Below are 57671 nucleotides of genomic sequence, written 5' to 3' on the forward strand. Positions count from 1 at the left end.
CGGGTTAGTTCGTTTAACCGCGTGGGCATCGCCCCGCGCGTTTCGCCCCGCATGGACGCGCGGGGCGATGCCCACGCGGTTAAACGGTTTAGAAACCCTTCACGGCGTTGGCTTCCGTCCCGCCGAGACTGCTCACCAACGTTCCGATCGTGGAGCGATCAACGAATCCTTGCACTCATCTGTTCGACGTCACTCGGCAAGATTCAAGTCACCAAGCTTACGCTACTTCGGCCAACCTTTTTCTAGGACTTGCTTCATCGCAGCGAGGGTTTCTTTGCTGACGTGATGCTCGATGCCCTCGCTGTCGATCGCGGCAGCACGGTCGCTGACGCCCAGTTTTTTCAGAAACGCCTCGACGACTTCGTGTCGTTGACGAGCCTTGGTTGCCAGACGACGCCCGGCGGGTGTCAATTCAATCGGTTGATACGGTTCGGTGTTGACGAACCCGTCACGCTGCAACCGCGACACCGTATTGCTGACCGTTGCGTGGGTCACACCAAATAGTGAGACCAAATCCGCCGCACGACAGGAACCACTGCGCTCAATCGCGTCCGCGATCGCCTCAACATAGTCCTCCGCCACCTCGCTAGCGTGATCGTGACGGATTCGACGGTGGCGAGTTGTCTTCATGGGGTCAATTGCCAGCCGAAAAAGGGAATAAGGGGCACGAGAAAGCTGCAGATCGATCTTTAAAATAACAACCTGACGTGCCGGTGGAATCCCCTTGACGGCGATCCCTGAATCGAGCATAATTTCGATTGTTAGCTGAGGCTAAGTTTTGAGCCTCAGTTTTGCTGCGACCAAACAGTTAGCCGAGACTAACTTCAGGGCATTTCCTTCCAAAGGTTTAACCTAGTGATTTTGCGAAAACGTTTCCGTTCTAAACGAGCTTTCACCTTAGTGGAATTGTTGGTGGTGATTGCGATCATCGGTGTTTTGGTGGGGCTTTTGCTGCCCGCGGTCCAGGCAGCTCGCGAAGCCGCCCGGCGAATGTCGTGCAGTAACAATTTGCGCCAAGTCGGTTTGGCGGCACAAAACTATCATTCTGCATTCAAGCAATTTCCGGCTGGCTACCAGTCGTTTGCGACTCGCGATGGTTCGGCACCGCCAACGGTTCGCATGGACCCAATCACCTGGGACGCCGGACCGGGTTGGGGTTGGGCGGCAGGGTTGTTGCCATTTGCCGAAGCGACGTCGGTCACCGATGCGATCCGATTCGACCGGCCAATTTGGGATCCCATCAATCAAGCAGCGATCGAGTCGGCGGTGCCGATGTTTCTGTGCCCCAGCACGACCGGCGGCGACGACGCGTTCACTGTCCAAGACGCGGCGGGACAGCCGCTGGTGATTGACGGCCAAACGATCAGGCTCGGACGCACCCACTACGTTGCCAGCCACGGCCAGGAAAGTTGTTGGGGTGAATGTGGAGCGGCAGCCACCGGAGAAGTCTTCACCAACATTTACACTTCGGCAACACAAATCATCCCTATTAATGGTGATGCGGGACAGGTTGCCGATGGACCGTTTTTTCGCAATTCACGAACTCGAATGCGAGACATTCTTGACGGCACAACAAATACGATTTTCTTTGGCGAACACAGCTCGGCGCTAAGCGACAAGACTTGGGTCGGCGTCGTTCCCAGCGCTTCGACTCATCCTCGATTCGAGTCTCCCGAAAATGGATCGGACGCCGCGGCAACGCTGACGTTGGTTCATGCTGGACCATCGGGCGGTGAACTCGATATCACAGGCAACCCAATCATTCACCCGATCAACTTTCCGACCTATCACGTTGGTCAAATGTTTTCGGAGCACCCAGGTGGTGGCATGGTCGCGATGGGCGATGGATCAGTTCGCTTTGTCACCAACTTTGTTGACCTGATATTGTGGGCCGAAATGTCCAGCATGAATGAGGGCGAAGTGATTGATTGGGAGCGTCTGTGATGAAGCCACTGATCGGAATCGGCGTCGTCTTGGGATTGATTTTGCTTTGGTGGTTTTGGCCTCAGAAAGACAAGATCAGTGACTCTGAGTACGAGGTCGCGATCGCGCTTTACCGCGTTTGCAATCAGGCCAACGACGAGGGACTCGCACGCATCGAGACGTTGATCGCCGATGCTGAGGGAGCTGAACCCGACAAAGAAGTTTCGCCGCTACGGTCGATTGTTGAAATGGCAAAACTGGGGCAGTGGAAAGACGCGGCAAGAGCTTGCCGAGAAATAATGGACAACCAAGTATCGATGCTGATAACGCCAATGACGTAGGGGTAGGCCGCAACGCCGTGAAGGGTTTCTGAACTGTTTAACCGCGTGGGCATCGCCCCGCGCGTAGTGCTGGCCCGAACGCGCGGGGCGATGCCCACGCGGCTAAACGAACTAACACGTTTTTTCCGGGACCAAATCTCTTCACGGCGTTGGGCAAAGCCCGCGCCGTTTAGGAACTGTCACGAAACAATTTTCGTATTTGGCGAAATCTTTCGTAGCTGATCCCGCCAGGGTTCAGTCGAATGGCGTCGACGCAAGCAAAATTGAGTGAGTTTCACAGAGCCTGCATTCCTGCTTCCGTCCCGGCTTGTCCGGGCGGGGCGTGCAAGTGGCAGCTACCTCTCGCGACCACGCGCTCGTTCACCCCACTCCCACGAATCGCCAGAGGCGATTCGTGGGAGTGGGGTGAAATTTGTTTTGGAATTCCGTTGTAGCTTCCAATTGTTATCCCCGCCGAGACAAGCTCGACGGAAGAAGGTTTCACGAATTGAATTCCTTAAGTCCACGCCATTCAGGGTTCAGTCGGGTGCAGCGAATGATGGACGGAACCCTGGCGGGTCCAGCCATGGGAAAACGGGGGACTTATCTCCGGACAGTTTGTTAACTGCGCCGGTGGGGTAAAACGGCCGACATTGGCTCGCACAAAATTCATCGGGCGACGACTCGCGGGGATCTCGGTAGACTAATCGCAAACGAAGCGGTAATGGTTCGCTTCGGATCAGTCACAAACTCTCCACGAACGAATCTTGTCACCGATGACACGACTTCTTGATTCCCGAATCGTTCCGATACTCTTGCCTGCGTTCATCGCTATCGGGTTTTCGCTGCTCGCTTTCACCGCGGCGGCTCAACAGTTGACGTTGACTCCGCCGCTTAGCGATTTGGGCGACGTGACCTTGGAAGACGTCGAAGCACAGCTCGCTGCGGTCGATGGTAATTCTGAGTTGGACGAGACTCAGAAAGCGTCTGCGAAGGAAATTTTGCTGAAGGCAAAAAAATCTTTGGAGGGCGCGAAGGCTGAAAGTGAAAAAGCAAAGCAATACAAATCTGACATCGCGTCGGTTCCTGAACAAACCAAACAGATTAACAACAAGATCGAAACGCTCGATCAGGTCGAAGTCCAAATTGACGAATCCGCATCCACTGATGCTTTGTCGCAACGCTTAACATCGGTGAAGGCGGAGCTACAGGATGCAACGGAGTATGCGGCGAAACTGGCAGGTGAGCCAACGTCGCGGCGGCCCCGGTTGGCCGAAATCCCTGGTTTGATCGCAGAGGTAAATCGAAATATCTCGAATGTCCAAGAGCAATTAAGTCAGCCGCCGCCCGCGAACGAATCGCCCGTCGAATCGACCACACGTAAGTTGTATTTGCAGGCACAAGCAAAAGAGCTCCGAGCGGCCGCAAATCGACTCGTTCAGGAACAGGCGTTCTATGTTGCCACGACTGAACTCGTTCCGTTGGAGCAAAAGCTGACCGAGGCAAAGGTTCAACGACTAAACCAAGAACTCAAACTGCTGCAGGAAGCGATCGTCGAGCGACAATCAAAGGAGGCTCGAGAAACGACAGAAGCACTCAAGAAGACGACCAGCGATGTTCCCGAGTCTTTGCGGGGACTCGCGAAAAGCAATCTTGAACTTGCTCAAAAACAAGCCGAGTTGATTTCGCAATCGACCCAGTCCAAGCAGTCGCTGGCCAACGTTCAAGCAGCGGTCGCCGAAGTGACAACGGAGCTGAAAACATCAAAAGCAAGAATGGATGCCGTCGGACTGACCGATGCTCTGGGGTTAATGTTTCGCAAGCGACGTCAAGACTTTGAAGAGCTTCGGTTTGAATTTCGGCCCAGCGATAGCCTCAAACAACAAATTCAAAAGTATCAAATCGACACGTTTCGGCTGGAAGACGAACTCAACACCATCAAACGAAACCTCGCCGATTCTCAATCTCCTTCGATTGACTGGGAATCGACCGAGATTCAATGGGACAAGTTGCCGGAAGCCGATGCGGAGTGGGTGCTTTTGAAGAAACGTCAAAAGCTGATCGAGGATACGACAAAGAAGCAAAACGAAGAACTGCAAACGTTGTTGAATAAAGAGGTTCAGCAATCCGAGTTGATGCGAGAAATTGATCAATACGATAACTTCGTTGACCGGCACCTGTTTTGGACGCGAAATGCTCCGGCGATTTCGTTTTCTGAGCTAAAAGTTGCCCCGCAAACGCTGGGATGGATCACCAATCCAGAAAACTGGCAAGCGGTTGGTCAGCAACTGCAACGAACCGCGATGCGAGGTCCGTTGGGCTGCCTGGCACTTGCGGTGGTATTGCTTGGGATCTGGTATGCACGTCCAAGTTTCCGGCGGACGATCATCAGCGAGGGCAAAGAGGCAAATCGATTTAGCGCTACTTTTGTTTCAACGATTCAAACACTTTCGGCATCCGTGGGCGCGTCGGCTGCTTGGCCGGCAACGTTTGGTTTCGTTGCCTTTCTTTGTCTTGCCAGTTCGTCCGGCAATCCATTCGTCAAAGGCATTGGACAAGGTCTGGCTGTCACCGCATTGTTTGTTGCGTCACGCACTTTCCTGAAAGAGATTTGCAGAGCCGATGGTTTGGCGGACGCACACTTTGGATGGAGCGAGCAGATCCGCGTACATCTTCGGCGTCACCTGCGTTGGTACACACTTTTGGGTGGCATCTCGCTGTTCTTTTTGGTGCTTTACAATCAACATCCTGACACGTTGATCCGTACCTTCACGACTCGCATCAGTTCCACGGCATTGTTCGTGATCACCGCAACGTTTCATCATTGCATTTTGGGGAACCGTAGTCCGCTGTTTCCAGAGGTCGTTAGAGTCAATCCCGATTCGTTCATCTATCGTTGGCGAAAACTGATTTGGGTCATCGCTGTCGGTGCGCCGTTGCTGTTCGGCTTGATGTCGCTTGCGGGTTACCTGGAAACGACCGTTCGCTTGGGACGCTCGCTGCAATCTAGCTTCTTTCTGCTCGTGTTCGTGGTCGTCGTGCTTGGGTTGCTTTCGCGTTGGCTAACACTTCACCGCCGTAACGTCGCACGTCAAAACGCAGCGGAACTTCGACAGCGTCGTTTGGCTTCTGTCACGGATTCGGACAACACCAGCGTTGCCAACGAGGCTGGCATTGTGTTGGAAGATGAAACGCAGATGGATTTGCCGACGCTTGACCATCAAACTCGACTAACCGCATTTGCGCTGGCGGCGATTATCGGTTTCTTTGGATTGGCTTTTATCTGGAGCGACCTGGTACCTGCGCTGGATTACTTAGATGAAATCACGGTGAAGACGATAGGGACCGGTGAGGATGTGGAGATCATCACGTTGAAAGACTTGGTCTATGTTTTCCTAACCGTGGCAGCCGTCTTTTTTGCCGTTCGCAATCTGCCCAGCATGTTGGAACTGCTCGTGCTAAGCCGCACCAAGATTGACGGCGGTGCTCGCTACGCGATTTCAACGTTGTTGCGATACGTTCTGATCATCGTCGGTGCGTTGGTGGTCTTGGACTTGCTGAGCCTTCCCTATAATCAACTCGGCTGGTTGGTCGCAGCGGCATCGGTGGGCCTGGGTTTCGGGCTGCAAGAAATCGTCGCCAACTTTGTTTCAGGAATCATTTTATTGCTGGAACGTCCGGTCCGCGTCGGTGATGTTGTCACGATCGATGGAACTACGGGGATCGTTTCGCGGATTCAGATGCGAGCGACAACGGTAACGAATTGGGATCGCAAGGAATTGGTAATTCCCAACAAAGATCTGATCACTCAAAAGCTGCTCAACTGGTCGCTATCCAACGTGGTCAATCGATTGACCATTGAAGTCGGCGTCGCCTACGGCACCGACCCAAATCAAGTGCGGCAGATACTCAGCGACGTCGTGACGAGTCATCCGGATGTCTTACAGGACCCACCGCCGCTGATCAATTTCGAGACTTTCGGCGATAGCTCATTAAACTTTGTCGTTCGATTCTTTTTGCCAAAATTGGATAACCGAATCGAGGTGACGCATCAGGTGAATACCGCGATCGCAGAGGCGTTTGCCAAGGCAGATATCTCGATCCCATTCCCGCAGCGCGACGTTCATTTCGTCAAGCCACCGGCCTGATCTCGGCCTGTCAATTGAATCGAAATCTCAGCGGTAATGGTGAGCCGCTGGCCGTAAGGCACTCTTTGAGTTCACTCTTTTTTTGAGCTCCCCCTTTTTGAGTTCCCCCTTTTTGAGTTCCCCCTTTTGAGTTCCCCCTCTTTGAGTTCACAGCGCAGTGCGGTAAGCCCGGCCGCTCACGAGAACGTCCAGCTTAGAACCTTAGCACGCCGACCGGGCCAGGCTCATCCAGTCCCGGAGAGGCTGTGATTTTTTGTAAACGACGGAAAACATGGTGTCTGAGATTTCTGTTTTGTTGCCAAAGATCACGATCGAAAGCAATCTCAAGAGCGAGAGCCGTAGTTTTGAATCGAATATTTTTCGTTCGCTTGCACATCATTTTAAAAAATCACATCCTCGGAGGGACGAAAGCTCGGTGCCGGGTGCGAAGCACCCGGAAACAATGCAACAAACAACCCTCTGAGCCTCGATCGATCGGCGGCAAAGCCGCCGATCGATCGAGGCTCAGACAAACATGGGGCGGCATGATCCGGGTGCTACGCACCCGGCAAAGGGCTGTCACCGCTCCGCGGCTAAGTTGGCTGGTTTTGCGAAGCATTCATGGGCCCAGCTACGAGAGAGCTTGCCAAATTCGGAACTTGATTCAGGACAGTTCCTAAGCGGAATCACGCGTTTGAGAGTTTGGTTTTCCGTCTTATCAGCAGTGGAGTTAGCTCATTTGCTGAGTATTCTAGAGGCTTCGATCGCCAATCCCATTCGGACTTAGTTGAATGTTGTTACGAAGCTTTCTAGCCCTGTTTATTTTCTGCCTCTGCGTTGATCTAGGTTCCTGTCCTGCACAAGAACGGATCGTGGGTGACGTTCCATTACCAGAGAACTTGGCACCCGAGACTTCGGTCGAAAAAAGGCAGGTCACGACGGCCGATTTTTCGCGTGTTCAACAACAAGTCAATCGGTTTGTGAAGAAGCACGGAGCTGAAAAAGTCCTGCTGGTGGTCGACATCGATAACACTTTGTTGGCGATGAACCAGGACCTGGGAAGTGATCAATGGTTTAGCTGGCAAGAGAGTTTGCTGGAAAACGATCCGGCAAACAAAGACCTCGTTGCCGACACGTTCGAGGAACTATTGCGTGCCCAGGGAATGCTTTTTGCGCTCAGCGAGATGCACCCGCCCGAGCCCGATCTTCCCGCAATGCTAAAGCAGATCCAGGCGTCCGACGTCACCACCATTGTCTTAACGTCGCGCGGACCTGAGTTTCGCGATGCTGCCCAGCGAGAACTAGGCCGAAACGGTTACGACTTTTCACTGAACAATTTGTCGATTCGCGAACAACGCGGCAACTTCAAACCTTACGACTTTCAGCGACCTGACAAACATGGTCTGTCGATCGAAATCATCGCGGCGCTTGGAATCAAACCTCGCGATGTCACCTATGCCAACGGTATCTACATGACGTCCGGGCAACACAAAGGTTACATGCTGAAGACGCTGCTAGCGCGGACGACCAACAAAGTAGATACCGATGATTTCAAGGCGATCGTGTTTGCCGACGATCACCCCAAGCATGTTGTCGGCATGCAAGAGGCGTTTGAGGACGATGAAATCGACGTCGCAACGTTTCGATATTCGCGAGAAGATGGAAACGTTGCGAATTTCAATCAGTCGTCAAAGCAGCACGCCGCCTACGACTGGAAACGCCTGCACGAATTCATCGGACGCGTCCTGGTCCGATAAAAGAATTGAGCCAACTCGCCGCTGGCTCGCTGGTTCTGAAAACCGGTTCTAAAAACCCTTGTACGGGTGCGCCGCGGAGTCTTTCTTCTCCAGCATTTCATCGACGGTCGGGCTATTGCCAACCGCTGACTTCAAGGCTTCCAAGGTGGCTTCGTAGTTGTATTTGTAGATCTTTTCATCGTCTTCGGCTTCGGGGTGAATGAAGACGCCACAAACGCAAACCAGTTCTTCGCACTGATCTTTTGGAATGATCCCGGTGCTGACCGCGTCGGCAACCGCTTTGGCAACGGCGGCTTGGGCGGGCCCAAACATCTGGACGGCTTGCCGCATTCCCTTAATCGTGACCTTGGTGATCATCACCGTCGATGGTTTCACGGCCAAGTTGGGCTCAAGGACCGCCAGCAAATTGGTGTGTCCTTCGCTTTGATTTGCCAAAGCGTTGGCGAATGCGGTTCCAACGGGACCGTTCTTGCTGCCCAACATCAAATCGATGTGAGCGATTTCGTTTCCGTCGCCAACCAGTGCTTCGCCGATATGGAAGTGCATTTGTGATTCCTCGTTAATTTCAAAAATCAGTTGTTTGCGAAAATCAGATAGAGTTTTGGGGTGTCTGCGAGAAAGTGAACCTAACAAACGCACCACCCGACACAAGCACCCAAATCCATCGCCGCCCAGTCCAAAATCCCAAAACTGAAACCGTGAATCGATCTCTTCCCGTTGTCGTGGTCGGCGTCTCAGCACGTTCAGCCGCCCAATCGCTTGCTCGCAGTCAAATTCGCTGCGTTACGATCGATCAGTTTGGTGACCAAGACACATTGCGATCCGCACAAATCAGCCACGTGGTGCAAGCCGATCAGCAATTGGCCGAGACACTAAAACAGTATCCAACCCACCCTGTCGTGTGCGTTGGCCAATGGCCAGGAATGATCGAAACAATTCAGCAAAGCGATACCCAACCGCTGATCGATGCAAAAACTTGGCGGACGGCCAGCAGTTTTAACCACTTGGAAATCGCGGCGATGAAAGCTGGATTAGCCGTTCCGTTCACCAGTACGACACGACCCAGTGGAAAAACCTCATCCACGATTCTTCAAAAGCAAACCATTCATTCGGGCGGACTGGGCATCCGCTGGAATCGTCTAGCGAGTCTCAGCGCAACCGACAATGTCGTCTACCAACAATGGATTCCCGGAAGATCCTACGGCGCAACTTTTCTGGGCAGTGATCGCGGCGTGCAATTGCTGGGAATTTGCCGAAATTTGTTTCGACGGATTGCCGACTTTCCGTTTGTTTACAAAGGCTCTGTTGGCCCGACCGACAACATTGAACTAAAATCCCAGGCAAAGCTCTTGGTTGCAGCGGAGACGATCGTGCTGGAATCAGGGCTGCGTGGCGTCTTCAGTCTAGACTTCATTCAATCGGCCGGCGGCAAAATTTCATTGCTAGAAATCAATCCGCGATGGAGTGCATCGTCGGAGATCATCGAACGCTCGCTGACGCAGACCGGTGCAATCCATTCGTCACAAAGCCTGATGCAAATTTCGATCGATGCCATGCAGGGCAAGCGTGTGGCAACGCTGAAGCAAAAATCCGTAATCTCCAGCCCGTGGATCAAACGAATCATCTACGCGAAGCACCCGATGTATTTCAACGACAAGAAAGCAATCGATGTCGCGAAAGAAGTCGGATCGCTTCACGACATTCCAGCCGATGATTGCCTGACGGATTCACAGCACCCAGTTTGCACATTGATCGCCAAGACGGATCCAGCGAAGACAAGCTGGTGGTCGATCTACCGCAACGCTATCCACGATTTGCGAACCCAGCCGTGAAAGCACGTCGAACGCTGGACCGTTAAGCTCCGGCGACTTCGGCTGCTTTGTAAACCACGCTTGCTCGTCGGAATCCGATTCGTTCGTAAAACCGTATCGCGGCGGTGTTGTCCGTCGTGACTTCCAGGTGCATGCCCTTCAAGCCGGCTTCGTAGAACCCTTTCGCTGCGCGCGTGAGCAACAAAGCACCTAGGCCTCGGTTTCGGTGGTTAGGATCGATGCCGATATTTTGGATCGCTCCCCAACCTTCGCATTCAATTCCTTGAATGGTTCCCACCGGCGTGACCGTTCCCGCTTCCAAATCTTTGAAACGGCACAACCATGTTGCTTCCGGTACAAAAGAATGTCGCCCGGCGATCTCTTTCATCAATCGCAAACAACCATCGCGATCTCCCAAGCACGGGAAAACGTTGGAGTCCAATTCGTAGCGAAAACTCTGGTACTTCGCAGCCGCGTGTTCGCGTATCAGGCCTTCGTGGAATGGGACAAATTCGTACCCCAAAGGCACCGTCTTGGCAATCGATTCGATCCTGCTAACCGCTGAATCAACGTCCGCGGCACCGTGATCGTCCCCATCAGAATCCGACCATTCGTCCAGTCGGTATTCCATGCGAAATCGTTTGAAGTAGGTCATTCCCATGACTCAATAATAACACACGAATCGCAGGAAAGTCGTATTGCGGCAGTAAAACAGGGTGATGGTGATGCCGATCAATGCGGTTTAACCTGGGGAGGTAACCCATGACGCCCAACACAACCACAAATTTGACGATGTCCGCGCACCACCGAGTATCGCTAGCGACCGGCAAGCTGGACCAGGATCTCGCGGGCCCAACGGCAGACGTCTCCGATGGTGTTTTTCCGCCAATTTGTGTCAGCGCGTACGTATTGACCGGTCCCACTGCTTCTGGGAAGAGCCGCCTCGCGATCGACTGGGCACGTCAGATCGGTGGCGAAATTTTGTCGCTCGATTCGATCGCGGTTTACCGGCACATGGACATCGGGTCGGCAAAGCCAAGCTCGGATGAACAGGCGTCGGTGCCACACCACCTAATCGATCTGGTCAATCCCAACGAAGAATTCAGTGTGGCCTGCTACTTGCAAGCAGCACATCGATTGGTCGCGGAGATCCGAGGCCGTGGAAAAACGCCGATCTTTGTCGGCGGAACGCCCATGTACTTGAAGGCGATCCTGCGAGGTTTTGACCCTGGCCCGCCTGCCGATCCGGTTTTCCGAAACGCGGCCGAGGAAGACTTGGATCGCTACGGCATCGAAGCGTTGTACGCACGTCTTCAGCAAGTCGATCCACTGGCTGCTCATCGAATTCAGCCCACCGATTCCCGGCGGATGATTCGCGCGTTGGAAGTCGCTCACTTGACCGGTATTCCGATCAGTCATCGCCAAGTGCAGTTCGAGAAAGCGGCAACCACCGATCATCGCAACGTCTTTGCGTTGGCTTGGGAACGAAGCGAGTTGCACCAAAGAATAGAAACTCGCGTGAATCAGATGTTCGAATCAGGCTTGGTCGATGAAGTGCAATCGATCCTCGACCAATTCGGTTCAATCTCCAAAACCGCGGCCCAGGGCGTTGGGTACCGAGAAGTCCTGGAACACCTCGACGGAAAATGGACGCTCGACCAATGCATCGAACAGGTCGTCTTCCACACGCGCCGACTAGCCCGTCGCCAAGAAACCTGGTTCCGTTCGCTCGACGAAATCAAACGAATCGAAATGAATCAGACAGTGTCTGCCCAAGCCGCACTCAGCCAGATGGAGCACTGATGTAGGCCGGAACAAACGCAGTGCAGTTCCGGCAGTTCAACATCAATGCAACTGCCGGAACTGCACTGCGATTGTTCCGGCCTACTTTTTACGTCACCAAGCCCTTTGTCACCGTCATAAAGACGTCTTCAAGCGTGGGGTCGCGATCGTTGAACGACTTCATGCGCACACCCGCCTTGATCATTTCTTCCATCAATTCGGCCAGCCCTTCGTCATCGGTTTCCAATTCAGCGACGACAGCGGTTGGCGTATTTTCGACGCTTCGCAAATGTGGGCTGCTTCTCAAAATTGACATGCCGGCTTCTTCGCCAGAGAAAAACTGAATCTCAACGATGCGATTTTGACGGATCTGGTTGTAGACGCTCTCGATCGGACCGTGCATCAACAATTGGCCTCGTTCAATGATGCCGATCGAAGTGCAGCAATCGGCAAGCTCAGTCAAAATGTGGCTACTGATCAAAATGGTCTTTCCCATTTTGCGAAGCTCTTTCAGCAACGCCTTCACCTCGACCCGAGCCCGCGGATCCAGACCGCTGGCGGGTTCATCCAGGATCAGTACCGGCGGATCGTGAACCAGCGTTTTGGCCAAGCACAATCGTTGTTTCATGCCGCGCGACAGACCGTTGACGAAGTCGTTGCGTTTGTGAGTGAGGTCAAGCAACTCCAGCACGTTGTCGATAATCTGCTTTCGCTGAGTCCGACCGATTCGGTAGGCCACCGCAAAGAAATCCAGAAATTCCCAGACCCGCATTCCGTCATACACGCCGAAGTTGTCCGGCATATAACCGATCGCTTGGCGTACTCCGACCGGGTCACCCATCACATCACAATTTGCCACCACGCCGCTGCCACGCGACGCCCGCAACAAAGTCGCCAGGAACCGAATCGTTGTGCTTTTACCGGCTCCGTTGGGTCCGATAAAGCCAAACGTTTCGCCCGCATCGATCTGCAAATCGATGCTATCGACTGCGGTAAAATCGCCGTAGTCTTTTCCGAATCCAGTCAGCGTGATCATGGGCTTTCATCTTTCAGCGTGGTGACTTTTCGGAATTCAGACAACAGATTCTCATCGACTTCACTTTTCGGTAACGTCGCATGCTTTAAGTTTACCAAGACGATCGTCTGAGCAAGCTGCTGGTTCGTCGTCGGCTCAATGCTGAAGCCGCCGATCGGACCATCGACTCGCCCCACCAAACGAGTCGTCCCGTTGGCGATGATTCCAGGCGAAGCAAGCTGCTGAATCAGCGACGCGGTTTGCATCGGCAAATCAGACGAGACCGACACCGAATCGGCCGGTCGAAATCGCGGCTTGGTTGTCGAACCGCCCACGCACCCGCCCAGGTTCGCAATCTGTGTCCGGCCGTCATCGTCTTTGCGGACCAAGTAAGCGTCCAGTAAGTCGATGGATGAATCGTTGACCAGCAGCTCGCTATCGGTTTCACCTTGGGTTTGGCGAAGACTGATTCCGCCACCGATATCGATCATTTGCTCGGCGTGGATCAAGCGAATTTGATTACTGTCGATCGCGACGCCAGCAAGCGTGGGGCCCTCGTCGTAGGAAGACCTGAACGTGGTTCCATCCGGTGCATCCATTTGTTTTCGGTTGCCGCTGGAAACCACATCGATTGGAACTCCGCAACCGTCAATCGTTTTGAAGTTTGCGTCATAGGTGCTGGAGAGCGAATTGTAAATCGCGATGACGCGCGTCAGGTGGCCACGTTGGTAACCGGGTTGTAGTTCCAACATCGCGATCTCGGTTTGGCTGCGGGCAAAGCCAATGTCCAAACGTGCCGCGCGAGCCACCCAGATCGCACCGGCAATTGCAATCACGGGCACGGCCAGCCAAGCGTATTCCAATCGCCCCAGCAAACGGAAAACCAAGTAGTTCACTGGCACCAATAGAAACAGATAAATCCCCAGCGATCGAACCACCAAACTGGACTTGGGAATTTCGATCCCCGATTCGCTGCGCAAGACGTCGCGAAACGACTTCACCAGATCACTGTTGTCGGTCCAACCCGACAATCCCGTGATGGGGCTGATGGCAAACGGTTCGCGAAGCTGCTGCTCATTTTTTGGCGTTTTCTTAAGCGATGCATCGCGGCTGAAAATGCGAAGCCCAGAATTGGTCGCTGCGGTTGCGCTGCCGCGTGCGTTCTCTTGAACTGAGTTTGAATAGAGTTGTCGAATCGGTTCTGAATCGCTTTCCCGAACGTAGGTTCGTTTAGGGCGACCCAAAATCCCCGCGTTGATAAAGCTGTCGTACGAATTCCAATCAGCGATCCAATCACTGGTGATGTCGAAACGTGGCTGAGTAATCTGTCCACGACCGATGCGTCGTGTCAGCACTAGTTTGCCCGATTCTGGCAAAGGTTCCGCGTCGGACGCCAACGTGCCATCGACCGCCACGCGACCGCTTTGACTGCGAACCAGCGCGGTTTGTTTTTCAGTCGAGCGGTCTGACTTGACCTGCCATCCGCTTAACAATTCCACCGCGGCTTCCGAATCCAATTCGATGTTACTGGTCGGTTTTAGCGGCAACCAGGAACCAAGCACCGTATTGGCAACTTGATCCGAACCGGCTGCTCCGTTGACGACCAGTCGCCCGCCAAACTGAATCCAATCGCTCATCGCGGTCATTTGATCCGGCGTCAACGCGTCGGCGGACAAGTCATCCCACAACACGACCGCGGTGCTGGTCCAATCCAACATCGTTTCAGGAATCGGCAGCACATCGTCGGTGGGCGGAATCACGATCCGATAGTTGATCAAATCGGTGCTGAGCGGATCGAGTTCAAATGCGTCTTGGTCGTAGTAGTGTCGCACCCAATCGCCCTGTTTCAACTTCGCGAATCGCTCGGGGCGTTCAGTCAGGATGACAAAGAAGTATTCCTGCGATCGCATCATGCGAAACGGTTGCGATCCAGCATCAAAGAACACCGATTGACCGGCCGACGAGAACTGGCTGGTTAGAAAGCAAGTTTTCTGTTCGGCCCCGGTTGGGATCGGCGGCAACAGTCGATAATCAAACCGCCGACGCTGTCCCTTGGGCATCACAATCGGACGGATGCTTGGCACGCTGCCGACCGATCGGGTTTCCAGACCGCTGCGAAGCGAGATGCCGCGCGAACCACAAACGCTGGTTAGTTCGCCGCGTGCATCAACCTTGTTACTCTGCAAAGTTTGCGAAGCACTGGTCCAATGCCCAGGCTTGATCGCGTTGCCTGATTGGTTACCGTCCGCCGGGAAAGGTTGAGGTGGTCGAGCGGTGAAGTCCTGTTTGGGAGCTTCATCTTTTTCGAGTTGCTTTTTTCTTTCCTCGGCATCATCACGCCGACATCCCTCGCACCCAACAATCATGGGTACGCAGAGTATCGCGAACAGAAAAAGGGCTCGAGGCATTTGGCTTTGGGCATTTGAAAAAAGCGAACCGCTAAAAGCTAGTCGCTTCTCTCACCATCCCATCACCATGTTGGACTCGATCGCGCGGCGGGCATTTTCCAGATCGCTGCCGGTTTCCATTCGATACAAACGGATGGCGTTGACCTTGTCGCCAGCACTGCGGCTCAAGCAATCGCGAGCCGTCATGCAGGGATCAAGGTTTTTGGTGGTCAGCCCGAGTACGCCTTTGCTGATCACCCAAGTGTCACGAGGTCGGCGGGTCAGACGCACGACTTCGTCTTGCGGATAGGCGTCCGCCACCACTTCGAGGGCGGCGTCGTCATCATCGGCCCAGGTGATGATGATATGAGATTCGGTTTCAACTTCGAACAGTGGCATCAGAGCGGCTCCCCTTTTAATCAAACGACCAGATCAATCAAACAGCCAGATCGATCAAACGATCGGGCAACCCGATGATCGCGAGACCGTTATGATAACGCCCGGATGACCGAAAGGAAACGGAAAGGAAACCAGTTACCTCGCAAACCGCGATTCAAATTCTCGAAACCCTAAACCTTCAAACCGGTTCCGCGTAAACACAGAAATCCGAAGAAGACCGAGCAAGCCGAAACGATGCCCCACTGGGTGACGTTCATGGTCGAGAAATAGCGGGTCAATTCGCCCAGGGCGTCTTGAAACCAACCGGTCAACGAGAAAGCAAGGATGTCAAGAATCATGATCGGGCCTGAGCCGGTGTGGCGGGTAAAGGGTGAATGAAAAACTTATTCAAAACGTTGCTGTTGAAACCGTTCAAAAATCGAACGAAATCGGAACACACGTGGTTTTCCACCCAAAAGCTAGGTCGCCACCGAGCCCCGCGAGGCGTCCAACACGCCGGAAATCAGGACTGGAACCAGTCAATCGTCAGCAAAACCATCACGAGCGGTACAACCAGACTGTAAGAATACAATTCCCGCCTACCAAAGCCCCAAAGCCTGCTTGCGAAGGTCGGTCATGGCGATATAATCCGCACTCGCACAGCGGAAAGCACCGTCTGTTTCCCAGGCAATGCTTCCCGAAAGGCGCGGTAGCTCAATTGGTTAGAGCCCCGGACTGTCGATCCGGAGGTTGCGGGTTCGAGTCCCGTCCGCGTCGCTTCACTTTCAAGCCCGGTTTTGCCGGGCTTTTCTTTTGCGCTGGCGTCAGCGCGGAACGCTCTTTCCAAGCGGTCAAAACCGGTGCAGCACCGGTTTTGGTGACGCCGTAGCCAAACGTGGGGTTTTGCCGACGGCTTCCCGTTTCGTGGTGTCCAGGTGCATCGGTTGCCGATGCTTCCTATCTCTGGTGAGAGGGACACTACGCAGGAGCGCATTGTGTCCGTGAAGAATCCGAAGTATCGAAAGAAGAAACGAAAGTCCGGTCCCTACGCCGTCGTCGAGATTGCTGGGAAGGAATACTACCTGGGAAAATACAACAGCAAAGCAAGCCGCGAAAAGTACGGTCGGCTTGTTGGTGAATGGATGATGACGGGCCGCGTTGCGTTGCCGTTCAGCACCCCCGAAACGCCGCTGGTGATGAATCAAGTTTTCCTAGCTTTCATCCGTCACGCAAAAACGCACTACCGGAAGGAAGGGGAACAGACCAGCGAATATGAATCCATGCGGCGAATCATCAAAGATGCCCGGACGCGATACGGCAGCGCGACGGTTAGCGACTTTGGGCCGCTCGCGTTTCGATCCGTGCGTCAAATTTGGATCGACCGGGGTTTGACTCGGCAAGGAATCAACAAAAACGCGGGCCGATTGAAACACATACTCAACTGGGCAGTTTCGATGGAATTGTTCCCAGTTGATCGAGCCGAAGCTATCGCTAGAGTTTCGCAGCTTCAAGAATACCGCGTCGACGGGGTCGAAGAGTCCGACGAAGTGACGTTAGTTTCACTGGAAGTCGTTCACGCCACGATTCCGAATATGACGCGGACGCTAGCCGACATGGTACGGGTTCAGTTGCTGAGTAGTTGCCGCCCCGGTGAAGTTTGCAAATTGACGCCGGGCGCGATTGATCGAAGCGGTGACGTTTGGGAATACGAAGTTGAGCATCACAAAATGAGAGGCAAGAAGGGTCGCGAACGGTCCAAGAAAATCGTTTACTTCGGCCCCGAAGCCCAAACAATTTTGCTGCCCTATCTCGACCGTCCCGATAGCGAACCGCTGTTTTCCCCAGCGGAACATACCGCTCAGCTTCGCGAAGCGAGAACGAAGAACCGAGCGACGCCCGCTAGTTGTGGCAACCGTGTGGGGACGAACCGACAACGCAAACCGAAGAAACGACCGGGCAAGCGTTGGGGCAGCAAAGCCTATGGTAAAGCGGTTAAAAACGTCGCTTGTCGGACGTTCGAAATGCCGGAGGGTCTATCGGACGATGAACGCAAGAAGTTTGCCTACGATCATCACTGGACGCCGAACCGACTACGGCACACTCAGGCAACGGTGATCCGTCAGAAGTTTGGCCCCGAAGCCGCGCAAGTCATCTTGGGGCACAAGTCGATAAAGACGACGGAAACCTACGCCGAACGTGACGCCGAAAAAGCCCGCGAAGTCGCCCGCCGCGTCGGCTAGCAACCAAGCGAAAATAGTTCATCCTCGACGCGCGATAGTTCCCTATCGCGGTCGAGCCGTGCAAGTGTGACCGGTCCCGCTTTGGTGTCGGGATCGCCGCCCGCTTTCGCTACCGCGATACGATCGAAAAACGCAACCAATGCGGCGCGACTTGTTCGGTAGCAACCCATCGCGAAACTACAATCGAGTCGGACGCCAGCAATCCCGCGTTTTCGCCACTTGTGAACGGTCCCAAGGTGGGGACGTTCACCGGTTAGCTCTTCGACCACGTCGGGAACATCCGACATTCTCAACAATGCTGGTTCCATCGTTTGCAGTTCCGTTTGATCGCTTGCAAGATCGGCAAGCGGTGTAGGTTAAAATAGCGCCGCCGCCCGTAGACGACGACGCTTTCGGCAAAATGCCGAATCCGATTTGTTAGAAGACCGGGACGGGATACCCGTCGGCATGAATCGGGCACCCGGTCCCGCCCCGGTCACAATGTCTTCGCCGCGTTTTTGCGTTGGCGGTCGCCGCGAACGGTTTTGACGGCTTCGGTGATTCCCGCGCCGATCTCTAGCAGTATGTCGGGATCGGTTACGCCGTGATGCTCAAGCGTCGTCGCGACGACAACGCCGATTCGTTCGGCAATCGCTACTAGGTCGTCTAGGTTCAGATAGTGCGCCGACCGCAACCGCCTTTGCTCTTCGGCTTTTGTTAGGCTTGCGATTGTGCGCATTAACTGGGCAGCTAGCCCGGGGGAATTTTGGTCGATCGCTTGGTTTGTCATCAATCGACAAAGCGCTATCTCGTGTTCCAAGTTGGTCGGTTCGGTTGTCGACCGTAGCTCTTCGACCCTCTGATTGCTTTCGGCGTTTGCAAGTTTCCAGGCGTCGCCGCTGTTGATTAGTTGCATCCGATAGCCCTTCGATTAGTCGGTTTGTAAAATCAAGAATCAAGTTGTGATTGCAAACCACGGATTTGCTCCTCAATCTGTAGACGTTTAATCTGGTCGCGTTCGGCTACCGCGTATTCGTGATCCTCGATCATGCCGCGCGTTAGTTCAAGGTCGCCGACCTTCGCGGTTTCGTGGATGAAGTTGACCGCCTGCCATTCTGTTTCATCGGCTTCGGGGTTCCATCGCGCCGCCTCGACAAGTCCCGCCGACTTTTCGACTAGCTCTACCCGTTCGGGGTCCGCGTGGAACGCTTCAACCCGCTTTTGTAGTTCGGTCGTCGTCGCGGTTTCGTCGGCTTTGCGTTGCAACATCTGTTCGTAGCTTTCCGGTTTGTTCGCCCGACGGTACGCGAGCAACTTTTCGTAGATGTTGGTCGGTTCGTCGCTTGACCCCGGAACCAGGGAAACGACTTTTCGCGTTTCGTCGCGAATCCGTTCCCGACCCGACCGGGTATCGACCCGGTCAGCTAGAGACCCTTTGCGAAAGTCGTTTTCAGTGAGCGGACGCCCCGCCATCGCTTCGGCTTCGGCCATCGCTTTAGCTTCCGATGCCTCGGCATGGTGGCGGTTGTCGTAACGACGCCGCGTGAACGTCGAGTAGAAATTGTCGTCTTGATTGTTTTGGATTAGCAAAGTTGTCTCCATTTGGTTTTGTCGGTTTGTTCGCACCCATAGCCGCGTAATTTCTTGCCGAGCGCCGCAGGTGTCGCGACGGCGTCGCGGTCGATTAGCTGGACCGCGTCGAATAGTTCTTTCGCCGTAAACTCGGTCCCCATCGTCGCCGCGATAGCGTCGCCGATGGGGTCATAAATGGCGTCGTCAAAAACGTCGGTTCGCAACGCGGGAAGGGTCAGCCGATGGGATGATTCGATAGCCGGGGTGTCGAGCAAGAATCCCAAGTATTGGGGCAGCTCTTCGGTTAGTCGGGCCGTGATGGTTTCGCGATCGATTTGGTTCTCTTTTGCAATCGCGGGAACCCGCCAAGCCGTCACGCGAGTATCGCCGCGAAAGATCGGCAGAGCGTCGACGTTATTTGTCGTTTGTATCCAATGGGAATAGTTCGGGACCGCGTAGCCGTCCGAATACAAACGGCGGATAACGATCTCTTTCCCCGTGATGAATTTTTTTAGTCGATCGTAGGCGGTCCCACTCGCCCCGATGTTGGTTTCTTCAATCACGCAAAGTATCGCGCCTTCCATCGAAGCGTTAAAGCCCGACGATGACCGTAGGGCTTCGTCGATCTCCGCATATCCGCCCCGCATACATAGGGCGGTCGATTCGTGAAAAGCCGACTTGCCGCCCTCTTGAGGCCCAACGATGCCAAGATAGGGCAGCGGTTTATCGGGCCGTTGAAACAAGCAACGCACCCAGGCTATCAAGTAGTCTGGACCGGTTTGGATTCCTAAGGCTTTGCAATCGGTCGACGCCGCTACCGCTTCGTCCAGTGGCGCGCCGCAATGATCTAGGATCATTGCGAACGTCGGGCAATCGTCCAGGGTTCCCGCTTGGGGTTCGGTGGCAAACTGCGCCGCGTGCATCGCGTGGACCCGGTGCCCGCCAGGGTATTCGCCTTTGAACGGGACATGCGAATATGACCACGGGCGGTTAGTCGCCCGACGGACGTGATATTCCGCGTCTAAGCCGTAGTCGGTCAGCGAATCTATTAGCTCTTGGCGTGTCCCGTGACGTAGGACGCCGTCGCGGTCAAAGTAGACGTGATCGGTGTTTTTGATTCCGTCGCGTTTGTAAATACGCGCGGTGAAGTCGGTGTTTTCCGGTGCGGTCGGGTCGTCGATGAAGCGCACCCACTTTCGACCGTCGACGCCCCATAGCCGGGGCGGTTCGCCGTCGCCCGCTTTGGTCGATAGCCGTAGTTTGCGTTTGCGTTTCTTGCGCTCGATTGTGACGCCGGACGCTATCGGCGACGGTTCGGCGTTCAACGCTTCCAAGAACGCGGGTAGGGTTCCGCTTGGCGCGAAGTAGCCGTTTTCGGTTTGGACGCACCCGGCATAGTGCGCCGCTTTGTCGATGTCGGCGGCGACACCGAAGCGGCATCGGGTCCAACCGTTCGCCGATGTCGTCCAATACCCGACCGCTTCGGTGCATCCCTTGCCGAACCGGACCACGGACCAGCCGCCCCCGCGAATCGGCCATATCATCACGTTCGGTTGATCGGGCCGCGTTCCCGGCGATATCGTCTTGAAAATGCCGGGCTTGTTTCGTTCCCGGTGGAGCGCGGCTAGCTTTACGGTGTGGGTTTTCGCGCAACCGTCGGAGTCGATCGACGCACCCAAGAACGCTAGGTCGTCGCGTTGCTCTTCGGTCAATTCGACCGACCCGAAGATTGCCGATAGTTCGGCGTTTGATTCGGTCGGGGGCCAGTCGCCTACGTCGACGGTTTCGGTTGCTGGGCTTAGCAGTGCCATAGCCATAGATTTCCCCCCGCTACGTCGATGAATTTGGTAAGCCCCGCGTCGACCGATTCGACGACGTGGGCGGCTAGTTGGGTTAGTTGTGGTTTGGGAACGTCAACGAAGGGATTAAGCCGGATGATTCCGTGTAGGCCATCACCGCTAGTTGATTCGTATAGGTCGATAGCGGGATTCTTTGCCATGCGGTCGCGTAGCGCCGCTATGGTTGCGGCATCGAAGCCGCCGCCGTGGCTATCGCCGTCGATGTCGATCCCGATCCACTCCGCGCGGCCGGTCACGAAGTTGTAGCCCGTGCATCCGATGCGCTGGATGTCGTCGCCGTCGTACCACATCTCAGGGCGGGGCGTCTTCGCGTTTGCCCACTGGCATTTGCCGTCGTTGGTACGGATGCACGTTTCTAGGTTTTTGTGCCAGTACCGCGTTTTCGGTTCTTGGTCGGCTTCGCAAATTTCGCCGACCCACTCAGTTAGGATCATGTTTTTCCCCTCTACATATAGAGGTGATCGAGAGGGCGACTTAGGAAACGTAATCCAGGATTTTCCTGAGATTTGTTTCAGCGCGGTTGATCCGGTTTCGGGCTTGGCGTTCCGTGACGCCGAGCGTTTGGGCAACCGATCGACCGTACCGCAACGCTTCGACGACGACGCGGTCAGCGTCGTCCAGTTCTTCCAAAGCATCCCAAGGGGTGGCGCGTTCATTGCCGTCCGGGATGTTTGCGAACGTGTCGCGTTTCTCTTCGTCGGTCGCGTCTAGCGATTCGCACCGAACCGCCGCTAGTTTTTGGTAGTTCCGGGCAATACCCCGGACGCGGCGAAAGATCCCGTCGGAGTACGCGCCGTGTCCTAGCTCCCACTTCGGAATCGTCCGGAACGATGGTTCGTCGTCCAGGTGTCCGGGGGCTTCGATAACTAGATCGGGGAAACGGTCGGCAGGGTGAATCCGCTTATCGTCGCGTTTCTTGTTTAGTCGTTCGGCGACATACCCGATGGCATCGCCGCTGATGGTGTGAGCCGTCGCCGCTAGTAGATATGGGATGGCTTCGGAATCTCCGGCCCGACGGGCTTCGTCTATCGCTTCGACGAAGTGGGGCACCGCTAGTAGACCGGTCGGCTTACGTTCAAAGGTGGTCAGGTTCGGCCAACGGAGCGGGCCGTATAGGCCAGCGCTTACCGCCTCTTTCAAGGCTTCCACGGGCCGCATGGCGGGCCGCAGGGCTTCGGCGACTATGTCACCCGCGATTATCTCGCGAAGTTGATAGGCGACGGTCAGATATTCGTAGGCATCGTTGACGCCTTCGTTTTCGGCTAGGTCTAGTTCGTAGTGACGCACGGGCGCGGTTCTCCATTCGCGGAATAGCTTGGTAACTTTCCCGATGGATCGGCGCGCAGCGTTCCTAGTCTTTTGTCGCTTGATTGTTCATCGGCACAATCGGAGCGATGGGGCAAGCAAAATTTCAAGAAAAACGGGTTAGGCGGGCAGCTTGGCGGGCAGAGGGGAGCAGAATCGGGCAGCTTTTGACCTGCCCGCCGTCAAAAATACCGTAAAAACCGGGGTCAAACGCCCTTCGGGCGGGCAGGGTGAGCAGTTTTCTATAACTTGTGTGGAAAATGAAAAATGAAAAATGAAGAGAGGGGAGAGAAGTAGAGAACCCTAGAAGAGTTGTCGAAACCTGCCCGCCCTGCCCGCCAAAACACGGTTTCACCCCGTAAAACACGGGAAAAACGACGGCGGGCAGCCTTTTTCCTGCCCGATTCTGCCCGCATCCCGCCCGCCGTTGCCATGCCCGGCACCACGTCGGAACAGCGAAAAACGCCTTGTTAGCGCGCGAAGATTTGGTCACACGGCGCGTCAAAATAAGACCAACCGTTAAGATCGAAAAAACCGTCAATAGCGTCATAAATGGTCGTCCGATCGACGCCGACCGCCGACGCTGCAGCGCGTACCGACGGGAAGCTAACGCGGTCGTCGCCACGAACGGCAATCACGGGCCGCGTTGCGGGTATCTCGATCATCGACGAAACGCCCGCCAACGCTTTCAATCGCATACGGCGAACCGATCGGCAAGCCGACCGCGCCATTGAAGAGAACGGAACGTAGCGCCACGATAGCGGGGGCGGTTCGTCCAGCGAACGTAGCCAAAGGAAAAGCGGGTTGCCGACCATGAACCGCCGATCCCAAGCGCGTATCCACGGCTTACCGTCGCCGTAGCCGACGAAACGGGGTTCACAAGTTACGGAGTCGATGAATTCAAATACCTGGGACATAGCTTGTTAAATTTAGGGTAACGCCCGGCGCAACCGGACGCGAAGTGAAAAACGCCGTGAAAATCAGCGTCTAAAAAATTGATAGTTGGCGTTTTGAAAGTAGGTTTAGAGTAAACCCTATTCCTAACAAGAAACGCACCATGAAAAACAGAAACATCATTGCCGCCTATCTTCGATGCTCTTCCGACGACCAATCGACCGAAGCGCAGCGGGCAGACCTAGAACGCTACCTAGAACGCGAAGGATTCGACCTATCCCGCGTTCAATGGTTCATCGACGAAGGGACAACGGGCGACAATCTGGATCGGCCCGCGTTTGAAGAGCTAGACCGTCTAATAGCTAACGGCGCGGTCGCTACCGTCGTCGTTTGGAAACTCGATCGTCTAAGCCGTTCGATGATCGACGGGCTTACGACCGTCTCCAGGTGGCTTGAATCGGGGGTACGGTTCGTTTCGACGACTCAGGCTTTCGACTTTCGCGGGACGATCGGCAAAATGGTTGCCGCGCTATGCTTCGGCTTCGCGGAGATTGAACAACAAAGCCGACGTGAACGCCAAGCCGTCGGGATTCAACACGCGAAAGCAAACGGAACCTACAAAGGTCGGGCGAAGGGAGCAACGAAAGCGGGCGTCGATCCGTCGCGGGCGAAAGAGCTACGGTCAAAGGGTTTGACGTTTAGGGAAATAGCCGCCGCGCTTGGCGTGTCGGCACCCACGGCGCGTTCCTACTGTATGGCCTAACGCTTCGCGGGGCTTCATTCCCGCAACACGAACGGCCCGTAGCGTCGAAGCTACGGCCCGCCGTCGCGTATCTCTTTCGCGGTCGCTGTTCTTTTCGACCGCCGACCGGCCCCCGGCCCGCCGATCATCGGCCCGCTTCCCCTTCGATGCTGGTTCATCGGGCGTCGAATTGACGCCGAAACGACGTTTTCGGGACCACCGCAAACCCGCCTAGCTTCGTCGGTATCGACCGATCGGCGTTGCCCGATTCATTCCCCGCGTTTCCTCAAACGAAGCGACGCGGGGCCGGGGGTGGGTCAAAATCGGGCCGCGCAACCGGCATAGTATAGCGCGCGCCTCTATAGCTCTTTTGTCGGTGGTTGCGCCGACGAAAAACCTACTGCCGCGTCAGTATCGGTTCGCGTAGATCGAAAAGCGTATTGCACGCTTGGACGATCAGCGCCGCCGCGTACCCTTTGCTGGTTACCGTTTCGGCAAGCGGCCGACCGAAAGCGCCGTTCGTAAGTGTTCCTTCGTCGTTCCAAAACACTTGGCGTAGAAGCCGATTCGATTCAATCACTTGCAGTTCACCGCAAAGCGAACCAGCCGAACCGCGTAACCGATAGACGCAGCGGAGCAACCGACCGCCGATCGAGATAACCAGGGTGTCGGCGTGTCGCTTGACACGGAACGCGCGTAACCCATGAACCGCGTTGATGACGTTTTTGAAAAGTTGGTCGGCTATGTTTTGATGCTTTGCGGCTACCGCCGCTACTTTGGTTTCCTTCATGGATTCCCTTTGGGTTGTGGGTCAAGCGTTGACCCGTATCGAGAAACCGACGGACGTTTTACGCACCCCGCCGATCATGGCTATTGATTGAGCGTTTTACGATTAAAACGCCGTTTTGATCTATCGCCGTCGTCCCGTTCCCGTGTAACGGAAGTTTTTGTTTCTAGCACGACGGAACGACAATGAAATATATTGACAGCGGAAGTCAGCAACCCGGTAGTTACCTCGTCGATTTCCTAGACGAAAATTTGCTTGCCGATTCGCGGGGCGTCTGGTTTCAATTCGGATTCTTTTCAACGGGTGCCCTTTCGCCGTATGAAAGCGAACTAGCAAAACTTCGATCGTCCGACGCCAAGATATGTGCAGTGGTTGGATCAAACGGACGGTCGCTAGGCGAGCAAGATCTTGCCTACCTACTCGGCCAGGTCGAGCCGTGCGGTACTCGGCAGCTTCGGGTTGTGGCGTTCAACAACGCTCAGTTTCACGCCAAGACGATCGTAATTCAACGCGAGGACGATTCGTTCGCTGCCTATGTCGGATCGTCAAATTTCACCCAAGGCGGAGTCGGTCGAAATTCGGAAGCGGGCATAATTCTTGACACGGTGGAAAATGACCCTAAAGCCGTCATCGATGACATAGTTAGCTCGACCCAATACTGGGTGGAGGAGGATACGAAGTACAGTGTCGCCATCGAATCTAGCGACGACATAGCCGCTCTAATTGAACGAAAGGTGATTGCAAGAAATAGCGAGCGAAGCAAAGAGCAAGAGCGAAGCGAAGAGCGAAGCGAAAACGCAGAAGGGCTCTCGGGGCGTCGACAAAAGCGCTCAAAAAACGCCGCGTCGCAAAAGGGCAATCGAAGTACACGACGCCCAGTTGAGTCACCTCCAGTAATTAGCGGGAAAGTCGTTCATACTTGGTATAAGCAGATGCGATCATCGGACGCCCAGCGTGTCGGCGCAAACACGAACCCAACGGGAAAGCTTCGGCTAGCCCAGGCTGGACATGCTATCAATGCTTCGACTTACTTTCGCCAAACACTCTTTGGCGACGCAGAATGGAGCAAGCTAACCAGAAGAGGCAAGACCTACGAAATTGCTAGAATTCCGTTTCAAGTAAGCTTTCGCGGAGAAGAATTGGGACGCCTTGAGTTGATGGTGGATCACGCCCCGCACCGGATCGCATCACAAGCGAACATCCCAACGGTTCTGGCTTGGGGGCCGGTGTTAGGTAATCGACTTAGAAATAACGACTGCGTCGGGGACTGGGTGGTCATTCAGCAAACGGATAGCGGCGAACACCTTCTAGAGATTACTCAAAGCGAACCGATGCTATGAACTAGCGTTCCACCGTCGATCCCGCAGCAGCCTACGCGCAGACTCCATATCAGGCATTAGCTCTTTTAGTTCCGAATAATTTGAAGCTAGCAGTTTGTCAGTAGCGCTAATTAGCAGGTCTTCTGTATCCCGCTGGCCGCCAGCGGAACGACACACTTTGTCAAGTGCGGAAAACTCATGTTTCAGTTGAACAACCGGAATGAGAATCCGCTTTATTTCAGACGGAATCAGTTCCAGCACGCCGCCTCCATAGCTTCGGCCCTCTAGCTCTGTTGAAAGTATTGTCAGAGAGTTATGGAACCCTGCAATCAAGTCTTTTTCGCTGCGAGCGAAAATTGGTTTGATACTGCCTCGGTACACCGTATCGGTCGTCATCGCTTTTGTGGAATTCAGCAGCAAACGATGGAACTGATGCGCTCGCTTCGTTAGCATTAACTTGCCAGCGCGAACATCATGCAGACGATACCAAGGGTTTCTAATTCGACACTTGTATCGTTCGTGAATTTTCTCGGATTCCGCAGCCTCAATATATTCGCGGCTTTTCGCAAAACTCATGGGGTCCGGTTTGTTCGCTGCGAAGTTCAGTAAGTACGCTCGCTGCCCAGCGTCTACCGCACGACGATGATCCTTTGCTAGAAACGCCAGTCCTTCACAGTCGGCGGTTCTTGCAAGTAGCGGAATGGCCCACGCTTCTAACTCAAAATTTTCTACAGTGTCGCCAGTCACCGTGAAAAACTTGTTCGCTCCAGTCACGTTTGAAACGCTAATGTCAGCGACTGTTCCAAGTGTCGCTATACCCGGCAACTCGCTTGCAGCGTTGTAACTTGTCAACAGCGCTGGCGACAAAAGGTACTTCGTCCAGTTGTTTTTCGAGTCGCTAACAAAATGATTCCAGCTCCCTGAATCTCGCGTCCCACGATCGGAAAACTCGACTTCGCAACCTGATTTAATTCTGCGTGTTTTCTTTCCTGCAAGAACAATAATCCCTTGAAGGATGTTTTCAAACGTCCCCGGTGGATAAAAATCGACACTGAGAGAATCGCAATGACGAATTAGCTCAGACCGCACCAAGCCCGCTGATTTGATCGTCAACAGTTCACTTGGAAGGACGAAGCAAAAGCTTCCATCCGGTTTGAGAAGATTAAGACTGCCAACAACGAAAGGAATCCAAAGATTTGAAACCCCATCGAATGAAAGGCCAGCGCTCGCCAATAATTCGTCGGCGGCAACCCGGTCAGACGGTTTTACGAACTGATAGCGAACGAAAGGTGGGTTGCCAACGATACAGTCGAACAGACATTCGGATGAATTCGCCCAGTCAAAAAAACTGCAATTATGAATACTCCCCGAAGCGTTGATGTCGCTAAGTGCGGTTTTCGCTTTCGCCGCTTCCCCTTCATTCAATTCGATGCCGGTTACTCGGACGTTCTCAAAATCGCTTCGATCAATCGCCCTTCCGACTGCCCGAACAAACGCACCATCGCCAGCGGAGGGTTCGAGCAAGTCTATTTTCGATCGGTCACCGAGAAGCCGTCGCACTCGCTTCAAACAATCGTCGGCCAAATTGTCCGGCGTATAGAAACCGCCTCTAAGCTTGTCGGCTGATAGCTCGTGCGCAAATTTCATTTGGCGTTTCTCATCGCAATTCAGGGGCGGTCGACCGTAACCTAAGGCACCCATTTGAGTTGGCCGTTGAAGCGGCTAATTGGCTCCATCCGCGATTGACGCAGTCATCATCAAAAGCTTTCGGGTAGCCGCTCCCAGCTTCTCTCAGCTTAGGCAAAGAACGCTGAAATGGGTAGCCGCCAAAAGCTTTGGGGTTCGTGGTGTTACCGACGACCTAACAGGCTTGGCGTTACCGGTCACTTTCGCAACTAGAACCAGCCGCTAGCCGCCGCTTCGATGATTGCCGCGTCGGTGAAAGCTACGTCCAGGGCGGGGAAGTCGTCGGCCCGTTTCCAGTTCACGCCGTCGATGCTTACCGGGGTCGACGGTTCGATAAAACCCGACCGGGCCGCGTCAATTAGCTCATCGGCGGTCGCGGTCAAAATTCTGTCTTTCAATCGGACGTAGTGCATACCGCTAGCATAGCTCAGAAAAGCCGGGGAGCGACCGAAGCCGTGCAACGCGGCCCGACACCGGGGGCAATGATTTCTAGCGAGCCTTGCGGGGACAAAGAAAGGACAACGCCCGCTTAATTCCGTGAACCGTAACATCGTCGCGGTAACGGTAAGTGAGCGTGAAGTAAGCACCGCCACGGCGGGCAATCGGGATTCCGTTTTGGGTGTCGACGTTGACACCGGGGCAGCACTCTAGGCCGTAGCGGTCGAGTAGTCCGTAGAATCGTTTAGCTAGTTGTTTCATTGTTGGTCGGTCTGTTTTCGGGTCGAAAATTTGCACCGGTTTTGCACCGGTTCCCGCAAAGGGGCTAAAGCGTAAAGCACCGGAAAACCGCGTTCAAACGGCGCGAAGGTTGCCGGTGCAAATTTGAGTGATTAGGATGGTTTGAGCTTGGAAAAAGCGGAGATTAAGCGTTCCCCACGGGTCGACTGTCGATCCGGAGGTTGCGGGTTCGAGTCCCGTCCGCGTCGCTTCTCCAAACCTCCGAAAACATTGTGTTTTCTGGGGTTTTTTCGTGTTTTGATCGAATCTCTGGCACTCGTCGCAAAGCTCCCAAATTGCCAGCTTGTGACACGTTTTGACATGCTTTGTCAAATTCTGGTGCAACAGTTGGTGCAACAGTTCGCGGTGATGGTTGCACCGAACCAGTCCGGTGGTCGTGGGTTCCCGTCGCCCTCAGCGTTGCGGTTGTCGCCTCGGTCGGGATCAGCGTTGGCAACGCGTCGACTGCGCCCGATACGTCCAGCAAGCGTGGGTCCGTGTAGACGTTCATCGTCAAGTCGATGCGACTGTGACGCATCGCTGCTTGGGCCGTCCGTGGCGTAACACCGGCGCACGACATCAATGTTCCGAATGTGGTCCGCAGCGCGTGGACATCGAGACTACGGCCTCGGTTGTCGATTTTCGGGATTCCTGCCGTCTCCAAGTCCAAGTCGAGAATCTTCACGAGTCCGTCAGCGACGTAGAACACCGATCGATTCGCATCGGTTCCCTTGGTCGCTGGCAACTTCAACACGTCACCGCTTTGGTCTCGACATTCTTCATCGGCAATCCATGAACGCAGGTCGTCAGCCAAGTCGGCCCGCAGCGGGATCATACTGCCGTCGCGGTTCTTTTCATCCTTGGCGGCCAAGTCGATCGCAGGCGGGCCGTCGTCAAGTATCAATTGTGCTTGAGTGATCGACCGTAACTCGTTGCAACGAAGTCCCGTCAGCACCATCGTTTTGTACACGAGCATCCGTTCGCGTCCGCGACGCTCCAGGGTGGCGATGAAGGTCGGGTTCTTCTGCAATCGCTCTCGAGCACGATCGCAACACTCTTCGAGTGTCTCCAACGTCAGCGGCGCGTAGGTCCAGTGCGCTCGTTTGCCTTCCGTCTTCTCGGTGGCAACGGTTTGGCGTCCGTAGTCCGCCAAAGGTCGGTCACGCGCGACACGTAGCAGCCGCCCAAGCTCGGCTTCCGTCATCGCGCGACGTGTCTTTCGTCGATCAGACTTTTCGTCCGCTTTGGCAACACGAGCCAAAGGATTCGACGCCAACCGCTCGACTTCGATGCACCAATTGAGCAAACCCCGAATCGCTTGCAGATAACTATTCCGCGTCCGCGCAGCCATGTTCTCCTTCTGCCGATCCACGAGCCATCGTTCCAGCGGTTCGCGGCGAACATCTTGCAGCAACACAAAACCGCACTCGTCCACTAGCCGGTTGATTTTGTTTTTGGTGCCAGTGGTGTAGTCCGCGGTCCGTCCTGCCGATTGCAACGACATCACGTAGTCCGCCAAGTGATCCGTCAGCAGCGTGGAGCGGTGATCGGCAATCGCCGCCTCTTCCCGCGTGATGACGTTGCCCCGAATCAGCTCTTCGCGTCGAACCAGGTCCGCCAGCACCGACCGCGCCGCCTGTTCATCACGGCACCCCGTCGGGACTTCGCACACGAGACCACGAGCGTCTCGATACTTCGCTAGAAAGGTTCCCGTTTTGACTTCGATTCGTTCGGAACCATCCTTGCCGATCGTCACCTTTGCTGTGCGTGACTTCCCCTTCACGCGATAGCGAACAAACGCAACGCCTTTTTTGGTGAAGCGTTCCGCATCGGCAGGCATCGCCCGAGTGACTTTCTTTTGAAAGACCGTCGCCATTATTCCAACTCCCAACAGTTGACCCATGCGAAAGAAACGTCACGGCAGGCTGGCATGGGAACCAGCTCTTCGGGCTGCAGACCCTAGCCGTGGCGATTGTCAAGTTACCGCATGACGTGAATGCACGCCAAGCGGATTGTGGTTTTCTCGTTCACGCACTGCGACTATGAAATTCTCTTGATGACCGCTCTGGGGATCGCTGGTCGCGACGATGATGACCTGTCACGAATGGCACCGGGCGGATTGCGGCGGTCCTCTGAGCACCTAATCAGCCTTGGTCGAGCGTTGTTTTGACCGAATCCGGCTAACGGTCGGCAGATTTCGCCATCAACTCCGGACTTCGCGAATTTGCAGTAGTCACGGACAAACTCTTGCTTGATCCACTTTTCATCGTCCGTGTTGCAACGATGACAGAATCGCTCCCAACTGCCGGACATGCAGCGAAGAACGGCGTTGATTAACGGGTCTTCAAAGTCGATGTGTTTGACGTACCCCATGGGGATCGTCTTCTGCACGTCGCTCCACGCATCGAGCGCCCGCGCGTCAGCGGCGGGGAAACCAGCCAGCTCCCGCAGCTCCACCACGAGCGGCAAGTGGTCTAGCTCCGTCACAGCTCGACCGACTGCCACGCCCAATTGCTCGGGAGTGAACCCGGAAAGGCCAAGCCGATAACAGCGGACCATGATCGGCGTTGCTTCACGCGAGAAGTAGTCGAACAACATCTCAATTGCTTGCTCAATCTTCACTGAACACCTCCGCGATGGCACGTCGAGTGTTATCGGTGCGAATTTCAGCAAACGTGCTCGGTCGTGATCCTCTCGACTTCGGCTCTTTCTCATTGCGTTTCTCCCAAGTGACGACGGCGGCTTTCCAATCGACGATCGGATTGCCTCCCGATTTCCAACCGCGTGATTCATACCATGCGTGGAACGTCTCTGGGTCAACGCTACTGCCGCGCACGCGACAATGCTCCTGAACTTCGATCAGTGTCGGACGTGACGCTGCGCGAGATTTCCGTGGCTTGGGCGGCGGCTTCGATGGCACACAAACAGATTCCGCGCACGCGGTCCCTGTTCCTTTCCCTGTTCCGCTTCCCTTCCCTGTTCCTTTCCTTTCCAGTGGTGAGTCCTCAGTGAGTCCTCCATGAGTGCTCACTGATTCCTCAGTGAGTCCTCCATGAGTGTTCACGGAACACTCATCAACTGCGTCAAACGCATCGCGGAGTTTTGAATCGCACGGGCGGTTGATTCGCTGATGGTCGCTGAACTTGCAAACCTTGCCGATTCGCTTCCCATTCAGATCTTCGCGAACTTCGATGTAGCCGATCGCTGCCAGCGCGGCGAGTGAGTCCGTCACTTTGCTGGTCTCGTGATCGAACGGGAAACATGCGGCGCGAACCAACGCGACGTTGGCTTGAAAGTAGCCTTCGTCATCGCAATGGTTCAGCAGTGCGATTGCTAACAGTCGGGAGTGTTCAGCGAGCGCCGCGAGTTCTTGGTTTTGCCAAAACTCGGGCTTGATGGTTCGGATACGCGCCATGGTCACGCCTCCTCGTCGTCGGAGTCAGCCAACAGCACCGACACGATGACGGCAGCGGGCTTGCCATACGCAGTCAAGCGGGTCCGCTTGGTTTCCCGTACCCGCCCCATCGTCAACAGAGCCAGCACGGGACCGCAGACCGACGTGTAAGGCACTCCGCAAAGCTGATGCAGTTCAAACCGCGTCGCCCCCGCAGCTCCCTGTCCGGCCACTTCAAGCTCGATACGGTCGCGAAGTGACGGTCCCTTGGCGTTCGACGCTGCGCAAGCGATCGCTCGTGTGGCGTGGGAGTGCTTGCCGTGGTCGAGCAAATCCAGTTGCTTTGGTCGCGATTGCTCGCGACTCTCGTTTGACCTATCCTGACGAATGCAACTTACGTCGTGGGTCGTGTGGTGATTCGTCATCGCACGGCCCCCGTTCGTTTTGGCGTCGGCCGGAAGCGTGGATTGCCTGCCGCGTCCCATTCGTCGAGAGTCTCGATCGACCAGCGGACCATTCCGCCAATCCGAATCGGCGGCGGCATCAACCCCGAGTCGGCAAGCCGGTATACCGATCGTGACGAACACGAGTACCGCAAACCAACTTGCGGCGCGGTCAGATACCGCGTCAATGATTGTGTGAGTGGCTCACTCATCGTTGCTGGCCTCCCCATCTTTGTGGATGGCATTGGGCTGGCAACGCGATCGTTCCAACTTCAACAGCAAACGGTGCAACGAGCGGAGAACCCGGTTCTCTTCAGCGTTGCGGTAGATTCGGTGGGATACGTCGGCAGACGATGGCAGTGGAAGGTCACCGACCTGAGGCGACTGTTTCATAACTCGGCTCCTATGCGAGAGGATGCACAACCATCCCGCGTTGGTCCTGAGCCGTAAACGCAAAGCCGTCAGACTTTGGGTTTGGGTTTACGCTTTGGGTTTACCACTTTCTTCGCTTCCGACTTCCTTCGATTGTTCGGATTACCTTTCTTGCTCTCTGGGTACGTTTTTCCGGGCAAGTTGCTGTAGCGAACCAATCGCTCTCGCAACCGCACTTCCGTCGTGATCGCCGGCCAACCTTTCGCGGGTCCGATCAATGCGAGTTCGGCGATTAACTCGGGCCATGTTTTTCTTGGCTTCGTGTTGTAAATCCACTCGTCCAAATCCAAGTCTTGCCAACTGTCGTACTGTGGCGGCAAGTCACCAACTCGCCCGCTTCGCGCCTCGTCGTGTTCCGTCTCCGGCGAATCGCCCAGCAGTTGCTTCAAACAGTTCGCTTCCCTCACAAACGAATCGAACGGAAAGTCCTGTCTAGCTTGTGCCCTGTTGAACAGTCCGTAACCGTGCGTCAACGCCGTCCAGAGTTCGGGCGGAGTTTGGTCCGCAGCTTGTTTTAGTTGTGACCATGGATAGCAGAGCGAACAAGGCGAGTCGTCGGAGTAATCGACATGATGAAAGTCCTCTCTCGGGTCACGTTCTCGGATGTACGGAAAGAGTCCCTTTAAGCAAGTGCTCCATGATTGCCGCCACGTTTCGATGTAGTCGTTTAGCCAAGCCAACGCGAAGTGGTGATAGTTTGCGTGGTGCGTCGGAGAAGCGATGCCGAATTGCGTCGATAACCTTGTGATCGACGGATGGAACTGAACGACGTTGCGGCTGATTTCTTCAACGACGCTTTCGATCCGCGACAGACCATCAGCATGATGGATGCAAAGCCATCGTAGAACGTCTGATTTCGTGGCGTCCTTTGGCACTCCATCGCTACCGGCCGCACGAAAACCAGCATCCCAGTAAATGTGGGAAGGGCTTAGCACCGACTCCTCCCAATACTGCGCTGATCGAATCGCGAACAGCAACGACTGAACGCTTTCGCTCAGTTCGAGACATGACACACTTTCAGCCATCAACGACGTTCCTTTGAGTCGAATAGGGCCGGATCATCCGGCGCGATGCAAGGAACAGCACCGCAGGCCGGGTGAACCGACGGCGGTAATGAACCGCCTGCCCGTCGAAAGTCGCGGATACCAGCCGCAACTGTTGAATGCCGGGTGGTAACTCCGACGCAGGTAGTTTGCCGAATCACAACCGCGACGCCAACCCGAACTTGGTAAGGTTTTGGGCGAGCGATTCGACGAGCGTTTCCGTGGAAACGCTCGGGTTAGAATGTGGTCGCAGTGCGAAAGAAAGTCTGTCTTTTACGGGGTTAGTTCCCGTAGGGGCCGAGAATCGAAACGCTCCAGGAAGGACCCGGAAAACCAATTGGCGATGAAATTCAAGCGATTGACCCCCGATCGTCGCCCAACGTGTCATGCCTGTGGCGTCGCGATGGTCGCGCGGTCGACGCAAGGGGCGGTCACGTACTGCTACTGCCCGCAGTGCGGTCGAGGTCGCAAGGTCGCCCGCGAACCCATAGGTGTTCCCCCAGCACGGCCGCCGTCACCCAGCGATCAGCCATCAATCTAACGGGCCTCGTCCGGCATCGCGTCAATCTTCGCCTGTGCCTGCAACCCACGGGCGACGTTAAGCAGGGTTTCGAGCACTTCGGGCGCGAGTGTTTCGGCAATCTCATTCAGCTTCGCCAGAGGACCGAGCGTTGCCAATCGCGTCGTTTCGCGACACTGATTGTCAAAAGTTGGTGCAACAGTTGGTGCAACAGTTGTTTTGGCGTCATCGCTCAAAGTCGTTTCGCTCGGCAATTCATGGGGTAAAACGTCATCGGCTCGGGTGGGTGCCGAGCGACTGTCGATCCGGAGGTTGCGGGTTCGAGTCCCGTCCGCGTCGCTTTGAAAGCTCGTACAGAAATGTGCGAGCTTTTTTTGTGCATTGATTCTCCCACTGATGAAAGGGTGAACATGTTGGAGCTGGGGGCAGCCGCGGTGAGCGTTTGGTAGTTGGAACGATCCGAAGTGGCCGTAGCATGGGCCGTAGCATGGGCCGTAGCATGGGCCGTAGCATGGGCCGTAGCATGGGCCCCTGGCCCGTGGTCATATTTTTCCGAAAATCCCAACCACGGGCCGGGGGCCCATGCTACGCTTATCCACTTATGAACAGGCTCTACATTTTTGCGATGGCTTGGACCAACCGGGGTGACGAAGGGGTTGGAGGTCTTTCTCGCGTGATAAAACACAGCGACCTTTCACCACGGGCCGGGGGCCCATGCTACTAGCATGACGCTTAATCTGGATGCTCCTCCTGGCTTTCGCGGGCTTGATCCAGACAAGCCGTTAAAAATGTACACACGCAACCTTCCTCATTGGCGTCAGGATGGTGCGACTTACTTTGTTACGTTTAACTTGGCCGACGCACTCCCCGGGCCGAAGAAGGAGGAATTGAAATCGATGCGTCGAGAATGGGAGCATCGAAATCCTCCGCCTCGGGACGAGGCCACTTGGACCCAGTATGCAAAGTCAGTTTTTGTGAAGGTAGAGAAATGGATGGATGCGGGTTACGGGCAATGCTGGTTTCGCCGCGCGTGTTATGCCAAAGAATTGTGGCGATCGATCCTGCACTACCACACGCAACGGTATCAAGTTGGTTGCTTTACAATCATGGGCAACCATTGTCATTTGGTCATGCGTCCGTTCGCTCAGATCGAGCTTGAACAAGAGGTTGGATCCATCAAAAGTGTTACCGCTCGATTCATTGGCAAGCGTGAACAACGCAAAGGTCCGTTATGGCAACAGGAAGCGTACGACCGCATCATTAGAGACGACGAGCATTTGTACCGAGTCGTGCAGTACATCGGCGCAAACCCAGGTCGCGCCGGCATTCCACCAAACGAATGGCACCGTTGGATCAACCCAGAATGGAAAGCAGCAGGCTGGGATTTTAACGATCAATAGCTGTCGTAGCATGGCCCGTAGCATGGCCCCCCGGGCCGTGGGAAAAGCGGGCCGTGGGGAAAAAGAAGTGCTGGCCATGGGCCGTGGGGGAAGCAAGCGAAGTGCTGGCCACGGGCCGGGGGCCCATGCTACGTCAAGTGCTGGCCACGGGCCGGGGGCCCATGCTACTTCGTTGTTGTGTGAGTTGGAAATGGGGTGCCACTGGCCAACCGAGCCAACAGATCGTTAAGTTCTGCCCCAAGCGATAAACTGCCGCAAAGCACTTGGTCCAAGCATCCGCGAAAAATACTGAAGCCATGATTCAAATCGGCAGAACCTATGATCTGCAAGTTGTTAAACAAACTGAGTTCGGTGTCTTTCTGGATGCCGAAGATTTGGGTGAGATCCTGCTTCCATCAAAGCATGCGCCGGATGACTTAGCGATTGATGACGTCGTCGAGGTCTTTCTGTATTTGGACTCGGAAGACCGCCTGATTGCGACGACGCAAACACCGAAGGCTCAGGTGGGCGAGTTTGCGTATTTGGAAGTGAAAGACAACACGCCAGTCGGTTCGTTTTTGGATTGGGGATTGGACAAAGACGTATTGGTCCCGTTCGCAGAACAACATCGCCCCATGAACGTCGGTGATTCCTACATCGTGTTTCTGTATGTCGATAACCAAGGCCGGATCGCAGCGACGTCAAAGATCGACAAGATGATGATGGAAGACGACGAACACGATTTCCGGCCTCAGCAGCCCGTCGATTTGATCATTGGAAACACGACGGAGCTGGGTTTCAAGGCAATCGTTAATCACACTCATTGGGGTTTGTTGTACAAAGACGAAGTCGATCAGCGGCTCAGTTTTGGACAAAGCATTGGCGGCTACATCAAACATGTTCGCGCCGACGGAAAGATTGATCTTAGCCTGAAGAGCAGTTCAGAAATCCGCGACAGCTACAGCCAAGTGATTCAAGAGTATTTGCAGAACCATGATGGGTTCGCGCCCGTTCACGACAAGTCCGCACCGGCTGAAATTTCCGATCTACTTGGGATGAGCAAAGGACAATTCAAGAAAGCAATCGGTGCGCTCTACAAGCAGCGAGTCATCACGATCGAAAAAGATGGAATTCGTTTGACGTGATAAGCCACTCGCTATCGAGGCCTACTGAACCTCGACGCCCTTCCAGAATGCAACGTGATCTTTGATCTGCATCACGGGTTCCTTGGGTGCGGGATAGCACCAATCCGCACTTTTGCTTTATTCCTCATCGGTAGCTCCACAACGGAACAGCTTCAATGCTTCGCTACATTTACTTCGGATAACGAGGCGTCGTTGGGGTGTCAGTTCGTTTCGCGATCAGCATCATTTCGCCGATGGGAAGCGGAATCACCTTGGACCGCAACTGGCTTGGCAACGCTTTGCCCAGAGCGTTTAGTGTGCGGTAAATCATTGGGTTGTACTCTGCAAATTGGACCAACGAATAGTCGAAATTCAGCGGCTTGTAGGTTCGGGATGCCGCGGTGACTTCAAATCCTTCCTTCCGCAGCAAACGACCAAGGTTCTTTCGGTTGAAGAAGTGCAAGTGCTCTTCCGGGACGTAAAAATACCATCGACTTCCCATCAAACGACGAGCGATCGAATCTAAATCGGGTAACGTCAATACGACGTGTCCTCCATCACGAATTCGACTTCGTAAGCCACGAATGAACTCGACCGGTTCTAGAACATGTTCCAGAACGTCAAACGCGGTTAGGGTATCGAACGACGTCTGGTCCGAGAGCGATTCAAGTGTCCCGCACTGGACATTTAGTCCACGTTGGACAGCCAGATCGACGGCAACTTGTGACAATTCCACTCCCGAACCATTCACACCATTCTCGTTAGCGATCTTTACGAACGTTCCGTCCGCACAGCCAACGTCAAGCCAGTCACCACGGATTGGAATGTGACGACGTATTTCAAACAAGCGGCGCTGAGCCGTCATCTGCTTCATCGTTTGAGCGGCGGCAAATTCAGTGTACATTCCCTCGGTATAGCTTGCGTCGTAGTATTCTTTCAACTCGCCGGGCGTCGGAAGCGGGTGCTGTAACTCCATCGCACAGGACTTACATTGCCAAAACTCTCGTCCCTTTTTGTTGAACCGATGTTTGAACTCGGTTAAACCACAAACGGGACAGGCTAAGTCGGTGTTTTCAATTAACTGCATCATGTTTAGCCTTTGAATGAAATGACCGACGTAGGCGTAAAGATATCAGATCTGAACAACCAAGCAACGAGCCTAAGTAACGCGCAGGACAGACAAGCCAAAGCTAGCTAACATGAAAATTCATTGCCTTAGATCCGTCTTCAGTGTCAACCCAGTACTTGTTTTTACGATTTGCTTAATGTTCACAGGCTGCGGATCACGCGAGAGAGTGATTTTTGAAAAACGTCCGCGGCCAGTCGTTACGATCTTGCTTCAGAAGCAACCGCCACCAACGGCTTCCTTGCTTTCCGCATCCGCAGGTGCTTGGAAGACTGAACAGATTGGTTTTGAGGTCGGCGGCAGGGTCGAGTTTGTTGTCGAGCAGAATACCAAAATCGAAGGACGAATCTACGACGTTGATGACAATCTGCTGTTCCCCGGCGATCCGATTGCTCGATTGGAAAGTGAACGGTTTCGGTTGGCGGTTGCCAAAGCCAAAGCGGACGTCGAAACAGCGGAGCAAAATGTGCTGTCCGCTCAAACCGAACTCGAAGGTAGCATTCCCGCGCAGATCGCCGCGGCGGTTGCCAAGCGGAAGGCTGCCGAGGCAGATTACTCACGCAGCAAAAAACTGGTCGCTCGCAATGCTGGTTCTCGCAGCGAACTGGATCAGAACAAAGCGAACTACGACAGCGCCGTTGCGGAAGTCCAGCGGCTGCAAGCAATGTACAAGGCGCAGGAATCGCAAATCTCCTCGCTTAAAAGTGTTTTGGAACAAGCCAAGCAAGGATTGCGTGATGCCCAGCGAAACCTAGAAGACTGCACGCTGTATTCTTCGTTCACCGGTCAAGTTGCCGAAACATCTGTGGTCCCCGGCAGCATCGTCCAAGCCGGTGCGCCCGTGGTCACGTTGCAAATGATGGACCCGATCAAGGTAGAACTAGAAGTGTCAGCGGAGGTTTCGCGGCGATTGAGCCCAACGGATCTTTACCCGGTCTACGTGACGATGCCGACGGGGGAAGTCGAAATGCATCAAGGCTACCTTGACCAAATTGATTCGATCGCAGACCCGCTGACCCGGACCTACACAGTGACGCTGTTGGTCATCAATCGGACGTTTTCTACCATTGAAGACGTCGACGTCGCGACCACGCCTAACATCTGGCGACTAGATTTACCGTTCCTGCCCGGGGCGAGTGAAGGAAAGTTGTTTGTCGAAGAGAAGGCGATTTTGCGAGACGATCAGGGAGCCTACCTTTGGCAAATCACTAACGCGACGACCAATGGCCGATCCCCCAATGATCACGCACTCGAGGTTCGCAAGATTCGCATCACCACAAAAGATTTTAAGGCTCCCTATTTCGGAAGCTTTGTCTTTCAGGAAGTCGTCGTCGAGGACGAGGCGTTCGATCCGCGTTTGAACTTGGTGATCGGTGAACTGTCGGTCAGCGAAGGAGTCGCACAAGATTGGAACGGAACCACGGTGTTCTTGGATGCGGGCAACCGCTGGATGCTTCGACCTGGTGACCTGGTCAAAGTGGATCTTTCCAGCGGCAATAAGGATAGCGGCTACTACGTTCCGTTGAACGCGATCGCTCGCACCAGCGGTCAAACCGCAATTTTTGTGCTGCAGGAATCGGGTGATGGTGCCATCGCGCGTCGCATTCCCGTTGAACTGTTTCAGCAAGACCAAGAAAACGTTACGTCGAGCGTTTGTCGAATCGAGGCGATCGGTGAAGTATCGCTGGAAGGGAAACGCTTGATCGTCGAAGGCACTCATTACTTGGTTGATGGAGAACCGGTCAACGCGGTTTCGTCATCGCAAGAACCAAACAGCGAGGATCGATCATGAACCTTGCCGAAATCGCGATGAAGTATCGCACGGTTGTGTTTACGTTCGTGGTCATGCTGACCCTGTGGGGCGTTTATACGTTCTCAACGATGCCGCGCCGCGAAGATCCCGCGTTTACGATCCGCACCTGCGTTGTTTCGACGCGGTGGCCGGGAACTCCGGCGGTCAAGGTCGAAGAATTGGTCACCGACAAGATCGAAGAAGAGTTGGATTCGATCGAGGAAGTTGACTATCTGAAATCAGAAACGACGACGGGTCAGTCCGTCATCTATGTCAACCTGGAAGACAACGTTCGCCCCGATCATGTCCAGCAGGTTTGGGACAAGGTTCGCGCCCGAATCGACAAGACTCCGATGCCGGCCGAAAATGTGCGGCCAATCGTCAATGACGAATTTGGTGACACGTCGATCATGCTGCTTGGCGTTTACCAAGTTCCGCTCGGCGGCGACGATTCAGTCCGAGACGAGAACCGGTACAGTGCCCGAGAACTGGAAGTCTTTGCCGACCAGGTTCGCGATGCCATCCGTGTGCTACCCGGTGTTGCGAAGGTTGATAAGTACGGCGTTCAAGACGAAGCGATCTATATCGAAACCGACCTTGGAACTTGGTCGCAGCTTGAATTAACGACCAGCCAATTAAAGCAACTGGTCGCTGACCGAAACATCGTCTCGCCCGGCGGAAGTTTCGATACGCCTGATGGAAAGTTCAACGTCAAACCGGGCGGTGAATTTGATGCGATGAGCGAAATTGAATCGGTCAGCGTGGCGGGAGTGAAAAGCGGCGATTCGTACAACCAAGTCAGCTTGACCGATATCGGTTTGACGGTCCGGCGAGATGCCGTCGAGCCGCCAGAAGTGATCAGCCGCTTCACCGAACCTCGCGGGACTTTCCCCGCAGTGATGGTTGGCATGACGATGAAGTCGGGCGAAAACATTGTCGAAATTTGCGAAGCAGCGACTCGGCGAATTCAACGAATGATCGATGTCGAGCAAGCGCTTCCCCGTGACATCGCCGTTCGCCCCGTTTCAAAACTGTCTGACAATGTGACCAAGAAAATCAGCGACGTGATCGTCAATGTGATCGAAGCGATCATCATTGTTGTGATCGTTGTATTCCTGTTTGTGGGACTGCGCACGTCGCTAGTGATGGCCGCAAACATTCCATTCGTCGTGCTCGGTTCGATTGCCATCATTCGCATGTTTGGTGTCGAACTCGAACAGATCTCGCTGGCTTCCATCATCATCGCACTCGGGTTGCTGGTCGATAATGCCGTTCAAGTCTGCGATCAGACTCGCGTCAACATTCTTGCCGGCATGACGCCGCAGAAAGCGGCCGTCGAAGGGGCAAAGTCGTTGGCGATGCCAATGTTGGTGGGAACCTTGACCACGGTGGCCGCGTTCTTGCCGATGTTGATTGCGCTGGAAGGCGGTGGTGCGGAATATGTTTACAGTCTACCGGTCACGCTTTCCACAACGCTGTTGCTCAGTTGGCTGTACGCGATGACGATCTGCGTCTTGCTGTCCGCGATGATCATCCGAGCACCGAAGGATCCTGAGCGTCCTTCGGCACCGCTGCCCTGGTTGAATTTTCGATTGAATCAACTTGCGTCCAGCGTCAAACAGAAATGGCTCAAGGCTAGTAGTGACCGTGGACCGACAGCTCCGCAAAAAAACGACGGCAACCTTTTTCTTTCCGTTTACAGCTACACCGCCAAGATCGCTCTCCGATTCAAATGGATCACCGTGGCTGCATCGGTCCTGATGTTGGTTGGGGCAATGCAGTTGCCTGTCAGTACCGAGTTTTTCCCGCAGGACCGGCGTGATCAGTTTTATGTCGAAGTCACTCTTCCTGAAACAGCAACCATCGAACAGACCAATCAAGTTGTCTCGCAGGTAGAAGACACGCTCAAAAAGTTGAGTCCATCGACTGATGGTGAAGGCAATCCGATCGAGCGACTGCGAACGATGCGCAGCATGATCGCACAAGGTGGCGCTCGATGGGCGTTGGGTGTTAGCCCGCCTTCGCCGCAATCCAACACAGCCGAAGTTTTGATTCGCACCACTGCGGGCGAGTTGACTGAAGGCATGATCGCCGATTTCCGGCAGGCCGTTGAAGCGGGCAATCCTGAACTGGGCATCGAAGCGATCGCGGGTGCCCGGATTACGACAAAACGAATCCAGATGGGACCGCCAGCGAACCCGGTCGAAATTCGCGTTTCGGGCGAAGGCTTTGCCGACATCGGCGAACTGCGTCGAGTGGCCGAGGAGGTCAAACAAATGCTGCGTGATGATCCAGACACCTGGGACGTGGCCGATTCGTGGGGCGTCGATGGTTTTCAGCTAAACATCGAAGTGGATGAAGAGAAGGCAAGCCTTTCAGGCGTCACCAGTGCCAATATCGCCAACACCCTGAACGCCTACTTCACGGGATTGCAGTTGACGACGTTTCGCGAAGGCGACCATTTGGTGCCGGTCTACTTTCGGTTGCGCAGCGAGGATCGCAATGATCTTTCAGAAATTGACAATGCGTTCGTGGAAGGGAAAAACGGCAAGGTTCCACTCAGTTCGATTGCCAAAGTGGTTCAGACTTGGCAACCTGGAAAGATCGAGCGACGCGATCAAAATCGAACCATCGAAGTTTCATCGCAAGTCGACGACGGTGCATCGGGAAACGATGTGGTGCAGCGAATCTTCAATTCCGATCGCATGCAGAAGCTGAAAGAAACGATGCCGGTTGGGTTTAAGGTCGAAATCGGCGGTGCTTTGGAAGAGAGCCAGGATTCGGCAGCTCAAATGATGACGTCGTTTGGCATTTCATTCTTGTCGATCGTATTGATCCTGGTGGTCCAGTACAACGGCTGGTCAAAGACGCTGGTGATTTTGACGACGCTTCCGTTGGCGATGATTGGCGCGTGGTTTGGCCTTTGGCTGACCAGCAATCCGCTCGGCTTTATGCCGCAGCTTGGCCTGCTATCGCTGTTCGGCATTGTGCTAAACACGGGCATTATCTTCATGGAATTTGCGGACATCTTGATCGCTGAAAAACGGGATCAGCTCGATCGCGACGGCAGCCTGACTGGCCCGGTCGTTGGTTTATCAAGAGCAGAATTCCGAGAGTGCTTAGTGACGGCGGGCAAACAACGAATGCTGCCAATTTTCCTAACCACGGCAACAACGATCGGTGGCTTGTTACCGTTGGCACTGACCGGCGGCCCGTTATGGGTCGGCATGGCATGGCTAATGATTTTCGGCCTGATCGTAGCAACCCTATTAACGCTCTACATCGTCCCCGCACTCTACGCCATCATCGTCGAAACCTTCGGCATCCACCCAATCCCAGCGATCGTAAAGCCAGACCAATGAACGTTGTTCTGTTAAGGAAGCTTCATGGCGGAGAGTACTCGGAGAGTGGTTTGTCTTTCATTACGCTGCTGAATCGAGGCTTAGCGATTTCAAACGTCAAGAACGTCAATGGTTTCTGGTGACAAAGAGTCGGGTAAGTTTCATCGACGTAAGCGGTCTTGCTAAAATGTTACGATCGATGAGTTTACTTCCTTTATCTGCGCAGGAAGAGTTCTCAGCGGTGTACTTGATTTAGACAAAAAAATTAAAGACAAAAGATTACTGCGACTGATTTTTTCATCTGTTATTTTTCTGTTTAGCACTCCGGTGCAGATCGGCGGTTTATCGGTTTTAAATCACCAGAATTCCATGGTGCTGGGCACTCAAGGTGGGCCCGTTGTTTGGTCAAACGAACACGGTCCAGCCGGTTTGGCGGACGAAGCTTTCTAGGGCTAGGCTTCCGACGGTGGAGGTGCCTGCTTCGTTTAGGCCGGGTGACCAGACGGCGATCGCGCCGTGGCCTGGGGCGACTACTAAGATGCCGCCGCCCACGCCGCTCTTGCCGGGCAAGCCGATGCGATAGGTGAAGTCGCCGCTGTTGTCGTAGTGGCCGCAGGACATCATGACCGCGTTGATGCGGCGGCATGCTTCGCTGCTGACCATTTGCGTTCCGCTGACTGGGTCGGTGCCGTCGAATGCTAGGAACAATGCCGCGCGGCTGAGTTGTCGGCAGTTCATCGAGATCGCGCAATGTGAAAAGTATGCTCGCAAGGTGTCTTCGACAGGATTTTGAAGGTTGTCGAACGACTTCATAAAGTACGCCAACGCGCGGTTTCGGGAGCCCGCTTCCGATTCCGACTCGGTGACAATTTGGTCAACCAGGATCGCATCATCATCGGCAAGCATTCGCAGTCGAGTCAGCAGTTTGTCGATCATAATTTCCGGGCCGACTTGGGTAACCAGGTGATCGGTGACGACGATGGCCCCGGCGTTGATCAGAGGATTTCGCGGGATGCCGCATTCCTTTTCCAACTGAACGATGGAGTTGAACGGGGATCCCGATGGTTCGCGACCAACGCTTTGCCAAAGAACGTCGCCGACTTTGCGAAGAGCCATCGACAGCGTGAACACTTTGGAAATACTCTGGATGGAAAAGGGTTCATCGGCGTCACCGATGCAATGCGTGCTGCCGTCCGCCATCGCGACCGCCATGCCAAATTTGTTTGGGTCGATCGCGGCAAGTGCGGGGATGTAATCGGCAACGCGTCCTTGGCCGCGAGACGGTTCCACGACCGATTCAACTTCTGCGAGTATTTTTGTCCAATCCATGATGCGATTTCTAGCTTTGTGGGGCGTGACTTGCGTTTTTTGCTTTGAAGGTTGCTGGTTCTAACCGAGGCCAAGATGCTGGCACAGCCCAAGGCTGGCCACGGCCTACATGCTGGCGATCCTACAACGTACACTCGGGTTTTGAGTTTTCGCAATCGTGCCGCTCGCAGACACAAACCAGGGATCGACGATGGATCAAAGTGCTTCGCTGTTTGAAGACGCCGAACAGCAGAACCTCCTGCAAGTCGAACCGCTGGCGGCTCGAATGCGGCCGCGAACGCTGTCTGAATATGTCGGGCAACAGCACCTGTTGAGTGAAGGCAAGTTGCTGCGGCGGATGATTGATGCGGGGCGGTTGGGAAGCATTTTGTTGTCGGGACCGCCAGGGACAGGCAAAACAACGCTGGCACATTTGATCGCATCTGAAACGGGCAGCCAGTTGAAAATGCTGAGCGCGGTGTCGTCGGGCGTCAAGGATGTGCGAGAAGTCTTGGCCTGGGCGGATGACACGATCCGTAGCGGAGGGAAGCGGCCGCTTTTGTTTATCGACGAAATTCACCGTTTCAGCAAAAGCCAACAAGACGCGTTGTTGCCCGATGTGGAAGCCGGTGTCGTGTCGCTGATCGGTGCGACGACAAGCAATCCGTTCTTTGCGATCAATGCGGCGCTGTTGAGTCGCAGTCAGTTGTTCCAACTGGAATCGTTGTCGGAAACGGAGATCGCGGGTTTGCTTGAACGTGCGATCGCTGATTCGGACCGTGGGTTGGGTGGTCAGTTGTCCAAGCAATCGGTGTCGGTGGCCGAAGACGCGATCACGTTTTTGGCTCAGGCCTGCGAGGGCGATGCGCGGCGGGCATTGTCGGCGCTGGAAATTGCGGTGTTGAGTGCGAAGCCGAATTCGGTGGTCAGTCGAGAGGTCGTGCAAGAATCACTTGGCAGTCGAATCGGTGGATACGACGGCACCGGTGACGATCATTACGATCTGATCAGCGCGATGATCAAAAGTATCCGCGGCAGTGACACCGATGCGGCGATCTATTGGTTGGCCAGGATGTTGGAAGGCGGCGAGGACATTCGTTTTTTGTGTCGCCGTTTGGTGATTCTGGCCAGCGAAGATATTGGCAACGCTGACCCACAGGCGTTGTCGCTGGCGGTTGCGGCGATGCAGGCGTGTGAGTTTGTCGGATTGCCCGAGGCTCAGTTGACGCTTTCGCAAGCGGTGGCCTATTTGTCGCTGGCCCCAAAGAGTAACGCCGCGACGGTCGCGATTGGTGCAGCGAAGAAAGATGTTCGCGAGCAAAAGTTGGTCGCGGTGCCGAAGCATTTGCGGGAAGCTCATTACAAGGGGGCGGCGGAATTGGGCCACGGTGTGGAATACCAGTCTTCGCATCATGCCGACGACGGGATTGGGAATCAGCATTACGGGGTTGACCGAACTTATTACCAGCCCGTCGATCGCGGTTTCGAGCAAGAGCTGCGAAAGCGGATCGATGATATTCGCTCGCGACGCGCGGATTAGGGCCGCTGGCGCGTTTGCTGCCAACGTGACATAGCGGCCCGCGGGTGCTGGTCTGCCGATATCGCTAAACAGTTTCCTGTAAACCACTTGCGAACGAAATGTTTGCTATGGCACACCGCTTGCTCTTAGGGGACGTCCATCAGGCGTGACTGCCACCGGTGCATCTCGACGGGATTGCATCTGCGTTCGGTTTTGGAACGCAACGGGCTCCGTCTGGTGAAGCGAAGTTTAGAAAAATCAAGAACACAGTAGACAACACACTTACCGCTTCAAGCCTGAAGCTCAACGATCCTTACAGGAGAAAAACGTCGTGGCAAAGCAAATCGTTTTCGACGACGACGCACGGGGGCCATTGCTGGCCGGTGTCAGCAAATTGGCGCGTGCCGTCCGCAGTACTCTTGGCCCGCGTGGCCGAAATGCCGTTTTGGACAAAGGTTGGGGTTCGCCCAAAGTCACCAAGGACGGCGTCACCGTTGCTGAGGACATTGATCTGGACGACCCGTTTGAAAACCTGGGTGCCCAATTGGTCAAGGAAGCCGCCAGCAAGACCAACGATGTTGCTGGTGACGGAACCACGACCGCAACGGTATTGGCCGAAGCGATCTTCCGCGAAGGCCTGAAAATGGTCGCCACCGGAGCTGATCCGATGGCTTTGACTCGTGGCATCAACAAAGCGGTTGAGGCAACTTCAAAAGAGATCGCCAAGCTGGCCACGCCGATTCGCGAAAACAACAAGAGCGACATCAAGCAAGTCGCCACGATCGCTGGTAACAACGATCCGTTGATCGGCGAAGTGCTGGCGGACGCGTTCACCAAAGTTGGCAAGAACGGTGTGATCACCGTCGAAGAAGGCCGGTCGAGTGAAACCTATGTCGATGTTGTCGAAGGCATGCAGTTCGATCGCGGATTCTTGTCGCCTCACTTCGTCACCAACCAGGACGACGTGTCGGTTGAGTTCGACGATTGCCACATCTTGTTGTTTGAAGACAAGATCAGCAACAACAAAAAGATGATTCCATTGTTGGAAGCGATGAGCAAGGCGAAGAAGCCATTGTTGATCATCGCCGAAGACGTCGAAGGCGAAGCCTTGGCAACGTTGGTCGTTAACAAGATGCGTGGCATCCTGTCGGCCTGTGCCGTGAAGGCACCTGGTTACGGTGACCGTCGCAAGGCGATCATGGGCGACATCGCTGCGTTGACTGGCGGCAAGGCGATCTTCAAGGATCTGGGTATCGATCTGGAAAGCGTCAAGATGTCGGACCTTGGTCGTGCCAAGAAAGTTCGTATCACCAGCGACGGAACCACGATCGTCAGCGGTGGCGGAAGCAAGTCGGACATCGAAGGCCGGGTCGCACAGATTCGCCGCGAGATCGAAGGCACCGATAGCGATTACGATCGCGAAAAGCTGCAAGAACGTTTGGCGAAACTCGCCGGCGGTGTGGCTCAAATTAACGTTGGTGCTGCGACTGAAACTGAAATGAAAGAGCGAAAAGCTCTGATCGATGACGCTCGTGCGGCTACGCAAGCAGCATTGGAAGAAGGCATTGTGCCCGGTGGCGGAACTGCATTGCTTCGCTGTCGTAAAGCGATCGAAAAGCTAGAAGCTGCAACGGAGGGCGATCAAAAGCTCGGCGTGCGGATTATTCTGAATTGCTTGGATCAGCCTTTGCGTGCGATCGCGAACAATGCGGGCCTTGATGGGGCTGTGGTTGTCAATCGCGTGCTGCAAATGAAGGGCAAGACTGACGGCTACGACGCCAATGCTGAAAAGTATTGTGACCTTGTCGCTGGCGGTATCGTCGATCCGGCCAAGGTTGTTCGCACTTCGCTTACCAACGCGGCATCGGTTGCCTGTTTGTTGCTGACCACCGAGTCGTTGGTGGTTGATATTCCTGTCGAAGAAGAGCCAGGTGGCGGCGACCATAGCCATGATCATGGAATGGGTGGCGGCATGGGCGGCGGAATGCCGGGCATGGGTGGCATGGGCGGAATGGACATGGGCGGCATGGGTGGAATGGGCGGCATGATGTAAGGAAGAAGCGATTAGCTTTTAGCGGTTAGCTATTGGCTTTTTGTTCTTTCGTCACGTTCATTCAATCGTTTTTTAAACAACAAACTTCAAACACTTTCAGCTAACGGCTCATCGCTAACAGCTAATAGCTTTTACAGGAATCAATCATGGCAAAACTTAACTTGCGTCCTCTGGACGATCGCGTCGTTGTTCAACCCGAAGACGCCGAATCCACCACTGCCGGCGGCATCGTGCTTCCCGATTCGGCTCAAGAGAAACCACAGCGCGGCAAGGTTGTTGCCGTTGGTCCAGGCAAAATGCTGGACAGTGGCAATCGTGGCGAGTTGTCCGTCGGTGTCGGTGACACGGTGATCTACGGCAAGTACGGCGGCAGCAACGTCGAAGTCGATGGCAACGAAGTCAAGATTCTGCGCGAATCAGACATCTTGGCCAAAGTGCTTTAAGAGAGCTAGGGAGCTATTAGCGATTAGCTATTAGCTTTTACTGATCCAATCTTAGCTAATAGCTAACTGCTAATAGCTAATCGCTCTAATGAAACGAAGCGTTGGACGTTTGGTCAACCAAGCGTTCTTCCAACAACAACAACAATTCAAACTAAGGAAACATCCCGATGGCTAAGAAGCTGCTATTTGAGGATCACGCACGAGCCCGCATGTTGGCGGGTGTTGACAAATTAGCTGACGCGGTCGCTGTGACGATGGGGCCAACCGGCCGCAACGTGATCATCGATAAATCGTTTGGCGGTCCAACTGTGACCAAAGACGGCGTGACCGTTGCCAAAGAAATTGAACTCGAAGATCGTTTCGAGAACATGGGCGCGAAGTTGGTCATCGAAGTCGCTCAAAAGACCAGCGACTTGGCTGGTGACGGAACGACGACCGCAACCGTGTTGGCACGAGCGATCTTCAAGGAAGGTTTGCGTAACATTGTCGCCGGCAGCAACCCCGCCGCGATTCGTCGCGGCATCGACAAGGCGGTCGCAGCAGCGTCGGTCAAGTTGATGGAAATGGGACGCCCTGTCAAAAACAAAGAAGAAGTCGCCAACGTTGGTGCGATTTCAGCGAACAATGACCACGTGATTGGCAACCTGCTTGCCGATGCGTTGGAAAAAGTTGGCAAGGACGGCGTCATCACGGTCGAAGAAGGCAAGAGCCGCGACACCGAGGTGACCTACGTCGATGGAATGCAGTTCGACAAGGGCTACGTTTCGCCCTACTTCATCACCGATCCCGGCACGATGGAAGCGAACCTGGAAAACGCTTTGGTGTTGCTGTACGAAAAGAAGATCAGCAACATTCGCGACTTGGTTCCGTTGCTTGAAAAATCAGCGTCAACCAGTCAGCCTCTGTTGATCATCGCCGAAGACGTGGACGCCGAGGCGCTGACGTTGCTGGTCGTCAACAAGCTGCGTGGAACGCTGAATGTTTGTGCTGTGAAGGCACCTGGTTTTGGTGATCGTCGCAAGGCCATGCTCGGCGACATCGCAACCCTGACCGGCGGAACGCTGATCAGCGACGATCTTGGCATTCAGCTTGAAAACGTGACCCTGGAACAACTCGGTCGCGCCAAGAAGGTGACTGTCGATAAGGGCAATACCACGATCGTCGAAGGTGGTGGCAAGCGAGCCGATGTTGATAAACGAGTCGGACAGATTCGTTCGCAAATCGAGCAAAGCGACAGCGACTACGACAAGGAAAAGTTCCAAGAACGTCTGGCCAAGCTTTCTGGTGGCGTTGCTGTGATCGCCGTCGGTGCTGAAACCGAAGCCGAGATGAAGCAAACCAAGGCACGTTTGGAAGACGCGTTGCATGCGACTCGTGCAGCCGTCGAAGAAGGCATCTTGCCCGGCGGCGGCGTCGCGTTGGTGCGTTGCCGCGAAGCTTTGGAAGAAGCGAAGAAGAAGGCTAAGGGCGACGAAAAGATTGGCGTCGATATCGTGCTCGGTTCTCTGGATGCTCCCATGCGTCAGATCGCCGACAACGGCGGCATCGATGGCAGCGTCGTTGTCGACGAAGTCTCGCAGAAGGCTGACAACATCGGCTACAACGCCCACACCGGCGAGTACACCGACATGTTGAAGGCTGGCGTTGTTGACCCGGTGAAGGTGGTTCGCACAGCACTTGCCAACGCTGGCTCGATCGCCGGCTTGCTGCTGACGACCGAAGCCTTGGTCACGAACTTCGACAAGGAAGACAAGAAGATCGAAGGCGTTGTTCAATAGCGTTTAGCTGTTAGCGATTAGCGATTAGCTTTTCTAACCAGCCCGCTCCCAAGCTAATGGCTAAACGCTGATAGCTAACGGCTAAGGATCCATGGAAAAAACTTGTTACTACGAATTGCTAAAGGTCGAACGGTCGGCGGGCAAGTCCGAGATCGATCGTGCGTACCGGAAGCTTGCGATCAAGTATCATCCCGATAGCAATCGGAACGATGAATCGGCTGTTGAAAAGTTCAAGCAAGCCACTGAGGCGTACGAGGTTCTCAGTGACGCTGAAAAACGCGGCCGCTACGACCAGTACGGCCATGCGGGGGTCGAAGGCGTTCATCAATATGGTGATGTCGAAGATATCTTCGAGGCCTTTGGCGACATGTTTGGCGGTGGCGGCAGCATGTTCGGCGACCTGTTTGGTCGCGGTGGACGAGGTGGCGGTGGACGTCGTCGAGTCCGTCGCGGTGCCGACATTCGCTGCAACGTGACGTTGACGCTGGAAGAAGCGGCCAGAGGTGTTGATAAAGACATCGCGTTTCGTCGTCGGACCAAGTGCGAAACTTGCGAAGGCAGCGGAGCGGCACCCGGCAGCAAGCCTGTCACGTGCAACACTTGCGGCGGTCACGGCCAGGTGATTCAATCGGCCGGCATTTTGCGAGTGCAAACGGCTTGCCCGGATTGTGAAGGTGCGGGCACGACGATCGGAAATCCCTGTGGCGATTGCCGCGGCAGTGGACTGGAAAACAAAAAGGCGGAGCTGACCGTTACGATTCCCGCCGGAGTCGATGATGGGATGCGGGTGCGAGTTCAGGGCGAAGGCGAAGCCAGTCCCGACGGTGGCCCCGTGGGCGATTGTTACGTCTTCATCACCGTTCGCGAACATGAATTGTTCAAACGCGATGGTAGCCACCTGATTTTGCAGCTACCGATTTCGTACACGCAAGCGGCATTGGGTGCGGAAATCGAAGTGCCAACGCTGGACGGACCTGAATTATTGACGGTCAGCGCGGGAACTCAAAACAACGAAGTCTTTACGCTGAAGGGAAAAGGCATCGTGGATCCGCGCGGTGGGCGAGCCGGCGATTTGCTGGTGCAGGTGTTCATCGAAGTGCCAAAGAAATTGACGTCTGAACAGGAACGCTTGTTGCGAGAACTCGCCGAGAATGACCATCAATCGGTGCTGCCTCACCGAAGTTCGTTCCTGGGTAAGTTGAAAACATTCTTTGAAACAGAAGCTTAATCATTATGTCTGAAAATAGAGAACACGAAGATTTCGATAACGACGGTGACGTCGATGGCGATGTCCATCCGTTTGACGCTGCGATGGAAGACGCCATGGATGTGGAAACGTCCGTCGGTGAGACTCGTGACGAAGAGATGGATCGTCTTCGCGAAACAGCCGAGTCGGCTGACAAGCGAGTGTTGATGGCGCAGGCCGAAGCCGAGAACTTTCGCAAGCGAATGCGTCGTGACTTCGAAGACCAGCTTAAGTACGCGGCGGTCCCGATCATCACCGACATTTTGCTGGTGCGAGACAACTTGCTTCGTGCCATCGAAGCGGCTGGTGATTCACCCGAGGTCGCTGGGTTGCGTGATGGTGTCGCAATGGTGACCAAGCAGTTCGACGACGCGATGGCCAAGCACGGCATTCGCGAAATCCCAGCCGAAGGCGAGTTGTTCGACCCGAACTTCCACGAAGCGATCTCACAAATGCCCGGCGACGCCCCCGAAGGCACCGTCGCTCACGTTGCCGTCACCGGTTTCCAAATGCACGACCGCGTCATTCGCCCATCCCAAGTGGTGGTCAGCACGGGCCCCGCTTGATTTGCGTCCCGCGTGATCTGGGCCCTGCATGATTTGTGACCAATTCTGTTGACGCCAGCAATTCGTCCGCTGAAGTGGTTTGGCGGAAAAAAGCGGCCAGCACCATCGCTTCGCCGCCTAGATCGCCAAGTCTCTATGGTGTGTGGGGAGCAAGCGGCACAACAGCAGCACGGGAAGTCGCGGCTTGGTAAAGGCTGCTCCGATAGGTCACCCCTTTCTGCATTCTGTTGCGACCTTTAGCGTGATGCTCCGCAGATAGCCGGTGCAATCGTTCGTAGCACACTGAAGTTCAGCTCATTAGGATTTGGCAAACGGAATGACGACGACGGAAATCAAGGTCAAGGGAGCCCGCGAACATAATCTGCGCGACGTCAGTTTAACGCTGCCACGAGGCCAGCTCATCTGTTTTTCGGGTGTCTCTGGATCGGGGAAATCTTCGCTCGCATTCGACACGCTCTATGCGGAAGGCCAACGTCGTTACGTCGAAAGCCTGTCGAATTACGCGCGGCAGTTCATGGGCCAGATGCCCAAGCCGGACGTTGATTTGGTTTCAGGGCTGTCGCCATCGATTTCAATCTCGCAAAAATCCAGCGGCAACAACCCGCGATCGACCGTCGGCACGATCACCGAGATCTATGACTTCCTGCGGGTGCTTTACGCGCGAGTTGGAACAGGCCACTGCCCAAAATGCGAATGCGAAATTACGGCTCAGTCCTTTGACGCCATCGCGACACGCATCAATGATCTGCCAGCCGAAGCGACCGTGTGGGTTCTTGCGCCGCTGGTGCGTGGTCAAAAAGGTGAGTTCCGTGACCTGTTCGAGGATCTCCGCAAGCAAGGATTTTCGCGAGCCCGAGTCGATGGCGAAACCTACGTTTTATCTGACCCGCCAACACTGGATCGTAGTCGCAGGCACGACGTCGAAGTCGTTGTTGATCGAATCGAACCTGACCAACGAGATCGCGGCCGCGTCACCGAAGCGGTTCAAACGGCGCTGAAGCTTGGCGACACAACGTTGATGGTTTCTTTGTCAGAGGCGAACGATCCCAAGGCTGGTCCGGTCAAGCAAGACATTCTGTTTTCGTCCAAGTATTCCTGCGGATCATGCGGCCAGAGTTTTAAGCCACCAACGCCTCAACTGTTCAGCTTTAATTCGCCACAAGGAATGTGCGAAGCCTGCGACGGTCTTGGTCGGTTGTACACTTTCGTCCCTGAACTACTGATTCCCGATGAGAGTCTGTCGGTTCGCAAGGGCGCGATCAGCTTGCTGGGGTCATGGTCCGAAATGGGCCGTTATCGACGCCATATCTACCAAGGTGTGGCCGAGGCGATGGACGCCTACTTTGAATTCGACAAAGGCACGATGCTGGAAGGCAGTTGGAGTGACCTTTCGGACGAAGCCAAGCATGTTTGGTTGTGGGGCACCAACGAATCGATGCAGTTCACTTGGCGTAGCGGCGCAAAGACCAAAAAGTACTCCGGTGACTTCGATGGTTTTATTCCCGAGTTGCTGGAGAAGTACAAAACGACGAAGAACAAGATGCAGCTTCGTCAATTAGAAAAGAATATGTCAACGATCGGTTGCCCCGATTGTGATGGTGCTCGTTTGAATGCCCAGGCTAGTGCGGTGCGGATTAAGTCGGGCGGATTGGCCGCGTCCGACCCTTCCGCCGCTCCGCAGGGTGATCTTGTAGCACTCAGCCTGCCCGACCTCTGCGAATTGTCTGTCGATCAGCTTGCCGCATTCTTCACTGACGTTCGGCTCGGCAAAACAGAGCAACGGATCGCTGGTGAAGCGTTAAAGGAAATTCGTGCTCGGATCGGGTTTCTGTTGGGCGTTGGACTGGAATACCTGACACTTGGTCGGACCGCACCGACATTGTCGGGTGGTGAATCCCAGCGGATTCGGTTGGCCGGTCAAATCGGCAGCGGCTTGGTTGGCGTTCTGTACATCCTGGACGAACCATCGATCGGATTGCACCCGCGTGATAACGACCGGCTGATTGAAACGTTGCAACGGCTTCGCGATGCGGGCAACACGTTGATCGTGGTCGAACACGATGAAGACACGATGCGGGCCAGCGATTTGATCGTTGACTTTGGGCCTGGGCCGGGCGTGAAGGGTGGCAAGATCGTCGCGATGGGCGATGTTGAAAAGGTGATGAAGTCGGCCAAGAGCGTGACCGGCAATTTCCTGTCCGGCAAACGATCGATCGAAGCCGCCAAAGAACTACGTCCGATCAACGAAGAAACTCAAATCACGATCCGCGGGGCTCGGTTCCACAACCTAAAGAACGTGGACGTCTCGATCCCGCTGGGAACGGTGTGCTGCGTCACCGGCGTTTCAGGCAGTGGCAAGAGTTCGCTGATCGGCGGCATCTTGGAACCAGCACTTCGCAATGCACTCAACGGTGCCGAGCAAGAAATCGGTGACCACGACGAAATTACCGGCTTGGAACATTTGGACAAAACCATCGCGATCGATCAATCGCCGATCGGACGCACGCCGCGAAGTAACCCGGCGACCTACGTCAAAGTCTTTGACGAAATTCGAAACCTTTTCGCCAAGCTGACCGAAGCCAAAACACGCGGCTACACGGCGTCACGGTTCAGCTTTAACGTGGACGGCGGTCGCTGCGCGGCGTGCGACGGAAACGGCGCGACGAAGTTGGAAATGGATTTCCTGGCCGACATTTGGGTCAAGTGCCCGGTTTGCCAAGGCAAGCGATACAACTTGGAAACGCTGTCGGTCAAGTTCAAAGGCCAATCGATTGCCGACGTCTTGGAAATGGATATCTCGGAAGCATTAAAGCTGTTCGAGAACATTCCAAAGGTCGCCGATAAGCTGCAAACCTTGGTCGATGTTGGGCTGGAATATCTGAAACTTGGTCAGCCATCGCCGACTTTGTCAGGCGGTGAGGCGCAGCGAATCAAGCTGTCGCGTGAACTGTCCAAACGGGAAACCGGCAAGACGCTTTACGTGCTGGACGAACCCACCACGGGATTGCACTTTGCCGACATCGAATTGTTGTTGAACGTGATTCACCGGTTGGCCGATCATGGAAACACGATTGTGATTGTCGAGCACAATTCCGATGTGATCAAAACCGCCGACTGGATCATTGACCTTGGCCCCGAAGGCGGTGCAGGTGGCGGAACGGTGATCAAGGCTGGCCGCCCGACCCAAATTGCGAACGAACCGAATTCCTACACCGGCGCGGCGCTGGCGAAGGTGCTTGGGATCAAACGGAAGAGCGGCATTGGGACGGAATCGAAGGAAAAGCCCAAGCACGAAATGGCGGTTGCGTCGGAGCGTTCGCGAACTCACATCGTGGTTGAAGCAGCTTGTGAACACAACTTGAAGTCCGTCGATGTCGAAGTCCCACGCGATGCGATGACGGTATTTTGCGGTCCATCGGGCAGTGGTAAAAGCTCGCTGGCGATGGACACTATCTATGCCGAAGGCCAACGCCGTTACGTTGAATCGCTTTCGTCCTACGCTCGGCAATTTATCGGACAGGTTCAAAAGCCACACGTCGAACGGATCGAGGGGCTGTCACCAGCGGTTGCACTGGAGCAGAAGAATCTCGGTCACAGCCCGCGCAGTACCGTCGGCACGGTGACGGAGGTTTATGACTACCTGCGGATCTTGATGGCTCGGCTGGGCACGATGCATTGTCCCGATTGTCAGATTCCCGTGGGAACTCAGACGCCCGATCAAATTGTTGACAAGGTGATGCGGCACGATGCGGGAACCAAGGCGTTGTTGTTGGCACCGATCGACGTCCAAGCGGGTGAGGGTGCCAAGGATACCTGGGCATCGCTGCGTAGTTTGGGTTACCAACGTGTTCGCATCGATGGAAAAACGACGACGCTGGACACCGCACCGGCGCTGGATCCACGTCAAAAACAAACCGTTCAAGTGGTCGTTGACCGGATTTCCATCGCGGCCGAAGAACGATCTCGGATTAGCGATAGTGTCGAACAGGCCTTGTCGCTGGGGATCGGTGTACTGGAATTGGCGATCGCTGACGAGGACCGCGACGAAGAACGCTGGGGCAGCGAAACGCATTCGCAGCACTTGGTGTGCGGTGATTGCGGACGATCGTTCCCCGAATTGACGCCTCACCACTTTTCGTTCAACTCGGCGATCGGTTGGTGTTCGTCCTGCGAAGGTCTGGGGTCACAGACTGGCACCAATCCGGCGGCATTGGTTGGCCCGCAAACGCAATCGCTTGCCGAAGGTGTGGCGTTGTTGTGGCCAAGCGTTGATCAATCCGTATCGACGTGGATGTTGGCGGCTCTGTCGCGTCACGCTGGTATTCGCACTGATGTGCCGTTCACGGATCTGACGGTTTCTGAAAAGCGTGTTTTGTACCGTGGTACGGGCAATGCGTGGATTGAAGTTCAGGAACGTGACACGAAAGAAAAATCGGTCAGCAAGAAAACGGTCTTTCGTTATCAGTTCAAAGGTTTCTATCCGGCGTTGGAAGAAGCGTCGCGATTGACACCGGGGCTGCGAGGTAAGCTGGAACAATTCACCGACGAGATTGATTGCGCGGCCTGCGATGGATCACGGCTTCGTGAAGAATCTTCGGCGACCCGGTTTCGCGGACGCACGATCGCCGACTTGGTTCACATGCCGCTGGACCGATTGGCGGATGAAGTGAAGTCGTGGAAGATGGACACACGCGAAAAGAAGATCGCGGGCGAATTGATTCGTGAAGTTCAATCACGAGTCGGGTTTTTGCTGGATGTTGGCTTGGATTACTTGACGCTGCATCGCGGTGCGGCGACTTTGTCGGGCGGCGAGGCGCAGCGAATTCGATTGGCTGGCCAACTTGGCAGCGGTTTGTGTGGCGTGCTTTATGTGCTGGATGAGCCGACGATCGGATTGCACCCGCGCGACAACTTGCGATTGCTGGGGGCGCTGCATCGGCTTCGCGATCAGGGCAACACGCTGCTGGTTGTGGAACACGATCACGATGTGATTCAGGGCAGCGATTATCTGTGTGATTTTGGCCCGCGTGCCGGTCGTCATGGCGGTCGTGTGGTGGCACGTGGTGCGCCGGACGATGTTCAGCCAGCCGAAACGTCGGTGACTCGCGGTTACATCGATGGTACCAAGTCGATTCCGGTTCCGACGTCGCGGCGTCCGGTGATGTCGGACACTGGGCAACCGCTGGTGGAAATGCTGAAGATCATTGGTGCTCGCGAGAACAATCTGCAGAACGTTGACCTGGATCTTCCGCTTGGCGTGATGACCGCGATCACTGGTCCCAGCGGTAGCGGCAAGAGTTCATTGATCGACGGTATCTTGTATCCCGTTTTGGCTAGGCGATTGCACCGTGCCAAGGGACGTCCCGGCAGGCACGACAAAATCGAAGGCGTTCGGCACATCGACAAAGTGATCCGTGTCGATCAATCGCCGCTTGGGAATTCGCCCAGCAGTAATCCAGCGACCTACACCGGCGCGTTCGATCACATTCGCAACTTGTTTGCCGAACTACCCGAAGCAGCGGAGCGAAGGTTTTCGGCGCGGACGTTCAGCTTTAACGTGGCCG

At 54.8% G+C, this 57671-nt stretch carries 48 protein-coding genes, 1 tRNA gene and 1 pseudogene (1 of these 50 running past the window's edge); 22 read left to right on the forward strand and 28 right to left on the reverse strand.

Annotated features, from left to right (window positions below):
* Positions 1 to 222: 222 nt before the first annotated feature.
* A complete protein-coding gene (gene mntR / locus RC85_RS05425) occupies positions 223 to 630 on the reverse strand; it encodes a manganese-binding transcriptional regulator MntR (protein ID WP_068259727.1) in 408 nt (135 codons plus the stop codon).
* A gap of 225 nt (positions 631 to 855) precedes the next feature.
* Here mntR and RC85_RS05430 point away from each other — a divergent pair, with 225 nt between their 5' ends.
* The 4 genes from RC85_RS05430 (at position 856) to RC85_RS05450 (ending at position 8127) form a co-directional block, all read left to right on the forward strand.
* Positions 856 to 1944, forward strand: coding sequence for a DUF1559 domain-containing protein (locus RC85_RS05430; protein WP_235033310.1), 1089 nt, complete (start codon positions 856 to 858; stop codon positions 1942 to 1944).
* Positions 1944 to 2264, forward strand: coding sequence for a hypothetical protein (locus tag RC85_RS05435; RefSeq protein WP_068259557.1), 321 nt, complete (start codon positions 1944 to 1946; stop codon positions 2262 to 2264). Before RC85_RS05430 ends, RC85_RS05435 begins: the two co-directional genes overlap by 1 nt.
* A gap of 755 nt (positions 2265 to 3019) precedes the next feature.
* Entirely contained in the window at positions 3020 to 6391 is a 3372-nt protein-coding gene (locus RC85_RS05440; RefSeq protein ID WP_068259559.1) for a mechanosensitive ion channel domain-containing protein, read from the forward strand.
* A gap of 851 nt (positions 6392 to 7242) precedes the next feature.
* Positions 7243 to 8127 (forward strand): DUF2608 domain-containing protein, encoded by an 885-nt coding sequence (locus RC85_RS05450; RefSeq protein ID WP_160148222.1) that lies wholly within the window; start codon positions 7243 to 7245, stop codon positions 8125 to 8127.
* A 48-nt stretch (positions 8128 to 8175) separates the two neighbouring features.
* Here the strand turns inward: RC85_RS05450 and fae are convergent, their stop codons facing one another.
* The gene (gene fae / locus RC85_RS05455; RefSeq protein WP_068259568.1) at positions 8176 to 8673 is read right to left on the reverse strand and encodes a formaldehyde-activating enzyme; all 498 of its coding nucleotides are present in this window, start codon (positions 8671 to 8673) and stop codon (positions 8176 to 8178) included.
* 152 nt (positions 8674 to 8825) lie between these two features.
* On the opposite strand from fae, the gene RC85_RS05460 reads away from it, so the two are divergent.
* On the forward strand, positions 8826 to 9959 hold the full coding sequence (locus tag RC85_RS05460; RefSeq protein ID WP_149753012.1) for an ATP-grasp domain-containing protein: 1134 nt from the start codon (positions 8826 to 8828) through the stop codon (positions 9957 to 9959).
* A gap of 22 nt (positions 9960 to 9981) precedes the next feature.
* Here RC85_RS05460 and RC85_RS05465 read toward each other — a convergent pair whose 3' ends face one another.
* On the reverse strand, positions 9982 to 10593 hold the full coding sequence (locus tag RC85_RS05465) for a GNAT family N-acetyltransferase (protein WP_238383092.1): 612 nt from the start codon (positions 10591 to 10593) through the stop codon (positions 9982 to 9984).
* A gap of 107 nt (positions 10594 to 10700) precedes the next feature.
* On the opposite strand from RC85_RS05465, the gene miaA reads away from it, so the two are divergent.
* Positions 10701 to 11741, forward strand: a complete 1041-nt coding sequence (gene miaA / locus RC85_RS05470) for a tRNA (adenosine(37)-N6)-dimethylallyltransferase MiaA (protein WP_235033461.1) — start codon at positions 10701 to 10703, stop codon at positions 11739 to 11741.
* Between the two features lie 88 nt (positions 11742 to 11829).
* On the opposite strand, the gene RC85_RS05475 is transcribed toward miaA, so the two are convergent.
* The 4 genes from RC85_RS05475 to RC85_RS26620 form a co-directional block, all read right to left on the reverse strand.
* The gene (locus tag RC85_RS05475; protein WP_068259576.1) at positions 11830 to 12756 is read right to left on the reverse strand and encodes an ABC transporter ATP-binding protein; all 927 of its coding nucleotides are present in this window, start codon (positions 12754 to 12756) and stop codon (positions 11830 to 11832) included.
* Positions 12753 to 15101, reverse strand: a complete 2349-nt coding sequence (locus tag RC85_RS05480) for a hypothetical protein (protein ID WP_068259579.1) — start codon at positions 15099 to 15101, stop codon at positions 12753 to 12755. The genes RC85_RS05475 and RC85_RS05480 overlap by 4 nt, the downstream gene beginning before the upstream one ends.
* A gap of 93 nt (positions 15102 to 15194) precedes the next feature.
* Positions 15195 to 15521 (reverse strand): DUF6793 family protein, encoded by a 327-nt coding sequence (locus tag RC85_RS05485; protein WP_068259581.1) that lies wholly within the window; start codon positions 15519 to 15521, stop codon positions 15195 to 15197.
* 170 nt (positions 15522 to 15691) lie between these two features.
* On the reverse strand, positions 15692 to 15859 hold the full coding sequence (locus RC85_RS26620; RefSeq protein WP_157593884.1) for a hypothetical protein: 168 nt from the start codon (positions 15857 to 15859) through the stop codon (positions 15692 to 15694).
* A gap of 344 nt (positions 15860 to 16203) precedes the next feature.
* Here RC85_RS26620 and RC85_RS05495 point away from each other — a divergent pair.
* Positions 16204 to 16277: transfer RNA gene (locus tag RC85_RS05495), tRNA-Asp, on the forward strand.
* Between the two features lie 218 nt (positions 16278 to 16495).
* Positions 16496 to 17740, forward strand: coding sequence for a tyrosine-type recombinase/integrase (locus RC85_RS05500; protein ID WP_238383093.1), 1245 nt, complete (start codon positions 16496 to 16498; stop codon positions 17738 to 17740).
* Here the strand turns inward: RC85_RS05500 and RC85_RS05505 are convergent.
* From RC85_RS05505 to RC85_RS26625, 7 genes are all read right to left on the reverse strand, one after another.
* On the reverse strand, positions 17737 to 18048 hold the full coding sequence (locus RC85_RS05505; RefSeq protein ID WP_068259590.1) for a hypothetical protein: 312 nt from the start codon (positions 18046 to 18048) through the stop codon (positions 17737 to 17739). The genes RC85_RS05500 and RC85_RS05505 overlap by 4 nt on opposite strands.
* A gap of 167 nt (positions 18049 to 18215) precedes the next feature.
* Entirely contained in the window at positions 18216 to 18635 is a 420-nt protein-coding gene (locus tag RC85_RS05510) for a hypothetical protein (protein ID WP_068259592.1), read from the reverse strand.
* Between the two features lie 32 nt (positions 18636 to 18667).
* The gene (locus RC85_RS05515; protein ID WP_149753015.1) at positions 18668 to 19309 is read right to left on the reverse strand and encodes a hypothetical protein; all 642 of its coding nucleotides are present in this window, start codon (positions 19307 to 19309) and stop codon (positions 18668 to 18670) included.
* Positions 19303 to 21102 (reverse strand): DUF5906 domain-containing protein, encoded by a 1800-nt coding sequence (locus RC85_RS05520; protein WP_068259596.1) that lies wholly within the window; start codon positions 21100 to 21102, stop codon positions 19303 to 19305. The genes RC85_RS05515 and RC85_RS05520 overlap by 7 nt, the downstream gene beginning before the upstream one ends.
* On the reverse strand, positions 21090 to 21584 hold the full coding sequence (locus RC85_RS05525) for a hypothetical protein (RefSeq protein ID WP_068259598.1): 495 nt from the start codon (positions 21582 to 21584) through the stop codon (positions 21090 to 21092). Before RC85_RS05525 ends, RC85_RS05520 begins: the two co-directional genes overlap by 13 nt.
* Positions 21585 to 21624: 40 nt before the next feature.
* Positions 21625 to 22437 (reverse strand): RNA polymerase sigma factor, encoded by an 813-nt coding sequence (locus RC85_RS05530; protein ID WP_068259601.1) that lies wholly within the window; start codon positions 22435 to 22437, stop codon positions 21625 to 21627.
* A 124-nt stretch (positions 22438 to 22561) separates the two neighbouring features.
* The gene (locus RC85_RS26625; protein WP_149753017.1) at positions 22562 to 23005 is read right to left on the reverse strand and encodes a hypothetical protein; all 444 of its coding nucleotides are present in this window, start codon (positions 23003 to 23005) and stop codon (positions 22562 to 22564) included.
* A gap of 2 nt (positions 23006 to 23007) precedes the next feature.
* On the opposite strand from RC85_RS26625, the gene RC85_RS26630 reads away from it, so the two are divergent.
* Together RC85_RS26630 and RC85_RS05540 are read left to right on the forward strand one after the other, a co-directional pair.
* On the forward strand, positions 23008 to 23205 hold the full coding sequence (locus tag RC85_RS26630; RefSeq protein WP_149753018.1) for a hypothetical protein: 198 nt from the start codon (positions 23008 to 23010) through the stop codon (positions 23203 to 23205).
* 307 nt (positions 23206 to 23512) lie between these two features.
* A complete protein-coding gene (locus RC85_RS05540; RefSeq protein ID WP_068259603.1) occupies positions 23513 to 24112 on the forward strand; it encodes a recombinase family protein in 600 nt (199 codons plus the stop codon).
* Between the two features lie 376 nt (positions 24113 to 24488).
* Here RC85_RS05540 and RC85_RS05545 read toward each other — a convergent pair whose 3' ends face one another.
* Positions 24489 to 24881, reverse strand: a complete 393-nt coding sequence (locus RC85_RS05545; protein ID WP_068259604.1) for a hypothetical protein — start codon at positions 24879 to 24881, stop codon at positions 24489 to 24491.
* A gap of 182 nt (positions 24882 to 25063) precedes the next feature.
* On the opposite strand from RC85_RS05545, the gene RC85_RS05550 reads away from it, so the two are divergent.
* Positions 25064 to 26218: a phospholipase D family protein gene (locus tag RC85_RS05550; RefSeq protein ID WP_068259606.1), complete on the forward strand. Its 1155-nt coding sequence runs from the start codon at positions 25064 to 25066 to the stop codon at positions 26216 to 26218.
* Here the strand turns inward: RC85_RS05550 and RC85_RS05555 are convergent.
* The 10 genes from RC85_RS05555 to RC85_RS05595 all read right to left on the reverse strand — a co-directional run bounded on the left by RC85_RS05555 (position 26213) and on the right by RC85_RS05595 (position 34668).
* Complete coding sequence (locus RC85_RS05555; protein WP_084422369.1) at positions 26213 to 27898, reverse strand: Eco57I restriction-modification methylase domain-containing protein; 1686 nt, start codon at positions 27896 to 27898, stop codon at positions 26213 to 26215. The genes RC85_RS05550 and RC85_RS05555 overlap by 6 nt on opposite strands.
* A gap of 194 nt (positions 27899 to 28092) precedes the next feature.
* Positions 28093 to 28296: a hypothetical protein gene (locus RC85_RS05560; protein WP_157593885.1), complete on the reverse strand. Its 204-nt coding sequence runs from the start codon at positions 28294 to 28296 to the stop codon at positions 28093 to 28095.
* 76 nt (positions 28297 to 28372) lie between these two features.
* Complete coding sequence (locus RC85_RS26635; protein ID WP_149753019.1) at positions 28373 to 28582, reverse strand: hypothetical protein; 210 nt, start codon at positions 28580 to 28582, stop codon at positions 28373 to 28375.
* A 163-nt stretch (positions 28583 to 28745) separates the two neighbouring features.
* Positions 28746 to 30476 carry a tyrosine-type recombinase/integrase gene (locus RC85_RS05565; RefSeq protein WP_068259612.1) on the reverse strand — a complete coding sequence of 577 codons (1731 nt, stop codon included), beginning with the start codon at positions 30474 to 30476 and terminating at the stop codon, positions 28746 to 28748.
* A 164-nt stretch (positions 30477 to 30640) separates the two neighbouring features.
* Positions 30641 to 31222: a hypothetical protein gene (locus tag RC85_RS05570; protein WP_068259614.1), complete on the reverse strand. Its 582-nt coding sequence runs from the start codon at positions 31220 to 31222 to the stop codon at positions 30641 to 30643.
* Positions 31212 to 32015 carry a hypothetical protein gene (locus RC85_RS05575; protein ID WP_068259617.1) on the reverse strand — a complete coding sequence of 268 codons (804 nt, stop codon included), beginning with the start codon at positions 32013 to 32015 and terminating at the stop codon, positions 31212 to 31214. The genes RC85_RS05570 and RC85_RS05575 overlap by 11 nt, the downstream gene beginning before the upstream one ends.
* Before the next feature lie 2 nt (positions 32016 to 32017).
* Entirely contained in the window at positions 32018 to 32419 is a 402-nt protein-coding gene (locus RC85_RS05580) for a hypothetical protein (RefSeq protein ID WP_238383094.1), read from the reverse strand.
* Positions 32416 to 32649, reverse strand: coding sequence for a helix-turn-helix transcriptional regulator (locus RC85_RS28380; RefSeq protein WP_238383095.1), 234 nt, complete (start codon positions 32647 to 32649; stop codon positions 32416 to 32418). The genes RC85_RS05580 and RC85_RS28380 overlap by 4 nt, the downstream gene beginning before the upstream one ends.
* 249 nt (positions 32650 to 32898) lie before the next feature.
* Complete coding sequence (locus tag RC85_RS05590) at positions 32899 to 33894, reverse strand: hypothetical protein (RefSeq protein ID WP_068259628.1); 996 nt, start codon at positions 33892 to 33894, stop codon at positions 32899 to 32901.
* Between the two features lie 555 nt (positions 33895 to 34449).
* Positions 34450 to 34668, reverse strand: a complete 219-nt coding sequence (locus RC85_RS05595; protein ID WP_068259630.1) for a hypothetical protein — start codon at positions 34666 to 34668, stop codon at positions 34450 to 34452.
* Between the two features lie 489 nt (positions 34669 to 35157).
* Between RC85_RS05595 and RC85_RS05600 the strand changes: the two genes are divergently transcribed.
* Both RC85_RS05600 and RC85_RS05605 read left to right on the forward strand, forming a co-directional pair.
* A complete protein-coding gene (locus RC85_RS05600; protein WP_068259635.1) occupies positions 35158 to 35832 on the forward strand; it encodes a transposase in 675 nt (224 codons plus the stop codon).
* Positions 35833 to 36128: 296 nt separating this feature from the next.
* Positions 36129 to 36956 (forward strand): CvfB family protein, encoded by an 828-nt coding sequence (locus RC85_RS05605; protein WP_068259736.1) that lies wholly within the window; start codon positions 36129 to 36131, stop codon positions 36954 to 36956.
* Positions 36957 to 36977: 21 nt separating this feature from the next.
* On the opposite strand, the pseudogene RC85_RS28980 reads toward RC85_RS05605, so the two are convergent.
* Both RC85_RS28980 and RC85_RS05610 read right to left on the reverse strand, forming a co-directional pair.
* Positions 36978 to 37058 (reverse strand): annotated as a pseudogene (locus RC85_RS28980) (DUF427 domain-containing protein); the annotation flags it as partial.
* A 67-nt stretch (positions 37059 to 37125) separates the two neighbouring features.
* Complete coding sequence (locus tag RC85_RS05610; protein ID WP_162273170.1) at positions 37126 to 38022, reverse strand: class I SAM-dependent methyltransferase; 897 nt, start codon at positions 38020 to 38022, stop codon at positions 37126 to 37128.
* Between the two features lie 208 nt (positions 38023 to 38230).
* On the opposite strand from RC85_RS05610, the gene RC85_RS05615 reads away from it, so the two are divergent.
* Positions 38231 to 39853: an efflux RND transporter periplasmic adaptor subunit gene (locus RC85_RS05615; protein WP_068259641.1), complete on the forward strand. Its 1623-nt coding sequence runs from the start codon at positions 38231 to 38233 to the stop codon at positions 39851 to 39853.
* Positions 39850 to 43215, forward strand: a complete 3366-nt coding sequence (locus tag RC85_RS05620) for an efflux RND transporter permease subunit (RefSeq protein ID WP_068259644.1) — start codon at positions 39850 to 39852, stop codon at positions 43213 to 43215. The genes RC85_RS05615 and RC85_RS05620 overlap by 4 nt, the downstream gene beginning before the upstream one ends.
* A gap of 384 nt (positions 43216 to 43599) precedes the next feature.
* Here RC85_RS05620 and RC85_RS05625 read toward each other — a convergent pair whose 3' ends face one another.
* Positions 43600 to 44523 carry a glutaminase gene (locus tag RC85_RS05625; RefSeq protein WP_068259647.1) on the reverse strand — a complete coding sequence of 308 codons (924 nt, stop codon included), beginning with the start codon at positions 44521 to 44523 and terminating at the stop codon, positions 43600 to 43602.
* Between the two features lie 190 nt (positions 44524 to 44713).
* Between RC85_RS05625 and RC85_RS05630 the strand changes: the two genes are divergently transcribed.
* The 7 genes from RC85_RS05630 to uvrA form a co-directional block, all read left to right on the forward strand.
* Positions 44714 to 46042 carry a replication-associated recombination protein A gene (locus RC85_RS05630; protein ID WP_068259650.1) on the forward strand — a complete coding sequence of 443 codons (1329 nt, stop codon included), beginning with the start codon at positions 44714 to 44716 and terminating at the stop codon, positions 46040 to 46042.
* Positions 46043 to 46352: 310 nt separating this feature from the next.
* The gene (gene groL, locus RC85_RS05635) at positions 46353 to 48074 is read left to right on the forward strand and encodes a chaperonin GroEL (protein ID WP_068259652.1); all 1722 of its coding nucleotides are present in this window, start codon (positions 46353 to 46355) and stop codon (positions 48072 to 48074) included.
* A 146-nt stretch (positions 48075 to 48220) separates the two neighbouring features.
* Entirely contained in the window at positions 48221 to 48517 is a 297-nt protein-coding gene (gene groES / locus RC85_RS05640; protein ID WP_068259657.1) for a co-chaperone GroES, read from the forward strand.
* A 167-nt stretch (positions 48518 to 48684) separates the two neighbouring features.
* Positions 48685 to 50295, forward strand: a complete 1611-nt coding sequence (gene groL, locus RC85_RS05645) for a chaperonin GroEL (RefSeq protein WP_068259660.1) — start codon at positions 48685 to 48687, stop codon at positions 50293 to 50295.
* 91 nt (positions 50296 to 50386) lie between these two features.
* A complete protein-coding gene (dnaJ, locus tag RC85_RS05650) occupies positions 50387 to 51523 on the forward strand; it encodes a molecular chaperone DnaJ (protein WP_068259663.1) in 1137 nt (378 codons plus the stop codon).
* A 5-nt stretch (positions 51524 to 51528) separates the two neighbouring features.
* Positions 51529 to 52107, forward strand: coding sequence for a nucleotide exchange factor GrpE (locus tag RC85_RS05655; protein ID WP_068259667.1), 579 nt, complete (start codon positions 51529 to 51531; stop codon positions 52105 to 52107).
* 316 nt (positions 52108 to 52423) lie between these two features.
* Positions 52424 to 57671: the 5' portion of an excinuclease ABC subunit UvrA gene (gene uvrA / locus RC85_RS05660; protein WP_068259670.1), read on the forward strand. Its footprint extends 1196 nt past the window's final position; only the first 5248 of its 6444 coding nucleotides appear in the window; its start codon is at positions 52424 to 52426; the stop codon falls past the right edge of the window.

Origin of the sequence: Rubripirellula obstinata, from assembly GCF_001642955.1 — a bacterium.
GTDB classification, from domain to species: domain Bacteria; phylum Planctomycetota; class Planctomycetia; order Pirellulales; family Pirellulaceae; genus Rubripirellula; species Rubripirellula obstinata.

Excerpts from the sequence above, each read along its gene's own strand:
- RC85_RS26620 (WP_157593884.1), bottom strand. The coding sequence starts at position 15,859 with ATGATTCTTGACATCCTTGCTTTCTCGTTGACCGGTTGGTTTCAAGAC.
- groL (WP_068259660.1), top strand. The coding sequence starts at position 48,685 with ATGGCTAAGAAGCTGCTATTTGAGGATCACGCACGAGCCCGCATGTTG.
- RC85_RS05440 (WP_068259559.1), top strand. The coding sequence starts at position 3,020 with ATGACACGACTTCTTGATTCCCGAATCGTTCCGATACTCTTGCCTGCG.
- RC85_RS28380 (WP_238383095.1), bottom strand. The coding sequence starts at position 32,649 with ATGAGTGAGCCACTCACACAATCATTGACGCGGTATCTGACCGCGCCG.
- RC85_RS05550 (WP_068259606.1), top strand. The coding sequence starts at position 25,064 with ATGAAATATATTGACAGCGGAAGTCAGCAACCCGGTAGTTACCTCGTC.
- RC85_RS05485 (WP_068259581.1), bottom strand. The coding sequence starts at position 15,521 with ATGCCACTGTTCGAAGTTGAAACCGAATCTCATATCATCATCACCTGG.
- RC85_RS05620 (WP_068259644.1), top strand. The coding sequence starts at position 39,850 with ATGAACCTTGCCGAAATCGCGATGAAGTATCGCACGGTTGTGTTTACG.
- mntR (WP_068259727.1), bottom strand. The coding sequence starts at position 630 with ATGAAGACAACTCGCCACCGTCGAATCCGTCACGATCACGCTAGCGAG.
- RC85_RS05510 (WP_068259592.1), bottom strand. The coding sequence starts at position 18,635 with ATGCAACTAATCAACAGCGGCGACGCCTGGAAACTTGCAAACGCCGAA.
- RC85_RS05465 (WP_238383092.1), bottom strand. The coding sequence starts at position 10,593 with ATGACCTACTTCAAACGATTTCGCATGGAATACCGACTGGACGAATGG.
- fae (WP_068259568.1), bottom strand. The coding sequence starts at position 8,673 with ATGCACTTCCATATCGGCGAAGCACTGGTTGGCGACGGAAACGAAATC.
- RC85_RS05630 (WP_068259650.1), top strand. The coding sequence starts at position 44,714 with ATGGATCAAAGTGCTTCGCTGTTTGAAGACGCCGAACAGCAGAACCTC.
- dnaJ (WP_068259663.1), top strand. The coding sequence starts at position 50,387 with ATGGAAAAAACTTGTTACTACGAATTGCTAAAGGTCGAACGGTCGGCG.
- RC85_RS05525 (WP_068259598.1), bottom strand. The coding sequence starts at position 21,584 with ATGATCCTAACTGAGTGGGTCGGCGAAATTTGCGAAGCCGACCAAGAA.
- miaA (WP_235033461.1), top strand. The coding sequence starts at position 10,701 with ATGACGCCCAACACAACCACAAATTTGACGATGTCCGCGCACCACCGA.
- RC85_RS26630 (WP_149753018.1), top strand. The coding sequence starts at position 23,008 with ATGGTCGTCCGATCGACGCCGACCGCCGACGCTGCAGCGCGTACCGAC.
- groES (WP_068259657.1), top strand. The coding sequence starts at position 48,221 with ATGGCAAAACTTAACTTGCGTCCTCTGGACGATCGCGTCGTTGTTCAA.
- RC85_RS05520 (WP_068259596.1), bottom strand. The coding sequence starts at position 21,102 with ATGGCACTGCTAAGCCCAGCAACCGAAACCGTCGACGTAGGCGACTGG.
- RC85_RS05590 (WP_068259628.1), bottom strand. The coding sequence starts at position 33,894 with ATGGCTGAAAGTGTGTCATGTCTCGAACTGAGCGAAAGCGTTCAGTCG.
- RC85_RS05600 (WP_068259635.1), top strand. The coding sequence starts at position 35,158 with ATGACGCTTAATCTGGATGCTCCTCCTGGCTTTCGCGGGCTTGATCCA.
- RC85_RS05575 (WP_068259617.1), bottom strand. The coding sequence starts at position 32,015 with ATGGCGCGTATCCGAACCATCAAGCCCGAGTTTTGGCAAAACCAAGAA.
- RC85_RS05545 (WP_068259604.1), bottom strand. The coding sequence starts at position 24,881 with ATGAAGGAAACCAAAGTAGCGGCGGTAGCCGCAAAGCATCAAAACATA.
- RC85_RS05610 (WP_162273170.1), bottom strand. The coding sequence starts at position 38,022 with ATGCAGTTAATTGAAAACACCGACTTAGCCTGTCCCGTTTGTGGTTTA.
- RC85_RS26635 (WP_149753019.1), bottom strand. The coding sequence starts at position 28,582 with ATGAAACAACTAGCTAAACGATTCTACGGACTACTCGACCGCTACGGC.
- RC85_RS05605 (WP_068259736.1), top strand. The coding sequence starts at position 36,129 with ATGATTCAAATCGGCAGAACCTATGATCTGCAAGTTGTTAAACAAACT.
- RC85_RS05565 (WP_068259612.1), bottom strand. The coding sequence starts at position 30,476 with ATGGCGACGGTCTTTCAAAAGAAAGTCACTCGGGCGATGCCTGCCGAT.
- RC85_RS05480 (WP_068259579.1), bottom strand. The coding sequence starts at position 15,101 with ATGATTGTTGGGTGCGAGGGATGTCGGCGTGATGATGCCGAGGAAAGA.
- RC85_RS05505 (WP_068259590.1), bottom strand. The coding sequence starts at position 18,048 with ATGGAACCAGCATTGTTGAGAATGTCGGATGTTCCCGACGTGGTCGAA.
- RC85_RS05435 (WP_068259557.1), top strand. The coding sequence starts at position 1,944 with ATGAAGCCACTGATCGGAATCGGCGTCGTCTTGGGATTGATTTTGCTT.
- RC85_RS26625 (WP_149753017.1), bottom strand. The coding sequence starts at position 23,005 with ATGACGCTATTGACGGTTTTTTCGATCTTAACGGTTGGTCTTATTTTG.
- RC85_RS05555 (WP_084422369.1), bottom strand. The coding sequence starts at position 27,898 with ATGGGTGCCTTAGGTTACGGTCGACCGCCCCTGAATTGCGATGAGAAA.
- RC85_RS05580 (WP_238383094.1), bottom strand. The coding sequence starts at position 32,419 with ATGACGAATCACCACACGACCCACGACGTAAGTTGCATTCGTCAGGAT.
- RC85_RS05625 (WP_068259647.1), bottom strand. The coding sequence starts at position 44,523 with ATGGATTGGACAAAAATACTCGCAGAAGTTGAATCGGTCGTGGAACCG.
- RC85_RS05655 (WP_068259667.1), top strand. The coding sequence starts at position 51,529 with ATGTCTGAAAATAGAGAACACGAAGATTTCGATAACGACGGTGACGTC.
- RC85_RS05540 (WP_068259603.1), top strand. The coding sequence starts at position 23,513 with ATGAAAAACAGAAACATCATTGCCGCCTATCTTCGATGCTCTTCCGAC.
- RC85_RS05475 (WP_068259576.1), bottom strand. The coding sequence starts at position 12,756 with ATGATCACGCTGACTGGATTCGGAAAAGACTACGGCGATTTTACCGCA.
- RC85_RS05560 (WP_157593885.1), bottom strand. The coding sequence starts at position 28,296 with ATGCACTACGTCCGATTGAAAGACAGAATTTTGACCGCGACCGCCGAT.